This is a genomic window from Ruegeria sp. BHSC276 (genome assembly GCF_059612945.1).
Window position 1 is genome coordinate 288,039 of sequence record NZ_JBXWRP010000004.1, and the last position, 56,081, is coordinate 344,119.

A 56,081-nucleotide genomic window follows, 5' to 3' on the forward strand; every position below is an offset into this window, starting at 1 on the left:
CATCGCCATCACCGGCAACGTGCTGCGCGACTATCTGACCGATCTGTTCCCGATCCTTGAACTGGGCACCTCGGCCAAGATGCTGTCGATCGTCAAGCTGATGAACGGTGGCGGCCTGTTCGAAACCGGTGCAGGTGGCTCGGCGCCCAAGCACGTGCAGCAGCTGGTCGAGGAAAACCACCTGCGTTGGGATTCGATGGGCGAATTCTGCGCACTGGGTGAATCGCTGAATTTCCTGGCCGACAGCCGCGGCAACGCCAAGGCCGCCGTTTTGGGCGCTGCGGCCGAGGCCGCGACGCAAGGTATCTTGGACCATGACCGCTCACCCAGCCGCAAGGTTGGCGAGCCGGACAACCGCGACAGCCACTATTGGTTTGCCCGCTATTGGGCCGAGGCGCTTGCCGCGCAGTCCGACGATGCCGACCTGGCCGCGACGTTTGCACCGATCGCCAAGGAACTGGCCGAGAAAGAGCCGCAGATCCTGGCCGAATTGGCTGCCGTGCAGGGTAAACCGGTGGATCTGGGCGGGTACTATCACCCCGACCGGGCCAAGGTTGCGGCGGTGATGCGCCCCAGCGCCACGCTGAACGCCATCATCGGCTGAGAAACGAACAGGCCCGCGCCATCGCGCGGGCCTGCGACCCTGACGCCTGACCGACGGCGTCGTGGGTAAACGCCATCAATTGCGCAGACAAATGCGTCGGGGCAAACGCGCCAGTTCGGCAGTCTGGCGGAGTATTCCAAATTATTTTGGTTGAATTGACCGAGATTCTACGGGATTCCCCCAATATTCAGCCGCACTGCGCGGGGCTATCCTGAAAACAACCTCGGACAAATACCGGTGAGGCCCGTCGGGGCTGCACCACTCACTCAGAAAACGGCCAGCATTTGGGGTGCTGGCCGTTTTTCTTGTGGATATGGCCTGTGACGGGCGCCGACAAAAAAAGAGGGCCGGTCGCAAGACCGGCCCCAAGATTTTCGCGCAACCGAGGGATCAGTTCGACGCGGCGTTCATCTTTTCGTTGTGCTCACGCAGCGTGTCCGAAACGATGGCGTACCATTCGCCCGACTCGCGCATTTCATTCAGGCCCTTGTTCAGCATCGCGATGTATTGTTTGCCGAACGGGTTGCTGCGATGCGCGATGATGCGCTGGCTGGCAATGGTGTTCACGAAGGGGTTTTCCACGATGTCCTTCGGTGTCAGGCCCATTTCGCTCATGGCATCCGCCGCCAGCTGAACCTCGAAGGATGCAACGTCGGCGGTACCGGTCAGAACGGCGTCCAGGCACTCAGCGGCGCTGATCGGGCGGACCATTGTGATGTTCGGCTCGAAAACGCCCTGTTCTTCGAGGTCGTGGGTGAACCAGGCATCCATCCGGCACAGCCGCGCGCCTTTGAAGTCTTCGAAAGAACGGGCCTCGGCGTATTTGCTGTCGGGCAGGGTGTAGAAACCGATAACCACGTCATACACGCTGACGGTCGAGTCGAACTCATTACAGCGACGGGTTGTCTCCGCCGACCATTCATAGCTGCGGTTCGAGCAGTCCGGGATGTACCAGCCAAGACCTACGTCGAACGCGCCCAGCGGCAGCAGCGTGTCCAGGTGCGAACCCCAATCGTTCACGAAGCTTACCGAATGCTCGCGACTGTTGCCGCCACGGCTGAGCGCGGTCGAGGCCAGACGCACCAGAATGCCACCACCCGACAAGCTCTCGTCAGAGAAGGGTGCATAGTTGCCGCCGGCAAGAATCTTGACGGGGGGTTCATAGACGTTCGACGCCTTGTTGTTCGCGTTGCGGGCTTCCTCGGCGGCGATCAGGTCCTGTGCGCTCAGGCCGTTGGGCAGGCTGCCGTCCTCACAGGGCAGGGCCAGCACGACGCCCGGCTCAAGGTTCGAGGGATTCGAGATGATGTTGCGGTTTGCGTTGAAGATCGGCTGGTAGTTCGACGTGCCGTAGGCCGCGATCGAGATGGTTGCCAGCGTGTCGCCATCCTGAACCGTATAGTTCGAGCAGGCTTCCTGAGCTGCGGCTGCGCTGGCGCTCAGGGCGGTGATTGCAGTGGCCGCAACCACCAGTTTCTTCAGGTTGATTTCAAACATGTCCACTTCCTCCAGACTTTTGTTTTATCAGGCCTTTTCGGGGCCTTATCCGTTTTCCATTTGGTACCGCAGGGCCTCGGACACGATGTCGCGCCATTCGCCCGATTGCTGCATGATCGCCAGACCCTGATTCAGAGTCTCAAGGATCGCTTCCCCATCCGGGTTGTCCTTGTGGGTCATGACATTGAGCGGTTTGATCGCCGCAAGGTTGGGGTTTTCGACAAGTTGATGTTCGTAGCCCAGCCGCTTGATCGCATCGGTGGCCAGGTGCGCCTCGATAGCTACGATATCGGCGCTTCCGTCCATGGCGGCGCGGAAACAGTCATCTGGGTCGACCGGGCGCATCAGGGTGATCGCGGGTTCATACAGGCCCACCGCATCCATGTGGGTCGTTGACCATCCTTCAGGACGGCAGATAGTTGCGCCCGCGAAATCGGCATAGCTGAGCGTGGTCTCGTAGCCCGAGCCATCCTTGGCAAAGAACGTGTCCACCACCTCGTAGAACGGGTTCGAGAAGTTGTAGGTCTCGCACCGGTTCCTGTCGCTTTCCGACAGGGCTTCGGCCTCGTCGCAGTTGGGGCGCGACCAGGGGAAGGTGGCGTCGAAGGCGAGGGTCGGCATCAGCAGGTCGAGATGCGAAGACCAGTCGTTCACGAACTGGATCTTGTAGGCCTGTTCAGGCGCGGCTCGCAGGAAGGCGGTTTCGACCAGATGCGTGTATAGCCCGCGATGGGGCAGGGACTCGTCGGTGAAGGGCGCATAGTTGCCGCCGGTGATCAGCAGCAGCTGACGGTCGCGGATGGCCGGGCGCTCGGCCGTGCCGGCGTCGCGGATCAGCGCGGCAGCCTCGGCGCGGGCGGCTTCAATTTCTTGTTTCGCGGCCGTCTTGGCGGCAATCACCGCCTCTTCGCTGGCCTTTTTGGCTTCGGCCTCAGCGGCGGCGACGCGGGCCTCGGCCTCGGCGATGGCCTTGGCAGCGCGCTCTTCGGCGGCCTTGACCAGTTCGGCGGCCATCTCGGCGGCCATGCGCTCGGCCTCGGTCTCGGGCTGGGGTGCGGCCCGGCCGACATCTTCGAGACAGGGCATCTTGAGAATGTCACCCACGCGGATGATGTTCGGATTCGAGCCGATCACCTCGCGGTTGGCGTCATAGATGATGCGGAAGTCTTCGGTTGCATAGACTTCGATCGCCAGTGCCCGCAGGCTGTCGCCGCGCTGGATCTCGTAGTCCGAGCAGGCCTCTTGCGCCGAGGCTGCTCCTGCGGCTGCCGCAAGGGCCAGGCTGGATATTAGGAATGTCTTTTTCATGGGTCCTGTTGGGTTGCTCTTGTTATTGTCCGGTCGCTTTCACGACGGCGATCGAAATGTTATCCTGGTCGGGATCGGCCTTGGCGATCAGGGCCTGCAGAAGGCTGTCGGCAATGTCCTGGGAAGGCGCGTCGGCGTTGTCCTGCAGAGTCGCGCTGATTTCGTCGTCGGTCAGGTACTGCAGCCCGTCGCTGCCCAGAACCACGATATCCTCGGGGTCCAGTTCCAGCGCCTGTTCGGGGCAGTCCACCTTGGGGATCGCCGCGCCCATGATGACCGAGGTCAGCTGGTTGCGGTCGGGGTGGGCCTGGGCTTCGGCCGGCGACAGATGCCCCTGTGCGACACGGGCGTCGATTTCGGGCGCCATCGAGTGATCTTCGTTGATCTGGGTCAGGGCCCCGTCGCGGAACAGGTAGAGTGGGCTGTCGCCGATCGAGATCCAGAACAGCCGGTTGCGCAGCAGCAGAACGCCCAGAAGGGTCGACCCCATGTTGAAGCCTGCCGGCTGATCTTCGCCGTAGCCCGCCACCGTCGCATTGGCCTGCATGGCGGCCAGGGGCAGGGCGTCTTGCAATTCGCTTTCGGTCGGTTCGCGACTGTCCAGAGCGGCATCCAGAACCGAGCGCCAGGCCTTGATCACGAGGTCCGAGGCGACCTCGCCGGCCGCGTGACCGCCCATGCCGTCGGCCACCACCACGTAGCCGGCATTGGCCGCGTCAAAGACACGTGCCGCGATCGCGTCCTCCTGCGAGTCGCGCCGGCCCTGATCCAGGATCAGCGCAATGTCATATGACGGAGTCGCCAGCATTCGTTATGCGTCCCGCCAGTCGAAGTTTTCGTCGCAGAAGGCGACGAACCGCAGGGACGTTTCGCTGATGCGGATCAGGTCGCCGCTGGCCAGCGGTACGGTACTCAGAACCGGCTTGCCGTTCAGGCGCACCAGGTTGGCCTTGCCTCCATGGCCCAAATAGCATTTCCGGTCTTCCGGATCATAGGCGATGAACGCATGGTTCGAGCGCGAAATGCCGGTGTCGCCGAAATCGAGCTGGATCGCCTGATCGTCGTTGCGGCCGATCTGCATCAGCCCTTCCTTCAGGGTGATGCTGGCGCCACGGCCTGGGCCGCCAGTGACGACCAGCCAGCCAACCGGGAAGGTCTCGGCGGCAGTCTCGGCCTTGCGGATCGGTTCGGCGGTTTCGATCAGATCCTGAACATGGGTGTCCGGCCGCTCGAAGCCCAGGAAGGTGGTCTTGACCCGCGCGCGGCGGTCCTGTTGGGCTACGTCGGGTGCCGCCGTCATAGCTGCGGTTGCGGTGGCCGCGATCGTAGCAGGCTCGGGCGCTGCGACGGGCGGTTCGGGGGACTCTTCCAGCGCCGACGTCTCTGGCTCGGGCGCCTCGGCAACCGCTTCCTCGGCGCTGTCCGCCTCGATCGAAGCTGTCTCGGGTTCAGGCTCGGGCTGAGCCAAACGCAGGGTCACGACCGGCTCGGGTTCGGGCTCGGCCGCTTCGGGCTGCGACGGGGCTTCCTTGGCCGCCTCGGTGACCGGTTCTTCCTCGTCGTCAAACTCGGGCATCTTGTCCTCGGGGAGCAGCTCGTCGCTTTCCTCGAAGCCTTCGGTGTTCAGGCTGCCGCCACCCAGAGCCTGCCGAAGCGCGTTGAAATCCGCGATCGGCTGAGGTTTCTCGTCGGGCGCAGCCTCGGGTTCTGTCTGCGTGGCTTCGGCCGTATCGGTGGCTTCGGCTTCCTTGGTCTTGCCGGCACCTTCGAGAAGCCGGCTGAGGGGGCTTTTGTATTTGAACATGGTGTCGACACCTTTTGACTTCTTGCACGGACTGGATGGGTCCGTGGGGCTGCGAAAAACCTCTGCGCACGGGCAGGGCACTGATGATCGGGGAAACCAGAAAATCTTTACGCTCCGCGACGGGCCGGATCCCGTCAGGGTGGCGCAAAACCGATGCCACCCTCAGCCAAACACGCTGGCGGGTTCGGGACTTGTCGGTCAGGTCATTCCGCCTGCTCCTGTGTCAAGGGCATCAGGGCGGTGGTCTCGGCGCCGTTGCGCGATACCGTCAGCTTTGCCTCGGGCTGGCCATCGGCCACCAGTTCGGAAATCACCCGGTCCAGGCTGTCGGACTCGGTGATCTCGGTGCCGGTGTGGATTTCGCGCAGCAGGATGTCGCCTTCCTGCAAGGATCCAGCCCCTTCGATCGGCGCTTCGCTCACGATGGTCTGCCAACCCGTGTCGCCACCGACACGGGCGGTGAAACCATACCCGTTGATCAACCCGAAGTTGCGGATCGCGGGTAGGGCCAGCAGGCCGTTCTCGGGCCGGGTCTTGCCTGGTGCCCGGTACCGGGCGGCCACGCGGACATAGCCGTCGGGGTCGATCTGAAGGTTGTTCAGCACCTGCGTCGCCAGGGGTGCGTCGTCCTGAATAGGCTCGCCGTTCAGGGTGTAGATGACCGCGCCGCGTGCGACCCAATCGCCAATGACCGACAGGTCCCGGCCCTGTTCAACACCGGTGATCGCGATCGCGCTGCCGGTAGAACCGCGCCGCGTGGCGGTTGAGAACGGGACTTCGACATCCCAATGGGCAAAGCCGAACTGGTTCTGGGCCAGCTTGACCGGTGCGGTCGGGGCAGGGGTCTCGGGCGCCGCAGCCGTGAGTTTTTCGACGACTGGATCTGCCGTTTGGGCTGGCTCGGCCAGGGGCTGCTCGACAGGCTGGTCCTGCGCTTCTGGTGTTGCCGCGGTTTCTTCCGGCCCGCGATTTCCCACACCGTCGGTCGGCGGGGTTTCGAGGGCGGTGTCCGGTTCGGGGTCTGATTCGATGGGTGCGGGTGCTTCCGGCGTGATTTCGGGTGTCGCCGCCGCGACGGTCGTATCCGCCTGAACGGCGGATACGGCACCGTCGGGTGCCGTGCCGTCCTTGTTCATCCAGACATAGCCGCCGCCGGCAGCCAGGGCTGCCAGAACCGCCAGGCCGACGATCAGTTTGCCGCTGCCGCTCGAGCTTTTCTGAACGACGGTGTCGACCGTCGGGGCCGTATCACCCACGGACCCCGAGGCAGCCGCCTCGTCGTTCTTGGTCGGGCCAAGAGCCAGATCGGAATTGCCGGCCAGCAGGGCGGTCACGACCGCTTCGGCATTGTCGGCCTCGGCCTTGATGCGGGCCTTTTCTGCCTCGTCATCTTCGCGGTCCAGCGCGACGATGACCGAGACCGGACGATAATCGAAGTTGTCGAACACGACGCTGGGACCGCGGAACATGCGCAGCCAGTCCAGAGCTGATTGCAGGCGATCGGTGGCGTGAAGCTCCATCGCTTTGTCGATCGCCTCGAGGAACCCTTCGGGATAGCCCTGGAACCGGCCGGTCAGCGGGACATACGGGTCCGGCTGGCCGTTGTTGAAGGCGTTCAGGCGGGTCTGCCCGTCGATGGGCCGTTCGCCGCTGATCGCGTGGTACAGCGTGGCGCCCAGCACATACAGATCGCTGCTAGGTCCCTGTTCCGATCCGCGTACATAGAATTCATGCGGGGAATAGCCGTCCTTGATGACCCGCAGGGTCAGCAGGGCGGCGGACTTGTTGGCGGCCTGTTCCCGCGCGGCCCCGAAATCGATCAGGATCGGTTCGCCATGTTCGTCGATCAGGATGTTGTCGGGCGAGATGTCGCGGTGCAGCATGCCGCTTTGGTGAATGAACGACACCGCAGACAGCATCTTCTCGGTGACCTGCACGATAAAATCTGGGCCGCTCTCGGTCTTGGGGTCTTCGATGTAATCCAGCAGGTCGCAGCCGCGGATCAGGTCCATCGCGATATAGGCGGTGTCGTTGTCCTCGAACACCTGATGAACATCAACGATGTTCGGGTGCACCAGCCGCGCGTGGTTGCGGGCCTCTTGGATGAACAGATCGATGATGGCGCGCAAATCGTCCTTGAAGGCGGGGTCGTTGGGTTCGACCAGATCGCTGTTCCGGCGGCACAGCGCCCCCGGATAGCATTCCTTGATGACCACGTCGCGATCCAGGCTGTCACGGGCCAGGTAGGTAATCCCGAACCCGCCATTGCTGAGAAATTCCAGTATTTCATACTGGCCGCGCAGCAGCTTCGCGCCGGGTTGCAGCCCTTGGATCTGTGGTTCGTCGTGCGAGGCGCCGACCGCGTGGTTGTGATTCATTTTTCCCGCCCATGAGTTCAATTCTTGCGGCCTACAAAAACCGGACAAACTGCCCTTGCACTCACAACCAAAAACAACCGCAGGACACTTGAGAACGGTTAGACGGTTCAAATTTGACTTTATTGGGGCCGCCGCATGGCTTCACTATGGATCGACCCGCAGGGCGATCTGTATCTTGTGTGTTATCTGAGGAAATATGCTATATATTGGAAAATGGTGTAGTCTGACCATTGTCAGTCCGCTGGTCGCGACCGGCATGGTCGACGGATTCGAAACAATGGTTGGCAGAGTCCAGGCGCTCGATTCGCCGCTGAGCGGCGCAATCCGGGCGCGAAGAGTTCAGGTGCCGGTGCGGGGCGCGGCCGTGGCGACCTTGCTGCCGGCCCAGGCCAGATTGTCGCTGAGCTGCGCCAGTATGCTGACCGCATCCTTCAGCCGGGTCTCGCCGGTTTCGAACTGAAGCAGCAGCAACAGGTCCGTGGCCTTCTCGAACTCGGTCGGGATCCAGTCGGCCTCGGGGTCGATCTCGGACCCGGAGTCTAGGCGTTCGGCAAAATCTTCGACGATTTCCCGGCAGCTTTCCAGGAAGGCGCCGGGGTCGATGTCCGAGCTGTCGCGCAGGTCCTCGTAGATGCTGGCGATGGCGGCCAGCCAGTCTTCGAGGATCGGATTGGACAGCGGCGGCAGCGCCGATTCCAGGCTGGGCTGGACGGTGCGCGAGTCGGGGGTTTCTGGTTCGTCTCCCTTGAGGGTCTCCAGAAACGGCAGATAATCCTGTTTCAGGTCGCGGCGTGCGGCCTCCAAGTCGGATTTGCGCCGGTCCGAGGCGATTTCCAGCATCTGTTCAGCCAGTTTCTGGCCGCCGCAGGTCTCCCACAAGGCGAAATCGGGTTCGGGCTCTTGGGCCATGGCGCGCACGGCGACCGGTGTTCCGATCGGGACGATGGCCCGGAACATGCCGGTCTTCTGTTTTTCCAGCCGGGCCAACACGCGGTCCAGGGCGTCGCGCACCGGCGGCAAGTCGGCATGGGTCACGGCCAGCAGGCTGTTCGCCCGCAGGGTTTCCGGCACCTGTGCCCACAGGTGGTGTTCGGTCTCGCGCCAGGCGTTGGTGCCGTTGGTGCACCAGATCGCGCAATCGACGAACTTTAGCAGGTCCAGCGTTTGCTTGTAGCTGTCATCCAGGGAACCCGATCCGGGCAGGTCGAACAACGAGATTTCGCGCAGGGCCGGGGTGTTCAGCCCGACCGATATGAAATCGGGGTTATCGGCTGCCGCCTTTTCAAGGACGATGCCGGAGTAGGTCTTGGGTTCCTTGTCCCACCAGCCGACGGTGGTTTCCGGCGCGTCGGCATAGGCCACGATCACCAGCGGCAGTTTCAGATGCTGCGGGCCGGTGGGCAGAATGTCGGCCCCGGCCAGCATGTTGGCCAAGCTGGATTTGCCGGCGCCGAATTCTCCGGCGAACCCGATCGACACTGCGGTCGACAACCGTTCGGCATGGGCCTGCGCGCGTGCGCGCATATCCTCGAGCCGGTCCGTCGCGGGCAGCGACTCGGTGGCGCTGAGAAAGCGCTCGAGCTGTCGGACCTCGTGTTCGGTAGAGGGAAATTCGATCACTCTGCGGCCTCCGGTTGTCGTTCGTTGCCGTGTTCGATGTCAAAGACCAATTGCAGCTGGTCCGCGATGGCCCGCGCGCGGTCCAGCTCGATCTGGGCCTGACCGCGTTCCGAGTTTTTGCCAGATGCGGCGCGGTTTTCAAGATGACCCGCCAGCAAGGCCAGAAAATGATCTAGTACCGTGTTCAACCGCTCCAGCAGATCGTCGCGGGCGGTGTCGATCAGGTCGTCGCCGATCAGCTGGAATTCCTGCACGATCATGCGCTCGGCCCGGGACACGACCGATTTGCGGGAAATCAGCCGCGACAGCCAGTTCACCCGCAGCTCGACCGTGATCCCGCGGGTCAGGGCCGAGGTGTCGGGTCGGTACCAGCGCACCGCGCTGGTGTTCATGCGGCTGTCGGCCGGCTCCTGCCAGCCGGGCAGGGCGCGCAGCGCGCCATTCGCCTGCATGTCGATCGAATAGAGTTCGCTGAGCATGCGCTGGCGGATCACCTGGGTCGCACCTTGGACCAGCTCGCGCATCCGTTCGCGCAGGGGGACAAAGTTCAATTCGGTCGCGTCGCCCTTGGCCAACAGCGGGGATTGCCCGTTGGGGCCGAATACCACATCGGCGACCGCCTCGGCCACGGTGTCGTCCATCACCCCACGCAGATTGGCCAGTATGTCGTCCATCTCGCGGGTAATTTCGACGATCTGGTCCGCCACGGTTTTGCGCAGATGGGTCAGTGTCTTGTCGTTCTCCGCGGCGCTTTCGGTCTGGCACCGGCCGTCTTCGTCCAGTGCGCGCAAGCGCGCTTTGCCGCGTTCCAGCGCCCCTTCGGCAAAACTGTTGAGATGCTGCCACGCCATGCGCAGCTGTTCCTCGCGCTTGCCTTCGGCCAGCGCGGTGGTGACGTGGCGACGCAGATCCGGCAGGCCCGACGCGATCATCGCGGCATAGCGCAGGACCGCTTCGCGGCTGATCGGGGCGGGGGCCTGCTTCAGCTTCTGAACGCCTTCCAGATACTGCTGCATCTGATCGGGATGGGCGCGCAGCCAGGCCAGAACCTTGTCATGGTTCACCTGGGATTCGTCGCCGGTCAGCGCATAATGCGCCCATTGGGCGCTGCCCATCAGCACGTCGATATTGGTCTTTCCCAACGCCTTTTGCAGGCCGTCCAGCACGTCAGCGCGAACCTTCGCGGCATCTTCGGCACCGCCGTTCAATTCGTCGACGCGGTTGATGAATACCACGATCTGACCCAGTTCCAGCGCCTGCATCAGGCGGAACAGTTTCAGATCGGCACGCGACAGTGCCTGATGCGCCGACAACACCACCACGAAGAAATCGCTTTCCTTGAGATACTGACGCGAGATCTCCTCGCGGATCAGCAGCGGGTCGTTCACCCCAGGCGTGTCGGTCACGGTCAGCGGAAACGGGAAATGGCCCCGTTCGAAATAGACATCGGCCTTGCGGGTGATGTCACTGTACAGACCCCGGTCCGAACCCGGATCATGTTCGGTCGCCTCGGTCGGATCCTCGCCGGCGCAGACATAGCGGGCAAGATCCTCGGAGGTCAGCTCTTCGAGGTCGTGGTGCTGGCCCAGCAACTGCTCGTAGCTGTCGCCCAGCCGCAGCCGGGCGCGGGTTTTCATCGCCTCGACCTGCTCTTCGATCATCTCGCGTTTGTAGCTGTCCTCGTCATCGGGGAACATGTTGCGCAATTCTTCGCCTTCGGCGATCAGGGCGCGCCACTGACGGTCGTCGAAAAAGTGGAACTGCGCCCCTTGGGTTCGCCCCGACGGGTGCCCGAAATGCATGTCGGTAATCACCGTCGTCCAGGGATTGACGTCCGAGGGCAGAAATTCGGCCTGTCCGGTGAATCCGTTGATCAGCCGGGATTTCCCTGCCTTGATCTGCCCGACAAAGGCGATCGAGGGTTTCAGGTTGGTCAGGTCATCAATGATCCGTGAAATGAAATGACGGGTCTCGTCATTGCTCATTTCGTTCAATTCGTTGGCGATCCGGATCAAGTCCCGGCGGTTGGATTCACTCATGACACTAACCTTGAAAACTGGCAAAAACGCGTGACGGTAAGGATTGATATGCAAAAAAGGGCCGGGTCGTCACGGATCCGCCCCCCGAAGCGATTTCCATAGCGCGACAACGGCCCCCAGCTTGCGCGCGTCGTGAATGGCGGCGGCATTGTCCTGACCGTCACGCAACAGGGCCAGCGCGGCCCCCTTGCCGCCCGATGGGCGCATGACGATCAGTTGCGGATGAGGCAGTTGCCCGCTTGCATCAGCATCCCAGCTGGCCAGGTCCTTTGCGAACCGGTCCAGCAAGCCGGCCGACGGGTGCAGGGGCTGGCCATCCGCGCAAAGGCCGTCATGCCGATGCGTGGATGCCGGGCCGCTTAGAAAGCGTCCCATCGCAAACCGCCCGGAACCTTCGAAAAAGGCGGCTGCAAGCCCTTCGCTATTAGGGGCCGGGTATGGGTCGTCCGCGACGGGTTCGGGGGCGGGTGTCTGCAAGACGGTCAGCCTAGGCTCATCTTCCGGCAACTCGATCGCCGCGCAGGCCGTCTTTATCTCGGTGAAAGTGATCCCGACATCGTCGGCCTCGGTCGGGCCGTAGGGTTGAAGGGACACCATCTGAATCGGATCGCCCGCAAGGGCGAGGTCCGACACCAGTCGTGCCAGCTTCCGCACGATGGTTTCACGCGCTTCGGTCGCGAAATCGGGAAGCTCGCCGGTGCTGGTCCGGTAGACATCGGTAATGCGCGAGCTGTTCAGTTCAAGCGCCAGACGCGTTCCGTCAGGGGCGGTGAACTCGGCGCGGCGGGGCAGTACGGTACCCCGGATCGCCTGCAGGATCAGACTGCGCCGCGCGGCCGGTGTTTCCGCCGTCAGGTCGACCGCGGGCGACAGCCGTGGAGTCGCCCTGCGCCCGATGTTTTCGAGCATGTCGATGATCTCTGTCGCCGTCATTGCATCCGTCCTTGATATCCTTGCTAGACCGCCGCCGCCACCGGCCCGAGGCTCAGGTGCGATTTGGTCAGGGCCAGGCCGGTATTGGCGCTGGCGTGACAGATGTAGCAGACCACGTGTTCGGGGTACTCGCGCGTCCGCAGAAAGATGTGCAGCCGATCTTCTGAGAATACGGCGATTTCTCCGAACCCGGGGGTGTCGTTGTCTTGCAGGCCGGCCGATTCGAGCAGGTCCTGGAAGGCCTGTACACCGCGCCCCTGAAACAGGTTGGCAACGGCGATGGCCAGATTGTTCAGAACCTCGGCATCGGCATCATCCGTCGTTGATGCGCCCAGCAACATGCCCGTTTCCATATCGATATATCCGGCTGCGATACAGTCGGGGATAGTCTCCATGGCGCTGGTCAGGGCGGCCTCTATGCTCATCTAACGTCCTGTCAACCTTTCAAAAAACCGATGCGCAACGGGGTCTTCCCGTCGCGCAACCGATAGCATTCATCGTCCGGGCGGGAAACGGCTTTTTCCGATCCGCCCGGTTCGCGGGGTCGCGTCACGAGACCTGCCATTCAGCCCTGTCCTTGGGTTCGCTCATCACCGCTGGTGGGCTCTGCTGGCCACTGTGTTCGCGCGCGATCTGGTCGAATTCCTCCAGAAAAGCCTGAAAGACGGCGCGCAACCCAGCGGGATCCGACGGTAGTTCGGTGCCGTCGGAAATCTCGCGCCACATGGCGGACGCGCTCAGCGGCGTTCCGGCCGGGACGTCCAGCAAATGATCAAACGTTCGGGCCGGCCGCGGGTCGTCCGTGGTTCCGCCATTCGTCAGGGCATTCGATTCGGGCTCGGGCTCGTAACAGTCCGGGTCGGCGGCCTGTTGTTCGGACAGCAGGGCGGTGATCGAGGAAACCGAAACCTCGATATCCGCAGGTGCCGAGTCGGAATCTTCGGTCGGGGCGGCATCGGCCGGTGCGTCTGCGCGTAGCTTTTCCGACAGGGTCGTCACCACTTGGTCGGGGTCCTCTACCGAGTCGTCCTCGTCGGACAAGTCCGACGCTCCGTCGCTCAGATCGAATTCGTCCTCGAGTTCGAACCCCTCAAGGCGGGACGGCTCGAGATGGCGGCCGGTGATGTCCGCACGCGAGTCCTCGGGTTCACGGAACAACGAGCGCAGGTCATCGTCGTCTTCGCCCATGGGGGTCATCTCGGCTCGCATCCGCTCGGCATCCTCGGCGTCGATACGGGCGCGCTCGCCGTCTTCCTTGCGGCGCTCGACCCGGGCGGGCCGGACCGGGAAGGTCGCAATCACGTCGTCCGAGTTGCGAACCGCATCGAATCCGTCCTCGGCCCGCAGCGGGTCGCCCAGTTTCAGCGGAGCCTCGGGGGCGGGCACCTCCGGCACCGCAGTCGCGGCCGTCCGGGGCTCGCTGGCCGGGGCCAGTGTCCTGTCGATCTGGTAGCGGGTCAGCATTTCGGCGCGCTGATCCATGATCTGCTCGGTGATTTCGAGGAAGCTGTCGATCATCTTGCCGCCGCCGCTGCGGGCCCAAAGCTCGGCATCGCCGGTCTTGTCGCGCGCGATGATGGCGTCCTTGGCCGAAAACAGGACGGTGCGATTGAACAGGTGACCGGCTTCGCGGTTGACGCGGCGCAGCACCTTCTGGCGGTCTTTCTGGGTCAGGGCATCAGCGCGCGTGACCAGCAGCAGCGAGTTGTGCTGCAGGCGTTCAGGCAGCGACACCCAGGTGGCCCGTTCGGTTTCACGCCAGGCCTGGGTTGAATGCGTGCACCACAGAACCCCGTTGGCCTGACCCACGGCACGGCGCCAGACATCGGTGTCGATCTTGGGGTCGGAAATGCCGGGCGTGTCGATCAGGTCGACCGCCTCGAGGATGTCGGCCTCGAGAAAGATCCGGATGAACTGCGCGTCATTGACGCCGACATGGTTCAGTTGATCCAGGCCGATTTGCGTCTTGCTGCCGTCGTGGCCGTGCACATAGGCCGGACGGTTGCCCCAGCTGAACCAGACCGGCGGCAGCTGGGTGGCGGTGACCTGCGTGGGCAAGGTTTGCTTGCGCAGAAGAAAGTTCATCAGCGTCGACTTTCCGGCGCTGAATTCTCCCATCAGGGCAAACACCGGTTTGCGGCGGGACCACTGCTCGATGCGTTCCCATGCCTTCGGAGAGACGAAGCGGATCTGTGTATCTTTGGCCATTTTTCTTACGCTGCTTCGTTGCTGAGGTTCTTGAGGATGTCGCCCAGGATTTCATCGCGGGACTTTTTCGGCTCGATTCCGGCCAGCAGGGCGGCGTTGGGATTCTCGCCCTTGGTCGCGGATGGCGAGATGCTCAGCAGGGTTTCCTTCTGCTCGCGCATGAAATCGGTCAGCGTCGCCCGGACGTTTTCCAGAACCGCAGCGATCTGGGTCTCTTCCAGGTCCTTGGTGATCGAGTTCGCCTCGGACGCAATCAGGCGGGTATAATCGGCGGCGTAGGCTTCGAACCCCTTGCGCCGTTGCCACCACCTGCGCCACCAGGTGCTTTGAAGATCCAGCGCGATGGTGCGCCCGATGCCCAATGGGGGCGGCACGCGCGGCACGATCGGGGCCTCGATGTTGAATTCGCCCAAGTGGTTGCCCAGAATCTTGTGGTACAGCGCCTCGACATCTGCGGCAGCGGCGGAATACAGCGCGCCAGCCTCTTTGCGCATCGACCGGGCAAAGCTGAAATAGGCCGCCTTCTGCAGGGTGCGCAGGCCGGCCGGGTCATATTGCCAGGTGCCCTGCTCGCCGTTCTGTTCCAGATGGGCGATCAGCGAGTCGGTGGCGCGTTTGACGAAATTCGCCTCGGCCGAGGCCAGCCGTTCCAGCACCTTGTCGCGCAGTTTCGTGGTCAGCTCGGCGGCCCTCTGTTCGTAGTCCTCGCTCAGCTTGGCGATCGCCTCTTCGGGCGCGACGCCATCCAGGTCGCGCGCCAGCCCGTCACTGTCCGACAGGGATTTGGCCACCGACGTCGCCTGAATCTGGCTGGCGATGTTGCGTGCACGGTGGCGCACCCGGTCAAGCAGGCGGTGGCCCGCGCCTTCGGCGATGCGTTCGTTCATGGCCAGCAGCAGATCGGGCAGTCCCGACAGCGCCCAGATCTTGTCCAGCGAGGCCGCCTGATCGCCAAAGCCTGCGGCCAGATAGAACGTGTTCAGCGCCCGGCGCGAATCCTCGGTCAGAATGTCAGGATTGCCGGTCAGGGCGGCCTCGGCCCACAGGGCGCTGCCGAACACGACGCTGGTATTGGTGTCGACGCCGTTCTGTTTCAGCGTGTCCAGAATCCGGTCGCGGATCTCGGGCACCTGGCTGACCGGGTCGGTCAGTTCGTCGATGCGGTTGACGAACAGGATGATCTGGCGGTTCTCGAACTGGGCGATGATCCGCATCAAGGCCATGTCCATCGTCGTCAGAGCTTGGCTGGCCGCCAGCACGACGACGCAGACCTCGGACCCGCGCAGGCTGCGCAGGGTGACCTGCTCGCGTACCATGAAGGTGTCGTTGACGCCCGGCGTGTCGCACAGTTTCAGCGCGATCGGATATTGCGGAATGTCCATGTACAGTTCCGCCGATTTCGTCACGTCGGCAAAGCGACCAGTCTTGGGATTGATGTCGGGATCATCCTCGTCGCCCAGGCAGACATAGCGCTGGACCAGTTCCTCGTCGAAATAGTCGTACTGGTGGCTCTGGCCCAGGATCAGGTCGAAATGCTTGCCCAGCCGCTCTTCGGACTTGGCCTTCATCTGGGCGATCTGACGGCGGATGTCCTCCATCTCGTCATCGGCGCCGGCGCGGTTGGCCAGTTCGCCCAGACGGCCGCCACCCACCATCAGATTGTCCCATTCTTCCTGCTCGAAGAAGGTGAATTTCGATTTGTAGTCACCCGGCGCGCGGGTGTTGATGTTCAGCGTCGTCACCACCGAGGTCCACGGGTTCACGTCCGACGGCAGCAGGTTCGGGCGACCTGCCAGAATGTTCACGATCGAGGATTTCCCGGCCTTGACCTGACCCACGAAGGTGACGCTGGCGGTGAAGTTCTCGAGCCGGGTCCGAAGCGTGGACAGGCGCGCGGTCGAGCGCGCATCGGCCACCTCTGTCAGCTGGTCGATCTGGGTCGTCAGCGCGGACATGGCCTCGGTCATCGGTGCCAATGCCTCGTTTCCTACGGACAGAAGGTGGTCGTTTCGGGCCATTTTCAGCCTCCCGTTCCTGTTGCGGCGACGTCGGGTTGTGGGCGGGCGGCTACCGAGTCGCCGAAATTGTCGATGCGGGCGATGATTTCCAGCGCATTGCCGAGAATCTCCGCCTCGGTGCTGGGCGAGACTGACTTCAGGCTTTCGGCATCGGCCAGAATCTCGATGGACCTGAAGCGGTTCCCGTTCTCCAACCGCGCGACGCGGCGGCCGCTCGGAAACCCGCGCGCGCCTTCTGTGGGAAGCGGCATGCGGGCGTTGGCCAGCAGGTATTCGTCGCCCGCCTGGGTCTGCAGGGCGATGCCGAATCCGGTGTTCGGAAAGCGCCGGTTCAGAGTTCTGAGTTCGCCGGCAAAATTCTGTCGGGCAAGAAAGACGGTGTCTTCCTCGGTGGCGTATGAGCTCATGTGTTTGGTCACGGCTGAGACCCTTGTTCTGGAGTTGCGAGACACACTGGTAAATTGCCGGGCGGCGAAAAGACTCATTAACTCCTTGCTGAACAGAATTACCTTCAAGGCGGTCTTTGTTGGGCGCGATTGCGTTCTTTTAGCGCCTGAAATGTGGCGCAATTGTGGGTAGCCTCTGGTAAGGTGTTGCAACTTATAGAAGAATTGCGAAATTGGCCGAGACGCCCCGGCACGGCCGAACCGGAAGATCGCCAGACGGTTTGAGCGGGAACGCGCGCAGGGCCCGGCAGGAAGCTAAGGTTCCGAGAAGTCTTCAACTTTTGGATTCACCCGGAAGGCCTTCGTCGCCCCGGCAATGCTCGCCCCGACGTAAACCCAGGCGCGGGCGTTTGTTGGCTGGCGAGAGAGCGCCTGACATGCCTTTGTCTTGCGGCACAACGTATGGAGGTTCTTGCGATACGGTCACGATCCCGCGCACGATGGCCAAAATCAGGCCCTGCCTGACGCGCAGGTTTCCCGGCCGCGGGCCAAGCTCGGCGCGATGCGAAAAATTCCCTCTCGCACTTGCCGGGAAGCTTTGTTATCAGCCCAACAAGCCCGGCACGGCAGGTGCTGGCATGCGGGTGTGGCGAAATTGGTAGACGCACCAGATTTAGGTTCTGGCGCCGCAAGGCGTGGGGGTTCAAGTCCCTCCACCCGCACCATACTATCCCTTTGAAATCAAAGAAAAGCCTTGCAAACAAGGCCGTGTGACCGTTTGAAGGTCACAACTTTGGATACAATGGGTGTTCCGATGGCGGGCAAGATTCGTCAACTGGATGCAGAAGCCGGGAAAATAGGCCGGCGAGGTGCCTCGCCTTCCGTTATTGCGCATCAAGCTGGATCGGTCGGTATCTTGCGCCGCTTTCGGTTGCGTGCCTCAAAGCCGATCACCACGTCCATGAGCTCGGAGGTGATCTCAGCCTGCCGAAGCGTTCGGGTATCCGCCTTCAGCTCTTCGAGCCGATCGCCGATGGATTGTTCGGCCCGGTGCATAGCCGCCAGGCGGGTCGCGTTTTCAGTCACCAAAGCTTCTGCCGAGGCGCGAAATACGCCTGAAAAAATGTGGCTGCGGATCAGGGCGGCAAACAAATCGTCCGGTGGCATGGTGTAGGTCGGCAGGCTGCGGGATTGCCATGGCCGTTTCATCAATTGGTCAATCATCTCGGTGGAAAACGGCATGAAATGCTCGACTATGGGATCTTGCTGCCCATGGTCACTGCGCCGTGTATAGGCCAGTTTCACGGCAAGGCCGTCCGCTTCGCCATGTCGCATGATGTGGTCGAATCGCTCGACGATGGCGCTGGCAAGCCGCCCGATTCCGTCAGTTGAAGCTGGTGTCAGCATGACATCGTCGGCCCGAATGCCCCAGCCATTCAGGGCGTCGTTCATCTGGGCGCCAATGCACAAGATATAAGGTGCGGCTTGAGTATCCCCCCCAAGGGCGAGATGCCTGGCCAGCTCCGCAGCCACCCTTTCGTTGTAGGCACCACACAAACCATGGTCAGATCCGAAAACGACGATGGCCATGTTCTGCTGGGGCGGCGATGTCAGATCCATGCGACCCGTGCGGTGCAACAGGGCAGCGATTCCGTCAAGGACGGTTCGGTGGTAGGCGTCGATGGATTTTGCGGCCTGCTCATAAGGCGCCGAGTTCAAAACCGACAACGTCTTCATGATATGGACGATGCTACGAATGTTGCTCAGCGTTTCGGTCCTATGAAGCAGGGTTTCAAGAGTCTGCGGCATCCGAAGACCCCTTTGATGTACAGGCTTGCCTCGCCAGATTCAGCAACGCGGCTCGGTCGGCCTCGTTCAGCGGTTGGTCGATGGCGATGCGTTTCGACAGATCGTGCGGCGATTGCCGCAGGAACAGCCTCAGCCGGTCCATCGCGGCAAATGCCTCCGGGTCGGTCAGATGATCGTACACGCCCTCCAGTGCCGCCAAAAGAACTGCAACCTGCTCCAACACCGAAACCGGGTCGCGTTCGGGTTGTCTGAGGGCCCTGCGGACAGCCGCGCCTCGGGCCAGCCGGGCGCGCGTGGCGTCGTCAAGCCGCGTTCCGAAACGGACGAAATCTTCGAGCTCTTCGAACTGGGACAGCGTGACCCGCAGATTTCCGGCCACGTCGCGAAAGGCGGCAGACTGTGCCTTGCCGCCAACACGGGACACTGAAATACCCAGATCGACGGCCGGAAACTGATTCTTGCGGACCTGGCGTGGCGACAAGTAAATCTGGCCATCGGTGATCGAAATCAGGTTGGTCGGAATGTAGGCCGACAGGTTTTCGGCCTGCGTTTCAACGACCGGCAGAACCGTGATCGACCCGCCCCCCGCGGTGTCGGCAAAGTTGCCTGCGCGTTCCAGCAGACGGGCATGCAAATAGAAAATGTCGCCGGGAAAGGCTTCGCGGCCTGGCGGCCTGCGCAACAAAAGTGAAAGCTCGCGATAGGCGCGGGCATGATGGGTCAGGTCATCCATCACGATCAGCACATCATGCCCTTGCTCCGAGAAATGTTGCGCCATGGTCATGGCGGTGTACGGGGCCACATAAGCAAGTCCGGGAGGATCTTCGTCTCCGGCGGCAATGATGATCGTGTGCGCCATCGAGCCACCATCTTTCAGCGCACCGATGACCTTGGCCACCGCATCCCCGCGTTGTCCAATCGCGCAGTAGACGCAGAGCACCCCGTGTTGTTTCTGGTTCAGGATCGTGTCGATGGCGATCGAGGTCTTGCCGGTCTGGCGATCCCCGATGATAAGTTGGCGCTGCCCCAGGCCAATCGGGACGGCGGCGTCGATCACCTTGAGGCCCGTTGCCAAAGGCCGCCGGACCGCCTCGCGGTCAAGAATTGACGGAGCATCCGCTTCGACGGGCAATCTGAAATCGGAATCGACCGGCGGGCCATCGTCCAGCGGGGCACCCAACGCATCCACCACCCGACCCAGAAGCGCGGAACCCACTGGAACCGTCAGCACGCTGCGGGTGCGGCGCACGGCCTCACCGACCGAGACCTTGTCCGAACCACCAAACAGAACCACCCCGAGGCGGTCTGTTTCCAGGTCCAGAACAATTCCCGTTGCGCCCGAGGAGAACTGCAAAAGCTCATTGGCCAGCGCGTGGCTCATGCCGCGGACAACGGAAATGCCGTCTCCGACTTCGACGACCTGACCGATCTCGCTAACGACGGGCCGAGGCGATACCGTTTGCAGGGTCGCCACAAGCTGGTCGGCCAGCGAAACGGTCGGCTCGGAAGCCGGGAAAGCCGGGGGCGTCTGGGTCATTGTGCAGCCTTGCCCGCCTGCGTCTGGCGTAGTCCCTCGATCATAATCGTCTCCAGTTCACCTAGATAACTGTCGAGTGTCCATTCGATGCTGGTCGCTCCAACCTTGAGGACCAGCCCGAAGGGCTGGGTGGAGTCGACCTCAAAAATACACTTGGTTTCCGGCGCCAGTTTCTGAAGGTCGTCAGAAACTTTCTGTCTCAAACCTTCGGGCAGCGCTGAATGAGTCGTCACGGTGACCGGCCTGTCGTCTGCGATCGTCTTCCGTATCTCGTCGGCCATGGGCTGCAACTTTTTCACCGCGTGTGCCGCAATTCGTTCTTCTAAAGTCTCGTCTGCAAGATCCGACAGCGCTTTTCGCGTCAGATGAACCAGAACCCGGGCACCGGTTTCGCTGAGTTGACGGAGGAACCTTTGCTTCTCGACCGCCAGATGTTTTTCGAAATCACGCCGCTCTTGATCGATCCGATGGCGGGCCTCGGTAATCATGGCGTCGCGTTCGCGGGCGGCCTCGCGCCGCAGGTCTTCCGCCATTCTGGCCTGGCTGTTTTCCAGTTCAGACAACTTGGCATCATAGGCCGAGATCTCCGCCCGGGCATCCTCCATCAGACGATGGGCTTCCGACATTCGATCCGAGATCTCCTTTTCGCGGGCGTCGATGCCATCAAGGATTGGACGATAGAGAAACCGTTTGAGCAACCACAGCAGAACCAGGAAATTGGCGATCTGCGCCGCAACGGTCAGCCAATCGACAGACATGCTCTATTGACCCGATGTCCGAACCAGTTCCAGAGCGGTGTCCCAGAACGGGTTGGCGAAAATCAGGATCATCGCGACGACGAAACAGTAGATCGCGGTGGATTCGATCATGGCCAGACTGACGAAAAGTGTGCGCGACAGGGTGGGGGCGGCATCGGGCTGCTGGGCGATCGCCGCCAGAGCCTGGGCTGCCGCACGGCCTTCGCCCAATGCTGGACCGATGGCGCCGAATGAAACCGTCAGTCCCGCCGTAAAGATCGAAACCGCGGCGATGATTGCTAGGTCGGTCATGTCTGTTCCTTTTCGTTTTGCGTCTCATCGGAATCCGAAATCGCGGCCGAGATGTAGACGGTGGCCAGAATTGCGAAGATGTAGGCTTGGATCAGCCCGGTCAGCAGGCCCAGCAGATCCATCAATACGGGAAAGAAGAACGGCGCCACGCTCAGTAGGATCACGGCGATCACCGCGCCGCTCATGATGTTGCCATAGAGGCGGATCGCCAATGACACCCCATGCGAGATCTCTCCGATGATGTTGAAGGGCAGCATGATGGGCGATGGCTCGAGATATGTCTTCAGATAGCCACGCAGACCGCGCCTTGAAATGCCGAACATGGGCACGGCGATCAGCACCGACAGCGCCAGCGCCGTGGTCGTGGACAACGAAGCGGTAGGGGCGTCAAAGCCCGGAACGACTTCGAACAGGTTGCACGTGGCAATGAACAGAAACAGGGTGCTGACGAAATAGATCAGGCTGCCGGGCGGGCGCCGGGTGATTTCCTGTATCTGATGCTGAATGCCCTGGATGATCACCTCGAGCGTCGTGCGCCAGCGATTGGGTGGCGTGTCTGGTCGGAGGTTTCGTGTGACCACGACCGACAGGCCCGTCAACAACCCCATGACGATCCACGTGTTGAAGATGGTGGCATTGATCGGGATGCCCCAGACAGTGAAAACAATGATCGAGTCCGGTGTCAGCTCCATCAGGCCGCTCCGTTTGCCGGGCGTGCCAGTGTAATCGCTGTCACTCGTGCAAGCATAAAGGCCAAGGCAAAGCCGGCGAGGGGTGCCGGCCCGGCCTGCGCGGCCAGCCAGCCGAACCCCAGGACCGTCGCGATCCGAAGTGCCGAACCGATCAGCAGCAGGCCGGTGGGTCGCGCCGCACGCAGCGCCAAGCGAACACTCATCGCCAAACCTGCGAAGTACAAGACCCCGACAGCGGCTCCTGATGCGAAGCCAGTCAGAAAACTGAACCAGTTCCAATCGATCATTTCTCACTTCCTTCCTTGTTCACCCAGGCCCATGCGATCATTCCACCTATTGCCACCCCTCCCAGGATCAGCGCCAGGGTCCACGAGAAATCCTGTGGAGCGATCCGATCCAGCCACAACCCCAGCAATGCGCCGCCGACAGTTGGAACCGCGATCGACCAACCGATCATTCCGAAGGTTCCAATCCCGCGCAACGGGCTAGGTCCGGGGTTGTCGCGCGCGGCCTTCATGCGTTCGGCCCGGCGGGAAATCTCTTCGGCGGATCTGTCGGTCTTCTGGGTCATGGCGCGTTCTTTCTGAATTCGGCGAAGCGACGGACCAGATTGGCCTCAAGCCCCGACAATGCCGAGCGCGCGACGCGTTCGTCCTCGTCCATGTGCAGAAACGTTGCCTTGATCGTGGCGCGCAGACTGTCCAGATCGTCCCCTTTCACGCCGCGCCTGATCGCCAGGCTGACATCATGGCCTTTCTTGACCAATACACCCTCGTCGATCCCAAAAAAACACTCAGCGCCTTCAGGGGTTTTCAGGGTCAGAACCGATGGTACCAACGCTGTGACGAAATCGACATGGTTGGGAAGCAGGCCAAAGCTGCCATTGGGCGCGACGGCGGTCAAGGCGGTGGCTTTGCCGTCGAACAGTGTTCGGGTCGGGAGCCTCAGCGTCACATGCATGTCGCGGGCCATCGTCATGCGGCCTGCTCCTTCACTTCGTCCAGCGCACCAATCATGTAGTAGGCGCTTTCCGGCAGATCGAACCGATCCTGGTTCAGGATCGCCTCGCACCCGTCCAGCGTCTGGTCGATCGTCACGCGCCGACCCTGGGTGCCTGTAAATGCATGGGTGGTAAAGAACGGCTGGGTCAGAAACCGCTCCAGTCTGCGGGCGCGGGCGACTGTGGTTCGATCCGCTGCAGACAGTTCCTCAAGTCCCAGCATCGCGATGATGTCGCGCAGTTCCTCGTACTCGGCCAGCGTCCTGCGCACGGCGCGCGCAACATCATAGTGGCGCTGGCCCACGACCGATGCAGACAACATGACCGAGGTTGAGGCCAGCGGATCCACCGCCGGATACAGCCCCTCGCTGGCGCGTTTTCGCGACAGCACGACCGAGGCGGAGAGGTGCGAAAAGATGTGCGCTGCGGCCGGGTCGGTAAAGTCGTCGGCCGGCACATAAACCGCCTGAATCGAGGTGATCGCCCCACGTCTGGTCGAGGCGATACGCTCTTGCAGTGCCGCCAGTTCAGTAGCAAGCGTCGGCTGGTAGCCCACGCTGGACGGCATCCGGCCCAGCATGCCCGAAACCTCTGATCCGGCCTGCACGAAACGAAAGATATTGTCGATCAGCAGCAGAACGTCCCTGTGCGCGTCGTCGCGGAAATACTCGGCCATCGTCAAGGCGGTGTTGCCGACAAGAAACCGCACGCCGGGGGCTTCGTTCATCTGGCCGAACAGCATCACGGTTTTGTCCCGCACGCCGGCAGCGCCCATTTCCCGGTAAAGTTCTTCGGCTTCTCGCGAGCGTTCGCCGATTCCGCAGAACAGGCTGACGCCCTCGTGGCTTTGGACCGTGTTGTTGATCAATTCGGTGATAAGTACCGTTTTTCCGACACCGGCACCGCCGAACAGGCCGGTCTTGCCGCCCCGCTCGATCGGGGACAACAGGTCGATCACCTTGATGCCCGTTTCCAGGACTTCGGCCCGAACGGTGCGATCTGCTAGGGCAGGCGGCGGGCGGTGAACGGGTCGGGTCAAGTCGGTCGCCGGTTCCGGCAACCCGTCCAGCGGTCGGCCGAATACATCCAACATTCTGCCCAGAACCGCATCCCCCACCGGCACTGTAATCGTTGCGCCGGTTGCGCGCACCGGCATACCCAGCCCCAGCCCGTGAACCGGGGCCAAGGCGATTGTCCGCACCACGCCGCCTTCTGCCAGCGACTCCACTTCGAGCGGGATCCTTCCGGCGTAAAGCAATTCCTTGACGCGGGGTATGGGGTCTGGAAATGCCGCCTCGACCACACCGCCGCGGATTGCGACGATTTGGCCGGTGGCACGGTTTTGAAGATCGGCGGATTGGGTCATGGTAGTTCCTTGGAAACGATCCGGGTCCCGGCCCTGCCGGCCAGAAGCGCTAGCGCATCTTCTAGCCGTCCGATCGCGCTGAGATCGCCGGATTGGGCAAAATCCGCCGCCGCTGCCAGCTTGGGCCCCATGGAACCGGCGGGGGCATCCAATGCGCGCGCCTCGTCGGGCGTCAGTCTTGGAACCGGCCTGGCCGCGCCGGTTCTGAAATCATGATAGACCGCGTCGACATCCGTCAGCAACAACAATGCGTCCGCCCGCAATTGACGCGCCAGCAGGGCGCTGGCCGCATCCTTGTCGATCACCGCTTCGATTCCGATCAGGCTGCTGTCATCCTTGCGGATGACGAGTATGCCGCTGCCGCCTGCGCAGATCGTGATCACGCCCTGGTCCAACAACAGGTTCAGAACCCGCAAATCTGGAATCTCGACTGGGCGGGGCGAGGGTACGACGCGCCGCCATTTGTCCCCGTCCTGCGCTATGGTTCAACCAGCTGCGCGGGCGCGCGCCTGGGCTTCGGCGCGGTCATAGACTGGGCCGACGAACTTGGTCGGTTTGCGAAAAGCCGGATCGTTGCGGTCGACCAGAACCTAGGTCAGAAGGTTCGCCACCGGGTGCACATGGGCCAGCGCGTTTTCCAGCTCCTGTTCGATCATGTAGCCGATCATGCCTTCGGTTTCGGCCCCCAAAACGTCCAGAGGGAATGCGCCATCCGGTCCGCTGGCTGCCCCTTGAAGCGCCAGCAACCCAACTTGCGGGCCGTCGCCACGCGTGATCACCAGCCGATGCCCGGCCCCGACGATGTCCGCCAACGCCTTGGCCGCCCGACGCACGTTGGCGCGCTGAACCTCCGCGGTCAGCGGCTGGCCCCTCCGCAACAACGCGTTCCCGCCCAAGGCCGCGGCAACCAGCATCTTTGGCCCCCAGAGTGGCGACCAGAACGGCCTTGATGGAGTGCAGCCGGTTTTCGGCCTGGTCGAAAACGATCGAGGCCGGGCCTTCGAGCACCTCCTCGGTTACTTCCATTGCGTCCAGCCTGAATTTGCTCTGGATTTCTGCACCGACCGAGGATTCGGCATTGTGAAAAGCCGGCAGGCAGTGCACGAAACGCGCTTGCGGATTTCGGGTCTTGGCCATGAGGGCGACGTTCACCTGGTACGGGTGCAGCAGTTTCATACGCTGTGACCAAACCTCATCCGACTCGCCCATGGACACCCATACATCGGTGTAGACGAAATCGACGTCCCGGACGGCCACCGCGTGCTGCTCCGAAAAGCGCGCCGCCGCCGCGCGGGCGGTGGGCGGGGCGTCTGAAACCTTCCGTGCCGATCTGTCCCGCCTCGACGGGGCCGCCGCGCTGGCCGAGGCCGTGCGCGTCCGCCATGACCGGCTGGGTGTGCTGATCAACAATGCTGGTGTCTACAAGACCCCGCAGCCGCTGACGCCCAAGGAGCTGGACGTGCGTTTCGTAGTCAACACGCTGGCGCCCCATCTTCTGACCCGAAGGCTCTTGCCGATCATCCTGGCCGGGGGCCGTGTGGTGAACCTATCATCGGCCGCGCAGGCGCCGGTGGACGTGGGGGCGATGCGCGGCAAGCGGCCGCTTTCGGACATGGAGGCCTATGCACAAAGCAAGCTGGTCTTCACCATCTGGTCGCAGGAGATGGCACGGGCGCATCCGCAGCGGCCGGTTTTCGTTGCGGTCAATCCCGGTTCGCTGCTGGCGTCGAAAATGGTGCGCGAAGGCTTTGGCGTGGTCGGCAACGACCTGGCCATCGGCGCCGACACCCTGCGCCGCGCGGCGCTGTCGGACGAATTCGCCGAGGCTTCGGGGCGTTTTTTCGACAATGACAGCGGCCGTTTTGTCTACCCGCACCCGGCGGCGGCCAACCCCGACCATGCGGCACAGGTCATGAACGCCATCGCGGCGTTGACCAGCGACGGGGCACAGAACGGCAATCCGACCCGCGGCGCACGAAAGCCAGCCCGTGGAAGCCTGCCAGCGCCGGGGCATCGCCCGAAAAGAAGCGGCCAACGCGTCACGATCCCCGGGTCGCGTGCTTTGGCGACCCCTCTTGGCAGTATCCTGCGGGTGCGCCTGCCGGCAATGGAAAGAGCGGATATCACCGCCAAAGCCGCGTCGAGCCCAAGATGCATTGCGTGAAACTGATGGGCCAACGCCTCATGGAAAGGGGCTTCGACGGGCAGGTCGCGGACATCCAGGTCCGCTTCGCCGTGCTCACCGCTACACCGCGCTTGCCACTCCGGTCATACGGGCCATGGTGTAAATCCGTTCGGGGAAAGGGGAAGTCTACCCTTCACCCGGTTTTAGCGACAAAGCGCATACACCTCGGAAAGGCTGCCAAGTTGTCCGAAAAGGTGGGACAACTTCAGTCCAAAGGCCGGTCGTTCACCAACAATCCAATTGGATCATCCCGAGGGGCGGTGTTCAGTGTTGACATTCTTGCGGCTCAAGAAACAATTTGCGCTCGCTAACTGGACGGGCGGGGCCACATCATATGTATCTGGGTCTGGATCTGGGGACATCGGGTCTCAGGGGCATTCTTGTGGACGGGGCCGGGCAGGTTGTTGCGGAAGCCGAGGCCGGGGTTGCCACATCCACCCCGAATCCGGGCTGGTCTGAACAAAACCCGCAGGACTGGATCAAGGCCTGCAGGACCGTCATGGGCCGGCTTCGGGACGCCGGCGGGCGGTCTTGGGACGCCGTACGAGCGATCGGGTTGAGCGGGCACATGCACGGCGCGACGCTGCTGGACCGGGATGGTGCAGTGCTGCGGCCATGCATCCTGTGGAACGACACACGGTCGGCGCAAGAGGCCAAAGCGCTGGACGAAAGCCCTGGGATGCGCCAGACCACGGGCAATATCGTGTTTCCCGGTTTTACAGCGCCCAAACTCGAATGGGTCCGCACCCATGAACCCGACCTGTTTGCCCGTACGGCCATGGTGTTGCTGCCGAAGGATTATCTGCGGTTCTGGTTGACTGGAGATTATGTCAGTGACCTGTCCGACAGCGCGGGAACGTCCTGGCTGAACGTCGGCGCGCGGGACTGGTCGGACTTGGCGCTCGAGCTGGGCCACATGCGGTCCGACCAGATTCCCCGTCTGGTCGAAGGCACCGAACCCGGCGGCGAGCTGCGGCAGGATCTGTGCCGCGAATTCGGGCTGTCTGGCCCGGTCGTCGTCGCCGGAGGTGCAGGCGACAATGCAGCCGCAGCCTGCGGGATCGGCAGCATCGACGAAGGGTCCGGGTTTCTGTCTCTTGGCACTTCGGGTGTGCTTCTGATGGCCCGGAACAGCTATGCACCGGCGCCTGAGACGGCGGTTCATTGTTTTTGCCACGCGGTCCCCCGGCGTTGGATACAGATGGGCGTCATTCTTTCTGCGACCAACAGCTTGAACTGGCTGTCAAGCAATCTGGGTCAACCGGTCGAGGTGCTGGCCGGGGCGCTGGCTGCTGAGCCTTGTGGGCCGTCACCGGTGACTTTTCTGCCCTATCTCTCTGGCGAGCGGACCCCGCACAATGACAGCGCCATCCGCGGGGCTTTTTTGGGCCTCGACATCGCAACCGGGTCGACGGATCTGGTGCAGGCCGTGATGGAGGGGGTCGGTTTTGCGATGCGCGATTGTCTAGAGGCACTGAGGGCCACGGGCACCGAGCCGGCGCAATTGGTTGTCGTGGGTGGTGGGGCGCGATCCCGCTTTTGGCTGCAGACGATCTCAACCTCGTTGAACGTGCCGCTGGCCCTGCCTGAAGGCAGCGCGTTTGGCGCAGCACTGGGTGCGGCGCGGTTGGCCATGTGCGCTGCCGGGGACGCAACACCCGAAACGGTGATGACACCGCCAAAGATCGACGCCGTCATCGAACCACAGAGCGGTTTGACCGAAGCCTATGACAGCGCCTATCGACGATACAGAGCGTATTACAAGGCGCTGGCGCCATTGGCCGGATGATGAACAAAAATCGGAAGGGCTTGGCTGAAATTCCGGTTGTCCACCTGCAGGATGGGAGCATGCGGGTGTCAATGCTGGGCCATGGCGCGATCACGCAGGGGTGGTGGTACAAGGATCAACCGCTGATCCTTGGCTATGACGACCCGTCCCAATATCTGGACGACCCGTTCTATCTGGGTGCGATTGTTGGGCGGGTCGCCAACCGGATTGGCGGGGCAGGCTTCGAGTTGAACGGCACTCGACACGCGCTCAGTGCCAACGAAGGGCGAAACACGCTGCATGGCGGGTCCGACGGGTTGTCGCGACAGTCTTGGCAGGTCGAGCGGCTTTCCCGACGCGAGGCGGTGCTGGTGCATATCTCGCCCGACGGTACCTGTGGGTTTCCGGGGGCCGTTCGGTTCGAGGTGCAGGTCCGGTTGGATTGCCCACGCTTGACGTATTTGATCTCGGCCTGGCCGGACAGGCCGACCCCGATCAGCATCGCGCAGCACAACTACTACACATTGGGGTCCGCCCAAGGCATTTCCGAACACCTCCTGCAACTGGCGTCGCATCGTCACCTGGAGTTGGACGATCAGGGGATTCCAGGCGGCGGGATCGTCGAGTCCGCATCGGTCGGGCTGGATTTCTCGTCGTCCCGGCGGATTGGACAGGCCGCCAAGGATCTTGATCATTTCTTCGTGTTCCGCACCAGCGGCATGCTGGATCAGCCGGTTGCCACGCTTGCGGCTCCGTCGGGTCTGACGATGACGGTTCGGTCCGATCAGCCCGGGGCGCAGGTCTATTCCGCCGCCCATCTGTCCACGCCTTTCGCGCCGTATGCCGGGGTCTGCATTGAGCCTTCGGGCTATCCGAATGCGCCGAATGTCCCGGCATTTCCGGCGATTGTCTGCACGCCTGACCGGCCCTATCGCCAGACGCTGATCCTCGAGATCGCCTAGACCCGGGCGCAGGGCTTGCCGCTACGCACCCGGGCCATGCAGATCTCTGCTGGCCGAAAACGAAGCAGTCGAGACGGGTTGCGTGATCCGATTGACGGGCATGTCCGTATCATTTGGGTGATACAACAGCGGATAAGCAAATGCGGCGCGTCCAGACCAGGTGCGTTGATCCATGCCCCGATCTTGGGCTACGCGGCGCGGTTTGCCGGGCCGCCCAACGCACCGAGACGTCGCCCTGAGGTCCTGGATTATGAGAGCATGGCCAAGCGGAGAAAAACAGTGGTAGACGCCAGCAGACATGGCCCGACGAACGGGAACGATGGTATGGTTTTTGCAAAATTCGACATTGCGGAAGAATCCCTCCACGCGGTCGGTACCCTACCCACAGCATGAGGCCGACGGTGCGGACCGGACGGGGCTCCAGAAGCCCCACCTTGCAGGTCGTATGGTTCAAGCGAGATCTGCGCATACAGGATCACGCTCCCCTTGCTCGGGCGGCGGCCGCGGGGCCGGTTCTTCCTCTGTACATCGTCGATCCGGATCAATGGCGGTCGGCGGACGCGTCAGGGCGGCAGTTTGCCTTCCTTGGCCAATGCCTTGCTGAACTGTTCGCAGACCTCGCATCAAAGGGTCAGCCGCTTGTGATCCGAACCGGCGCCGCAGTCGACGTTCTGGCAGAGCTTCACGCCAGGCAGGGTTTGGCCGCGATCTGGTCACACGAGGAGACGGGCAACCTGTGGAGCTTTGGACGCGACAAGCAAGTTGCCGAGTGGGCCCGATCGCAGGGGATTCAGTGGCACGAACTGCCCCAGGGTGGCGTCGTGCGCAGGCTTGCATCCCGGGATGGCTGGGCCAATCGCTGGGAGGCCGAGATGACGGCGCCGGTGGCCAGCCCGCCGGGTGCGCTGGTACCGCTGTCCGGCGTGGCGGCCGGCGCTCTCCCGACCGAGGCGGAGATTGGGATCGCGGCTGACCATTGTCCGGGCCGCCAGCGCGGGGGCAGGGCTGCTGCCCTGAGCGACCTTTCTGCATTCTTGGACACGCGCGCGGGCGGATACAGGCGTGGGATATCGAGCCCCCGAACCGCACCGTTTACCTGCGCGCGGTTGTCGGCGCATCTGGCTTTTGGCACCCTGTCCCTGCGCGAAGTGGTGCAGGCCACGCGCACAGCCAAGGCGCGCGCGGCGATGCACGGCCGGGCGGGCTGGTCTGCAGGGCTTGCCGCGTTTGAGGAACGGTTGCACTGGCGCAGCCACTTCATGCAAAAGCTTGAGGATGCGCCCGATCTCGAAGAGCGCGCCATGCACCCGGCGCTTGACGACATTCGCCTGCGCTGGCCCGAGGCAGAACTGTTGCAAGCCTGGAAGCAGGGCGAAACCGGGTTTCCCTTTTTTGATGCCTGTATGCGTAGCCTTGCCGCCACAGGCTGGATCAATTTCCGCATGCGCGCGATGCTGATGGCCGTGGCAAGCTATCATCTGTGGTTGGACTGGCGCCCGACAGGGCAACACCTTGCGCGGCTTTTCACGGATTACGAACCGGGAATCCATTGGGCGCAAGTGCAGATGCAGTCGGGGGTTACCGGTATCAATGCGCTGCGTATCTACAACCCCGTCAAACAGGGCCGCGAACACGACCCCGACGGGCGCTTCATCCGCCGCTGGGTTCCTGAGCTTGCTGAGGTGCCCGACGCCTTTTTGCATGAGCCATGGCGTTGGGCCGGGGCGGGGCGCGTTCTGGGGCGGCAATACCCCGAACCGGTGGTCGATCTTGCCACAGCGGCGCGGGCGGCAAAGGCGCGGATGGCCGAAGCCCGGCGCGGTGCCGGGTTTCAAGCGGCGAAGGCGAAGGTCCTCGCGCTGCACGGCAGCAGGCGCGGGGCGCGGCGGCACCGTAAAGCCGGGCGCGGCACGGCCGACGACCGCCAACTCAAACTGGATTTGGGCCTGTGAAGATGCGCCGAAAGGGCGACTTGCCCGCAAAGACCTGCGCGACCTGTGGCAGGCCTTTCGTGTGGCGGCGGAAATGGGCGCGGGTTTGGGATGAGGTACGCCATTGTTCCGATGCGTGCCGTCGTGCACGCAGGAAAAAGGAGAGACAGAAATGAGCACAAGAGCCTGTGTCGCCGGACGTTCGGGCAACTTGTTCGACGTCATCTGCAAGGCTGTTCCATGTTGACACCGCGGCTTGTATTGGTCTTGGGGGATCAGTTGAGCGTGGACGGCGCTGCGCTGCGGTCGGCCGATCGGCGCCGCGATATCGTGGTGATGGCCGAAGTATTGGCCGAAGCCACAAGTGTGCCACACCATCCCAAAAAGATCGCGTTGATCTTCGCCGCGATGCGCAAGTTTGCCGCGCGGCTGGTGGCGGACGGCTGGCGCGTGGCTTACGGCCGGCTGGACGACCCCGAGAATGCCGGCTCGATTACGGGCGAGTTGCTGCGTCGTGCGGATGAGACTGGTGCAATCGAGGTCATTGCCATCCGACCGGGCGACTGGCGGCTTGCAGCCGCGCTGGAAGAGACTCCGCTGGAGATGCTGCTCCTCGAAGATGATCGGTTCATCTGCTCGACCAAGGAGTTCGCCGCTTGGGCCAAGGGCCGCAAGGCGCTCCGCATGGAGTGGTTTTATCGCGAGATGCGCCGCAAGACGGGCCTTTTGATGGAAGGTGAGCAACCCGCCGGGGGGCGCTGGAACTTCGATGCCGAGAACCGAAAACCGCCCAAATCTGGCCTTGCTTTTCCCGATCCGCCCGCATTTGCGCCAGATGCCACCGTGCGCGCGGTGCTCGACCTGGTGGGGGAGCGCTTTTCCGGCCACTTCGGTACGGTCGAACCTTTCTCACTCCCGACCGACGGCGATCAGGCGCAGAAACTGCTCGAGCATTTCCTGCGCCATGCTCTGCCACGTTTTGGCGATTTTCAGGACGCTATGGTCGCTGGGGCACCGATGATGTTCCACTCTCTGCTTTCGCCAGCTCTCAACCTTGGGCTCCTGTCTCCGCTAGAGGTCTGCCGGGCTGCCGAGGCCGAATGGCGGGCGGGCCGGGCACCGATCAATGCGGTCGAGGGCTTTATCCGACAGATCATCGGCTGGAGGGAATTCATCCGTGGAGTCTGGTGGTTGGAAGGGCCGGGATACATTCACAACAACGTGCTGGCCCATAAACGCAGCCTGCCCAAATTCTACTGGGGGGCACCGACGCGCATGCGCTGCATTGCAGAGGTGGTCGGGCAGACCCGCGAATTCGCCTATGCCCATCACATTCAACGGCTGATGGTGACGGGCAACTTTGCGCTTTTGGCCGGGATTGACCCGGCCGAGGTCCATGAATGGTATCTTGCGGTTTATGCGGATGCTTTTGAATGGGTCGAGGCACCGAATACCCTGGGCATGAGCCAATTCGCCGATGGCGGCGTGGTGGCGTCAAAACCATATGTCTCGTCCGGCGCCTATATTGACCGGATGTCGGACTATTGCGTCGGTTGCGCCTATGACGTCAAAGAAAAGACGGGGCCGAATGCGTGTCCTTTCAACCTTCTCTACTGGCACTTTCTAGACCGTCACCGAGAGCGCTTCGCGCAGAACCCGCGCATGGGGCCGATCTATCGCGGCTGGAGCAAACGGGCGCCTGCGACGCGGGCGCAGATCCTTTCCGAGGCTGAAACCTTCCTTGCCCGAATGGAGGCGGGCGACGCGGTCTGAGGCCATGCTCGGGCAAGGGCTGTGTCGTAAATGTTTGGAACGGCCAGCGCCAGCGACCTAACGCGCGCACCTGGCGTTACCAGTCCGTGATCGTGAAACAGCCGGGAAGTTCCAGCTTCCAGTGGTCCAAGGTTGGGGAGCCGTGCACAGGGTCTAAGGTGGATGAGATAGCTCTCAGTATCTCGGTCACACCGATACTAGAATCACGGCGTCGACCTACGCTCGGTTCAGTCCCGAGCATCTGCGGAAGGCTGCCAGAGTTCTGGAGTTCGAATAGCAATGAGGTTCAACGAACCTTGGAGCTCTGTCTTGCCAACAAAAAAGGCGCCACAGGGCGCCTTGAATTATTGGTCGGAGTGAGAGGATTCGAACCTCCGGCCCCTGCCTCCCGAAGACAGTGCTCTACCAGGCTGAGCTACACTCCGACCGTGGCGCGTGATCTATACCCGGCGATTTGAATGTGCAAGAGGGATTCTTGGGGCAATGCGCTCAAAACTCTTCGCCGGACACCGCCGTGGTCAAGGCAAGGGGTCGGTTCGGTACAACCGGATCTTGGTGCCGCCGTGATCGACGACCGGCCCCGGCGCGACCAAGGGCAGGCGCGTCGCTCGCGCCAGCGACTGGTTGCTGGTCACGATCCCGATCCGCCAGCCCGAAAACCGTGCCATTAGCACCTTGCCCAGGCTGCCATAGAGCGACCGAAGGCGTTTTTCGTCGCCGATCCGTGCGCCATAGGGCGGGTTCACGATCACCAGCCCGGCTTGGTCGGCAGGCGGCTTGATGTCGCTGACCGCAGCCTGTTGAAACCGCGTGACCGTATCGACCTCGGCGCGTTGCGCGTTGGCCGTTGCGGTTTCGATCGCGCCCGCATTCCGGTCAGAGCCGTAAAACCGCAGCCCGGTCCCGGCGGCGTCGTGCGGTTGGCGCATCCGGGCCCATTCGGCGGCATCGAACGTCGCAAGATGCTGAAAGGCAAAGTCGCGCGACCGGCCGGGCGGAAGGTCAAGCGCGATTTCGGCCGCCTCGATCACGAAGGTGCCAGACCCGCACATCGGGTCCAGTACCGGCTCGGACCCGTCAAAACCGCATTCGTGCAGGAACATAGCTGCCATCGTCTCGCGCATTGGCGCCTTGGCCACCGCCGCCTTGTGGCCGCGTTTGTGCAGCGGATCGCCCGAGCTGTCGACCGACAGGGTGCAGATGTCCCTCTCGATGCGCACCAGCACCCGCACCGGCGCATCCTTGGCGAGCGGGGCGCCCAGTGTGTCCGAGATCGCGCGTTCGATGCGCTGACGCGCCGCACCGGCGTGGTAGATACGGGATTTGCGGCTGGTGGCCTCGACCCTGACGGGCACGTCCGGGCGCAGCACGTCGCCCCAAGGAAACTTGCGCGCGCGCTTGTCCAACTGGGCCAGATGCACGGCGGGAAAAGACCCCAGCCGGACCAGAACCTTGTTGGCCCCGCGCAGCATCAGGTTGGCCCGCCAGACCTCGGGCCAGCCGCCGCGCAGCAAGACGCCGCCGGGCACTTGCTTCGCACCGGCGAATCCGTTGCGGATGGTCTCGGCCAGCAAGGGCTTTTCCAACCCGGGCGTGGCCACCAGAAAGATTTCAAGCTCGGCTGTGTCCATCCCGGGTGCATACACCAGCGCTTGTGGGCGTGCGACAGGAATTTGCGCGTACCGGGTTTTGGGTATTTCAGCGCTGGATTTCGCAGATTTTTTTGGTTTCGGTGGCAATTTTGGTGGTAACAGGTTTGCGTTTGGACGCAGTGCCGCGTAAAGGGGCCGTAATCGGAAAGACGCCTGCGGAATTCGGCCGGTCTGCGTTGCTTTTGCGACGGCGCGGGCGGAATTCCGCGCTGTTCAGTGCTCGGATCATCGGGCCTGCATGGCGGGCGCAAGAAAAAGGCTTGGAAGAACGTAGCGACATGCAAACTTTCAAACTGAAAAAAGGGCTGGATCTGCCGATTCTGGGCGCGCCCGAGCAAAGCATCCAGCCGGGTCCGAACTATTCAACCGTGGGCGTTCTGGGTGCCGATTACATCGGCCTGAAACCCCGTATGCTGGCGCAGGAAGGGGACCTCGTCCAGCGCGGCACGCCGCTGTTCTGCCACAAGGACGCGCCCGAGGCGATGATGGTTGCGCCGCTGACCGGCAAGGTCGTGGCCATTAACCGCGGCGCGCGGCGCGTGCTGCAGAGCGTCGTCATCGAAGTGTCGGACCCCAACGACCCCGGCATCGATTTCTCGGGCGTGGGCGATGCCGAGACCGCGCAGGGCCTCACCGCCAAGCTGTGCGCCGCCGGCCTGTGGACCGCATTCCGCACGCGGCCCTATTCCAAGATGCCGCAGCCGGGCACTCAGCCCGCCGCGATCTTCGTAACCGCCATGGACAGCGAGCCGCTGGCCGCCGATGCCGCGCTGATCATCAACGACGCGGCTGAGGCCTTTGCCGTCGGCATGGCCGCCGTGACCAAGCTGACCGAGGGCAAGACCTATCTGTGCCAGAAGGATGGCGACACGATCCCAGGCGCCGATCTGCCGGGCGTCGAGGCCTCGGCCTTCAGCGGCCCCCATCCGGCGGGCCTTGCCGGCACGCATATCCATTTCCTCGAACCCGTGACCGCCGAGAAAACCGTCTGGACCATTGGCTATCAGGACGTGATCGCCATCGGGCGGCTGCTGCAATCGGGCCATCTGGACCCGAACGTGGTGGTCGCCTTGACCGGTCCCGGCGCGCGTCAGCCGCGTCTGATCCGCACCGTGATGGGGGCCTCGACCGAGGATCTGACACGCGACGAGATCAATGTAGACGGCGAAGCCCGCGTCATTTCCGGCTCGGTTCTGTCGGGCCGTCACGCCACCGGGCCGTTCGCCTATCTGGGACGCTTTGCGCGTCAGATTTGCATTATCCGCGAGGATCACGACCAGATCCCGATGGGCTGGATCCGTCCGATGCCGTCGAAATACGCGGTGCAGCCGGTTCTGGGCTCGGCCTTTGCCCAAAAGCTGTTCGCCTTCACGTCGAACCTGAACGGCGGTCGCCGCGCCATGGTGCCCATCGGCACCTTCGAAGAACTGATGCCGCAGGATTACCTGCCGACGCAACTGCTGCGGGCGCTGCTGGTGATGGACACCGACACGGCGCAGGCCTTGGGCGCGCTGGAGCTGGACGAAGAGGACATGGGCCTGGTGGGCTTTGCCTGTCCGGCCAAGTACGAATACGGGCTGGCGCTGCGCGACTGCCTGACCAAGATTGAAAAGGAGGGCTGATCCACATGGGTTTGCGCAACTTCTTTGACCGGATCGAGCCGCAATTCACCAAGGGCGGCAAGTACGAGAAGTTCTTCCCCATCTACGAGATGGTGGAAAGCTTCATCTACACTCCGAAAACCGTGACCACCGTGGCGCCGCATGCGCGGTCATACGTGGATATGAAGCGGATCATGACCTATGTCGTGATCGCAACCATCCCCTGCATCCTGTGGGGCATGTACAACACCGGGTTCCAGGCCAACTCGGCCATCGCGACGCTGGGCCCGGAGTCGGCAACCGGTTGGCGCATCGCCATCCTGCAGGCCTTGGGCATTTCGCTGGACCCGTCCAGCATCTTTGCCAACGTGATGCACGGGCTGATGTATTTCCTGCCGATCTATATCGTGACACTGGTCGCCGGCGGCACCTTTGAGGTGATCTTTGCCACCGTGCGTGGGCATGAGGTGAACGAAGGCTTTCTTGTCACCTCGATGCTGTACACGCTGATCATGCCGGCCACCGCGCCGTTGTGGCAGGTGGCGCTGGGGATCATTTTTGGTGTGGTCATTGGTAAGGAAGTGTTTGGTGGAACCGGTAAGAACTTCCTCAACCCTGCGCTGGTGGGGCGGGCCTTCCTGTACTTCGCCTATCCCGCGTCCATGTCGGGCGATGCCGTCTGGACCCCGGTAGATGGCTTCTCTGGCGCGACGGCGCTGGCGGTGTCGGCGGCTGACGGGTATCAGGCGCTGGCCGCTCAGGGCATGACCTGGTGGGATGCTTTCTTTGGCACGATCCAGGGTAGCTTTGGCGAGACCTCGACCCTTGCCGCGATGATCGGCCTGGCCTTCCTGCTGATGACCAAGATCGCCAACTACCGCCTGATCGTGGGCTGTCTGGCAGGGACCATCGGCTTTACCCTGCTGCTGAACCTGATCGGGTCGGACACGAACCCGATGTTCGCGATGCCTTGGTACTGGCACGTCGTGCTGGGCGGTTATGCGTTCGGCCTGGCCTTCATGGTGACCGAGCCGGTCTCGGCCAGCCACACCAACATGGGCCGCTATATCTATGGCGCGCTGATCGGTGTCATGGTCGTGCTGATCCGGGTGGTGAACCCGGCCTTCCCCGAAGGCATGATGCTGGCCATCCTGTTCGGCAACGTCTTTGCGCCGCTGATCGACTATTTCGTCGTGCAGGCAAACATCAAACGGAGGGCGCGTCGCCATGTCTGATACGCAATCCCCTGAACCCAAAGGCGCCATCGCGCGGTTCCTGGCGGCCTCGCCGGATTCGGTGGGCAAGACGATCTTCATCGCCGTCGCTGTGTGCCTCGTGGCCTCGATGATCGTGTCGGCCGCCGCGGTCAGCCTGCGCCCGGTGCAAGAGGCGAACAAGCTGAAGGACAAGCAGATCAACGTTCTGCAGGTCGCGGGTATCTATGAACCCGGCATCGACGTGGCCCAGGCTTTTGCCGCGTTCGAGCCGCACGTGCTGGACTTGGCGTCGGGTGAATTCGTCGACGACCGTTTCGACCCGGCCACGTTCGACGACATTGCCGCCGCCAGCGACCCAGAGCTGAGCGAACCTCTGGAAAACGACCCTGCCGGGATCGGCCGCAAGGCGAAATACCGCGTGATTTACCTGCTGCGCGACGAGAACGGCGCGCTGGATAAGGTGATCCTGCCGGTCCACGGCTACGGGTTGTGGTCCACACTGTATGGTTTCATCGCGCTGGAAGAGAACGGCAACGACATCTTCGGGCTGCAATTCTATCAGCACGGTGAAACGCCGGGTCTGGGCGCCGAGGTGGACAACCCGCGCTGGAAAGCCCTGTGGAACGGCAAGAAGCTGCGCGACGATGCTGGTGATCTGCAGATCACCGTCGCCAAGACCATGCCCGCCGCAGGGCCTGACTTCTACATCGACGCGCTGGCCGGCGCGACCCTGACCACGGTCGGCGTCGACAACCTGGTGAAATTCTGGATGGGGGACGCGGGCTATGCTCCGTTCCTGGCCAAGCTGCAAGCAGGAGAGATCTGATGTCACAGACCAAGAAAGATCTGCTGGTCGACCCGCTTGTCGACAACAACCCGATCACGCTGCAGGTGTTGGGCATCTGCTCGGCGTTGGCGGTAACTTCGTCGCTGCAAGTGGCCTTCGTGATGTCGCTGGCCGTGATGTTCGTGACGGCGTTTTCGTCCTTTTTCATCTCATGCCTGCGCAACCAGATACCCGGCTCGATCCGGATCATCGTGCAGATGGTCATCATCGCGTCGCTGGTGATCTTGGTCGACCAGATCCTCAAGGCCTATGCCTTCGAGATCTCGAAAACGCTGTCGGTCTTCGTGGGCCTGATCATCACCAACTGCATCGTGATGGGCCGGGCCGAGGCCTTTGCCATGAAGAACCCGCCCGTGGCGTCCTTCATCGACGGTCTGGGCAACGGCATGGGCTATGGCCTGATCCTGATGCTGGTGGGTATCATCCGCGAGCTGTTCGGCTCGGGCTCGTTGTTCGGGGTGACCATTCTGGAGACCGTGAACAACGGCGGCTGGTACGTCCCCAACGGGCTGCTGCTGCTGCCGCCGTCGGCCTTCTTCATCATCGGCTTGATCATCTGGGCCTTCCGCACGTGGAAGCCGAACCAGGTCGAAGAACGTGAATACAAGATCCAGCAGGTAGAGGCGCACTGATGGAAGGGCTCATCTCACTGGCCGCAAAGGCCATCTTCGTCGAAAACCTCGCGCTCAGCTTCTTTCTGGGCATGTGCACCTTCATCGCCGTGTCGAAAAAGATCTCGACGGCGCTGGGTCTGGGGATCTCGGTGATGCTGGTGCAGGCGATCACTGTTCCGGCCAACAACCTGCTGCTGAACTATCTGCTGAAACCGGGCGCGTTGGCCTGGGCCGGATTCCCGGACGTGGACCTGACCTTCCTGGGTCTGATTTCCTATATCGGCGTGATCGCGGCGATGGTGCAGATCCTCGAGATGATCCTCGATAAGTATTTCCCGCCGCTCTACAATGCGCTGGGGATCTTCCTGCCGCTGATCACGGTGAACTGCGCCATCCTGGGCGGCTCGCTGTTCATGGTCGAACGCGACTACAACTTTGCCGAAGCCGCGACCTATGGCCTGTCTTCGGGCTTTGGCTGGGCGCTGGCGATCACCGCCATGGCGGGCGTGCGCGAAAAACTGAAATATTCCGACATCCCCGACGGGCTGCAGGGCCTTGGCATCACCTTCATCACCGCAGGTCTGATGGCGATGGCCTTCATGTCCTTCTCGGGCGTCAAACTGTAAAGGGGCAGGGGCATGGAAACTTTCTCGCTCGGCGTTGTCCTTTTCACCCTGATCGTTCTTGCGCTGGTAGCCATCATTATGGTGGCGCGCTCGCGACTGGTCTCGACAGGCAACGTCAACATCACCATCAACGGTGAGAAAACCGTCTCGGTGCCTGCGGGCGGCAAGCTGCTGCAGACCTTGGCGGCTCAGAAACTCTTCGTTCCGTCGGCCTGCGGTGGCGGCGGCACCTGTGCACAATGTCGGGTGCGGGTCCTGGAAGGCGGCGGGTCGATCCTGCCGACCGAGGAAAGCCACATCACCAAGCGCGAGGCCGCCTGCGGCGACCGTCTGTCGTGCCAGGTGGCCGTCAAGCAGGACATGAAGATCGAGGTTCCCGAAGAGGTCTTCGGCGTCAAGAAATGGGAATGCACCGTCCGATCTAACGACAACGTGGCGACCTTCATCAAGGAGCTGGTGCTGGAGCTGCCCGAAGGCGAGGATGTGAATTTCCGCGCCGGTGGCTACATCCAGATTGCCGCCCCGCCGCACGATGTTGACTACAAGGATTTCGACGTCGCCGAGGAGTACCGCGAGGATTGGGACAAGTTCAATCTGTGGCAGTACAAGTCCACGGTGAGCGAACCGATCGAGCGCGCCTATTCGATGGCGAACTACCCCGAGGAAAAGGGCATCATTATGCTCAACGTGCGGATCGCCTCGCCCCCGCCGGGCTCCGAGGGCATCCCGCCGGGCCAGATGTCGTCCTATATCTTCAACCTGAAACCGGGTGACAAGGTCACGATCTCGGGACCGTTCGGCGAGTTCTTCGCGCGTGACACCGACAAGGAGATGGTGTTCATCGGCGGCGGCGCGGGCATGGCCCCGATGCGCAGCCACATCTTCGACCAGCTCAAGCGGCTGAAGACCAAGCGCAAGATCACCTTCTGGTACGGCGCCCGGTCGCGGCGCGAGATGTTCTATGTCGAGGATTTCGACCAGCTGGCCGCCGAGAACGAGAATTTCGAATGGCACGTCGCCCTGTCGGACCCGCAGCCGGGCGACAACTGGGAGGGCTTCACCGGGTTCATCCACAACGTGCTGTACGAGCAGTACCTTAAGGATCACCCGGCACCCGAGGACTGCGAATTCTACATGTGTGGTCCGCCGATCATGAACCAGTCGGTCATCAACATGCTGCTGGAACTGGGCGTGGACCGCGAAGACATCATGCTGGACGATTTCGGCGGATGACCAACCTTGAAACCGGCGCCCAGAGCGCCGGTTTTTTCATGCGCCGATGCCGTAATAGTCGCGGTACCACGCCACGAAGGATTTCATTCCGTCCCGAATGTCGGTCTGCGGCTTGAACCCGGTCAGGCGCTGCAGAAGCGAGGTGTCGGCCCAGGTCGCGGGCACGTCGCCCATCTGCATCGGCATGTAGTTGCGAATGGCCTTCTTGCCGACCGCTTCCTCGATCGCCTCGATGAAATCCATCAGCCGGACCTTGTCGGAATTGCCGATATTGACCACCCGGAAGGGCGCGACGGGCGACAGGCTGTCGCCCTGGGCGATATCCGCCTTTGACGCAGGCCGTTCGGGCACCGCATCGATCAGCAGGCGGATGCCGCGCACAAGGTCATCGACATGGGTAAAGTCGCGGTACATCTCGCCGTTGTTGTAGATGTCGATGGGCCGGTCATGCAGGATGGCATCGGTGAACTTGAAATAGGCCAGGTCGGGCCGCCCCCAGTTGCCGTAGACGGTAAAGAAGCGGAACATCGTGGTCGGCAGGTCCCAAAGATGGGCATAAGAATGGCCCATCGCCTCGTTCGCCTTCTTGGTGGCGGCATAGATGGTCAGCTGGTGGTCGGCCTTGTCCAGCTCGGAAAACGGCATGTCCTCGTTCGCGCCATAGACCGAGGAGGTGGAGGCCATCAGCAGGTGCTCGACCTTGTGCGTGCGCGCCACTTCCATCACGTTGAACGTGCCCACCACGTTGGAGTCCACGTAGCTGCGCGGATGTTCCAGGCTGTAGCGCACGCCCGCCTGCGCGGCGAGGTGAACGATGATCTCGGGTCGGAATTCCTCGGCGACCTGCATCAGGCGGTCATGGTTTTCCAGCAGGTCCTCGGTTGCGGAAAAGCCAGGCGTCTGCAGCAGCATCTGATGCCGGCGTTGCTTGAGCGTGACGTCGTAGTAGTCGGTCATCCCGTCATAGCCATGCACCCGGAACCCTTCGGACAACAGCAGTCGTGCCAGGTGAAACCCGATGAACCCCGCCGTTCCCGTCACCAATACCCGTTTCATTCAAGCTCCGTCCGCAAACCCCGTGGTCCAACCATCAGGGACCCTTTCGAACGGCCGAGGTCAAGGAGATTTTCGGGTTCGTCCGGGCCGTTGAGCATTGCCGGGCGCGGGTCTTCGGGATAGTCACTGCGGGTGATGATTTTTTCCTGGCTCAAGTCGCTTGTTTCGCGCCCCGGCGGGACGAACCCGTCCGACGCACTGGCCACGCTGGCGCCCGGGCAACGGTTCTACGCCGTGGGTGACATCCATGGGCGGCTGGATCTGCTGCAGCAGATCCTGGGTCAGCTGCAGCAAGACCTGCCAATCGTGTTCGTCGGCGACTATGTCGACCGCGGCGACCACAGCGCCCAGGTCCTGCGCCACCTGCAGCACCTGAGCCAAGCCCGTGACCGGCAGGTGATCTGCTTGCTGGGCAACCACGAAGACCTGCTGCTGCGGTTCCTTCAACGGCCCAGGCGAACCTGTCGATTGTGGATGCACAATGGCGGGCGGCAGACGCTGGCCTCGTTCGGGCTGACGGATCTTGCATTGGACTTGACGCCCGACGACGCGGTGCGCGCCGCCCGACGGCTGGAACAGAAAATGGGGGCGCCGCTGCTTAATTGGATGCACGCCCGGCCGCTGTGCTGGACGACGGGAAACGTGACCGTCGTGCACGCAGCGTTGAACCCCGGTTCGGACCCCGCCGACCAGGCCCGTGGAACCTGCCTGTGGGGGCATGGAGATTTTCCGGGCAAGCCGCGTTCGGACGGTCAGTGGGTCGTCCACGGCCATACGATCGTGCCGGAACCATGCGTGCGCAACCGGGTGATCTCGATCGACACGGGCGCATTTGCCACGGGTCGGCTGACGGCGGCCGAGATCGGGCCCGGCACGGTCCGGTTCCTGTGCACCGATCCGGTGCAGACCTGACTGCCGGTCAGCCGACGATCATCTGTTTCATGCGCAGGGCTTCGTATTCCAGTTCCTTCAAGCGGAATTGCACCACGTCGCCGATTGTGATGACACCGCACAGATGCCCGTCGCGCAAAACCGGCATGTGGCGGAATCGGCCTTCGGTCATGGTTTTCACCACCTCGATCAGCAGGTCGTCCGGTGTGCAGGTCCGCACCTCGCGCGTCATCAGGTCCTGAACCGACTGAGGCAGGGTCTGGCCCGGCGTATCGGCCATACGGCGCACGATGTCGCGCTCGGACAGGATCCCCTGCAGCGCGCCGTTCTGATCGGTGACCACGACCGCGCCGATGCGCTTGTCCTTCAGGATCTGCACGACCGTATGGATCGTGTCATTGGGTCGAACCGCAATCACGTCTTCGCCCTTGCCTTCCAGCAGCTTCGCCACGGTCGATTGGGTCTGCGACAGATTCGACTCGACCGACTGGCTGTAGGTTGCGCTCTCGGGCTTGTCGCCGCGCGTCGGGGGCTGGTAAGAGCTTGGGGCCATGGGCGGTCTCCTCCTTCACTGGTGCTGTCCTTTCACCTTACCCCAGGATGCGCACCTGTATAGGGTGCAATTTCGCGAAACCCGCGCAACCGCGCCAGACCAAAAAGGAAACCCGGGCCGCGTGTCGAACCTGCATCTGACCCCTGCCATTGCCGCGCTGATTTTTTTCGGGGTGGTGGTCTGTGGCCACAACTTCCGCAAACTGTGGAAAGAGCAGCCCCCGGGCTGGCAGAAGCGCGCTTGGCTGTTCGGTCTGCCGGCGGCGATCGGGCTGCTGGCGCTTGGCTTTCTGCCACTGAAGGTCTGAGGTCGGTTTGACTCTGACTGGGGGCGCTGGCATACGCGCCACGAAACATTACCCGGAGATCACGCGATGCGCCGACTGCTTGCCCTGGCCCTGACCCTGTTCGTCGCTGGCTGCCTGTTCGACAAGGAACCCGAGGTTGTTCGCCTGTCGGGTGAAACCATGGGAACCACCTATCACGTCACCGCAATCGGCGAGGATTTGGACGCGGATGCCCTGTCCGCCGCCGTGGAGGAAACGCTGGCGCAGGTGAACGCGAAGATGTCCAACTGGGACCCGAATTCCGAGGTCTCGGTCTTTTCCGCCTCGGCCAGCACCGACCCGATGCCGGTGTCGAAAGAATTCGCCTATGTGATCGCGGGTGCCAACCAGGTGCACGAACAAAGCGGCGGCGTGTTCGACGTGACGCTTGGCCCGTTGATCGAGCTGTGGGGGTTCGGTCCGCGCAAGCCCGAGGACCCGGTGCCATCGGATGCCGAGATCGCGGCGGCGCTCGAGCAGGTGGGGCAGGCGCGCCTGCTGACGCTGGATGCGCAGGCCGGGACGCTGGCCAAGACACAGCCGGGCGTGAGGATCAACCTGTCGGCCATCGCCAAGGGATACGGGATCGACGCCGTGGCTGAGACGCTGCGCGCGGCGGAGGTCGAGAACTATATGGTCGAGATCGGCGGTGATCTGGTGGCCCGCGGTCAGAACGACAAGGGCGAGGCCTGGCGCATCGGCATCGAAAAGCCCGAAACCGGGTCGCAAACCATCCAGTTCATCGTGCCGCTGGACAACCGCGGCATGGCGACCTCGGGCGATTACAAGAATTTTTTCGAACAGGACGGGGTGCGCTATTCGCATATCATCGACCCGACCACTGGACGCCCGATCACCCATCGGACGACCTCGGTCACGGTTCTGGCCGAAAACGCGATGATGGCCGATGCCTGGGCCACTGCGATGCTGGCGCTGGGGCAGGAGCGGGGGCTGAAACTGGCCGATCAGCTGGGTTTGGCGGTGTTTTTCATCTCGCGGGATGTGACAGGCGGCAAAGATGCCTATATCACGGTACAAAGCAGCGCATTCAAGGATGCGCTGGGATCGAACTGAAGGGCGGGCCGGCCGATGAGCACCTTTATCCTCGCGTTTGTTCTGCTGCTGATCATCATGGTCGGCATGTCGCTGGGCGTGATGCTGATGGGCAAGACTATCAAAGGCAGTTGCGGCGGGCTGAACGCGATCTCGGGCGCCGACAAATGCGTGGTGTGCCAAAAGGACGTGGACCCCAACAGCCCCCTGCGTGACAAGCTGCAATGCAAGCGCGCCCGCCGGATGGTGGAACAGATGGAAAGCCAGGGCGAACGGACCTGAATGGCCAAGGCCCGCAACATCCTGTTCATCATGTTCGACCAGCTGCGCTGGGACTACCTGAGCTGTTACGGCCATCCACATCTGCACACGCCCAATATCGACCGTCTGGCCGCGCGCGGCGTGCGGTTCACGTGGGCCTATATCCAGTCGCCGATCTGCGGCAGCTCGCGCATGTCCACCTATACCGGGCGATACGTGCAGTCGCACGGCGCCTCGTGGAACGGCATTCCGCTGAAGGTTGGCGAGCTGACCATGGGCGACCATCTGCGCAAGGCGGGGATGGACTGCTGGCTGGTCGGTAAGACCCATATGCGCGCCGACGCCGAAGGCATGGCCCGGCTGGGCCTGGAGCCCGACAGCCTGATCGGCGCCCGCGTGGCCGAATGCGGCTTTGACGTGTTCGAGCGCGATGACGGGATGCGCCCCGAAGGCCCCGACGGGTTCTATGACCCTGATGGCGCCCGAGCTTATAACGCTTGGCTGGCCGACAAGGGTTACGACAGCGACAACCCCTGGCACGACTTTGCTAATTCCGGTCTGGATGCCGATGGAAACGTGTTGTCGGGCTGGTTTCTGAAAAACGCGCCGCAGGCCGCAAACATCGCCGAGGAGGATAGCGAGACCCCCTATCTCACCACGCGCGGCATTGAGTTCATGGAAACCCATGACGGCCCATGGTGCTGCCACCTGAGCTACATCAAGCCGCACTGGCCCTATATCGTCCCCGAGCCCTATGCCTCGATGTACGGGCCCGAGCATGTTCTGCCGCCCAACCGGTCCGAGACCGAGCGGGCCGAGGCGCATCCCGTGCTGAGCGCCTTCATGCACACCAAGATCGGCCAGACCTTCTGGCGGCAGGATGTGCGCGCGGCGGTGATCCCCGCCTACATGGGCCTGATCAAGCAGGCCGACGACCAGATCGGGCGGTTGCTGGACTGGATGGAGCAGACCGGCCGCATGGACGACACGATGATCGTGCTGACCTCGGACCATGGCGATTTTCTGGGCGATCACTGGATGGGCGAAAAGACGTTCTTCCACGACGCTTCGACCAGGGTGCCGCTGATCATTTACGACCCATCCGAACAGGCCGATGCCACGCGCGGCACCACCTGCGACGCGCTGGTCGAGTCGATCGACCTGGCCCCCACTTTCGTCGAGGTCGCGGGCGTTGCGGTGCCCGACCATATTCTGGAAGGTCATTCCCTTTTGCCCATCCTTCACGGGCAGGCGGCCGAGACCCCGCGCCAATTCGTGATCTGCGAATACGACTATTCGGCCTCGCCCATCGCGGAAACGCTGGGCGTGTCGGTGCGCGACGCGGCGATGTTCATGGTGGCCACGAAAAAGTGGAAGCTGATCCATTGCGAAGGCGGGTTCCGCCCGATCCTGTTCGATCTGGAAAACGACCCCGCCGAGTTGACCGATCTGGGCGACAGCCAGGCCCATGCGGGTGTGATCGCGCAGATGTACGACCACCTGTTCGCCTGGGCACGTCGCCCGTCGCAACGCACCACCCGCTCAGAAGCCGAGCTGGTCGGGATGCGCACCAAAAGTCGCGGCAAGGGCGTGATCCTGGGCGCCTATGACGAAAGCGACGCTCCGCCCGAGCTAACGGTCAAGTATCGCGGCCGCAAGGCGCGGCCCTGGCAGCAGATCAGGAAATAACCCCGCGCGGCGCGGATCGCCGCAAAAGGCGGTTCACGATGCGGCGGGCAGGGGATAGAAGAACGGACAAGAGCAGTTACCGGAGACCCGACATGAGCGCACCCAAACCCGTCGTCCTGTGCATCCTCGATGGCTGGGGCCTGTCCGACGACACACTGGCCAATGCGCCGTATCTGGCCAACACGCCCACATTCGACGCGATCATGTCCAAGGGTCCGCACGCGCGGCTGATCACCCACGGTCCGGATGTGGGCCTGCCCAGCGGGCAGATGGGAAATTCCGAGGTCGGCCACACCAATATCGGGGCCGGGCGGGTCGTGGCTATGGATCTGGGCCAGATCGATCTAGCGATCGAGGACGGCTCGTTCTTCGAAAATGCCGCGCTGCAGGACTTTGTCGCCAAGGTGAACGCGGCGGGCGGAACCGCGCATCTGATGGGGCTGGTCTCGGATGGCGGGGTGCATGGGCACCTAAACCATATCGTCGCCGCCGCAAAAGCGATCACCGATGCAGGCGTGCCGGTGGCACTGCACGCCATCACCGACGGGCGCGACGTGGCCCCGAAATCGGCGCTGGACTTCCTGGCCGAGCTGGAGCGTCGCCTGCCCGCGAACGCGCGCGTCGTCACCGTTTCGGGGCGGTACTATGCCATGGACCGCGACAACCGGTGGGAACGGGTCGGCCGTGCCTATGACGCGATCATCAAAGCGCAGGGCGGGCAGGCTGATACCGCAAGCGCCGCGATTCAGGCCGCCTACGACCGGGGCGAGACCGATGAGTTTATCGCCCCCACGGTTTTGCCCGGCTACGACGGCATCCGCGACGGTGACGGGTTCTTCTGCCTCAATTTCCGCGCCGACCGCGCACGTGAGATCCTGCGCGCCATCGGCGAACCCGGATTTGCCGAATTCGACACCGGTCCGCGCCCGTACCTGTCGGCGCTGATGGGCATGGTGGAATATTCCGACGGCCACAACGACTACATGACGACCGTATTCCCCAAGCGCGAGATCGTGAACACGTTGGGCGAATGGGTCGCCAAGCAGGGCCTGCGCCAGTTCCGTCTGGCCGAAACCGAGAAATACCCCCATGTCACGTTCTTCCTGAACGGCGGCAAAGAGACACCCGAGCCCGGCGAGGACCGCTATATGGCCCCGTCGCCCAAGGTGGCGACCTATGACCTGCAGCCCGAGATGTCGGCCGCCGAGGTGACGGACAAATTCGTCGAGGCGATCGAGGACGGATATGACCTGATCGTCGCCAATTACGCCAACCCCGACATGGTGGGCCATACCGGTGACCTGCAGGCCGCGATCAAGGCCTGCGAGGCCGTGGATCAAGGCCTGGCCCGTGTGGTCGCCGCGCTTGAAAAGGCGGGCGGGGCCATGATCGTGACCGCCGATCATGGCAACTGCGAAACCATGATCGACCCCGAAACCGGCGGCCCGCATACCGCCCATACCCTGAACCCGGTACCTGTGGCACTGGTTGGCGGACCCGAGGGCGCAACCCTGCGCGAAGGTCGCCTGTCCGATCTCGCCCCCACGGTGCTGGACCTGATGGGCCTACCCAACCCGCTGGAAATGACGGGTGAGAGCCTGCTGTCATGAGGCTGCGCGCGCTTCTTCTGGCGGCTCTGATGGCGGGGCAAGCGGCCCGGGCCGCGCCGGACCCCGCGCAGGCGGCGCTGGATGCGGCGCAGATGCTGGAACAGGCCTCGATCGCGCTGACCGAGGCCGAAACCGCCCGCGACCGTGTGCGCGCCCTGACCGAGACGATCCAAGCCTACGAAGCCGGGCTGGCCGCCATGCGCGACGGGCTGCGCCGGGCGGCTTTGCGCGAAAGCCAGCTGACCGCCGAGCTGAACGCGCGCGAACGCGAAATCCGCCAGTTGCTGGGCGTGCTGCAAACCATCGAAACCACGGCGCCTCCGGTTCTGATGCTGCACCCGGCCGGGCCGCTAGGGGCGGCGCGCACCGGGATGATGCTGTCCGAGGTCACCCCCGGCCTGAATGCCAAGGCCCGGGCGCTGGCCCGCGATCTGGACGAGGTTCAGACCCTGCGCCGACTGCAGCAAAGCGCGGCGCAAACTTTGACCGAAGGGTTGGAGCAGGTGCAGGATGCCCGCACGCGGCTGAGCGAAGCCATCGCCGACCGTACCAACCTGCCGCGCCGTTTTGTCGAAGATCCGGTGCGCACCGCGATTCTGATCTCGTCCACCGAAACATTGGACGGGTTCGCCAGCGGTCTGGCCGAGATCTCGGCCGGTGAAATTGCCGAAACCGATGCTGATATTTCGGATCGCAAGGGCCGGATCCCGCTGCCGACGCAGGGCGTTCTGGTGCACCGGTCGGGGGAAACCGATGCGGCCGGCGTCACCCGGCCCGGCCTTGTTCTGGCCACCCGGCCGCGTGCCTTGGTAGTGTCGCCCACGGCCGCCACGATTCGCTATCGCGGGCCGCTGCTGGACCTCGGCAACCTGATCATCCTGGAACCGCAGCCGGGGCTTCTTTTCGTGTTCTCGGGCCTTCAGGAGGTTTATGGCGAACCCGGGCAGGTGATCCCCGAGGGCTCTCCGGTGGGGTTGATGCCAGGGAATCTGCCGGAAATCGGCGCGATTTTGTCAACAAGCGGTGATGGCACTGGAACTGATCGGTCAGAAACGCTCTATATAGAGGTCAGAGAGAACAACAGGCCCGTTGATCCGGAAACATGGTTCCGGACGCACAAGGATGGATAGACGCGCATGAAACGATTCGTGATGGCCGGTCTGGCCGGAACCCTGGCAGGGATCATCGCCACAACCCAGATCGCCGGGCCGCTGCTGGCGCAGGAGGCCGCAAACAAGGCCAGCGTGTACGAGCAGCTGGACCTGTTCGGTGACATTTTCGAGCGCATCCGTGCCCAGTATGTCGAAGAGGTCGCGCCCGAAGACCTGATCGAGGCGGCGATCGACGGGATGCTGACCTCGCTTGATCCGCATTCCAGCTATCTGTCGCCCGACGACGCCGAACAGATGCGCGTGCAAACCCGCGGCGAGTTCGGCGGGCTGGGCATCGAGGTCACGCAGGAGGACGGGTTCGTCAAGGTTGTCTCGCCCATCGACGGCACCCCGGCGGATGAGGCGGGCATCGAGGCCGGCGATTTCATCACCCATGTCGATGGCGAAAGCATCCTGGGCCTGACGCTGGACAAGGCGGTCGATCTGATGCGCGGCCCGGTGGGGTCGGAGATCGTGATCACCGTGGTGCGCGAAGGCGAGCCCGATCCGTTCGACGTGACCATCATCCGCGACACGATCAAGCTGACCGCCGTCCGCGCGCGCACCGAAGGTCAAAGCGTGGTCCTGCGCGTGACCACCTTCAACGACCAGACCTATCCGAACCTGAAGGAGGGTCTGGAGAAACAGATCGCCGAGGCCGGCGGCATCGACAAGATCAACGGCGTCGTGCTGGACCTGCGCAACAACCCGGGCGGCCTGCTGACCCAGGCGATCAAGGTCTCGGACGCGTTCCTGAACGAAGGTGAGATAGTCTCGACGCGTGGCCGCAACCCCGAGGATGGGGAACGGTTCAACGCCACGCCCGGTGACCTGGCCGAGGGCAAGCCGATCGTCGTGCTGATCAATGGCGGTTCGGCCTCGGCGTCGGAAATCGTCGCGGGCGCCCTGCAGGATCATCGCCGGGCCATCGTCGTCGGCACCAAGAGCTTCGGCAAGGGGTCTGTCCAGACGGTGATGCCGCTGCGGGGGGATGGCGCGATGCGCCTGACCACGTCGCGGTACTACACGCCGTCGGGCCGCTCGATCCAGGCGCTGGGTGTCAGCCCGGACATCATCGTGGAACAGCCGCGCAACCGACCCGAAGAGGACGAGGACGAAGAGGCGGCCGCCCGCACCCGGTCCGAGGCCGATCTGCGCGGAAGCCTGAATAATGACAGCCTGACCGAGGACGAGAACCGCCAGATCGAAGAAGACCGCGCCAAGGCCGAGGCGACCGCGGAACTGCGCAAGCAGGATTATCAACTGGCCTATGCCATCGACATCCTGAAGGGTTTGTCCGCGTTCAACCCGACCGCCCGCGCCTCGCAGTAACGACCGGGCATCGAACAGCACGGGTCGCGCCGGGCGCGGCCCGTTTTCGTGTCGTCAGCTTTCAACCTTGTGCAGTTTCTTTTCGTCCAGCAACAGGGCAAGGATGATGCCCATCGAAACCGATAGGGTGGCAAACACGAAAGCCATGTTCATTCCCGTATCGAATGCCGTGGCAATGGCGGATTTGACCGTCTCGGCCTGGTCTGCATCCAGCTTGCCCATGATGGCCTGTGCCGTCCGGGTCGTCAGGGTGCCGCCATTGATCGCCTTCTGATCGGCGGCCGGCATGTCGATGCCCGCCTTGGCGAGCTGACTGCCGAGGCTGGACAGGCTGGTCGTGTACATGATCGCGGTGGCAACCGCGACCGAGACCGCGCCATAGACCAGATGTGCCATGAAGCTCAGGCCCCCGACCATCCCGGCGCGCTCGGGCCGGACAGCACACACGGCGGCCGTACCAGAAGGCCCGACCGTCAGCGTGGCCCCCAACCCGATCAGGGCCATGCCCGGCAGGATCTGCAGGTATCCCAGGCTCATCGGCAGGATGACGATGCTGGCGGCGCCGGTCGTGGCCGACAGGTAGCCCCAGAACATGAGCCGCTTGGGGCCAAAGTCGTTGTACAGCGTGCCCGACACGATCGAACCGACGGCCAGCAGGACCGTCAGAGGCGCCAGGCCCAAGGCGGATTCGAAAGTCGACCAGCCTAGGACTTTTTGCATGTATTGCGGGAAATACAGCAGCCCCACAAAGGCGGCCGAGACATTGAACATGTTCAGCCCCAGCGTGATCCGGAATTGCGGGTTGTGCATCATCTGCGGCAGCAGCAGCGGTTGGCGCACACGATTTTCGACCCTCGAAAACAGCCCCAACAGCACCGCGCTGACGAAAAACACCGCCAGCAACGGAACCGAGAGCCACCCCCAGTCGGCCCCGACATCCAACCCGTACAGCAACAGCAGAACCGCCATCGACAAAATGCCCATTCCGGCAAAGTCGATGTGTTCGCCGTTCTTGTGATCGGTCTCGCGCGGGATCAGCGTCAGCGTGGTGCCCATCGAGACGGTCGAAAACACCACATTGGCGAGGAAGAACAGGCGCCAGTCCCCCAGATTGACGACGAACCCGCTGATCATCGGGCCAAAGACATTGCCGCTGGTGACGCCGGCCAGGATCAGGCCCATCACCAGCGCGCGGTGTTCGTCTCGCGAGACCTTGGTGGCGCCTAGGGCCAGGGTGCATGGCCAGACGCACCCGGCACCCACCCCCTGCAACGCCCGGGCACCGATCAGAAAATCCAGGTTCGGTGCGACGAGGCACAGAATCGACGAAAACAGAAACACCGACAGACCTATCAGCATGACCTTGCGGTGGCCGTACAGGTCTCCCAGCCGCCCGCCCGCGACCATGGTCATGGCAAAGAACAGGGCATAGATGTTCAGAACCCATTGGGTGCTGGTGATGTCGGCGTCGAAGGAATTCTCGATCGCGGGCACCAGCATCAGAGCACCGGTGAAGTCGATCCCGATGCCGAAGGCGGTCACCATCAACGCGATGACCTTGATGATGCTGTCGCGTTCCATGACGCATCCCGGCCGTTTCGAATGCCCCATCAAGCCACAGATCCCGTCAAATTGACAGGTCGCAGTTGGAGTCGGCCCGTGCGGCCCGGCGGATCGGGGTGGCGCTAACCCTGGTTCATTCTGCGCACGACGCGTTTCAGCATGTCCAACTCGGCCCGCAGCAGTTCAAGCTCGGTCCGGATGTCGCCCGAGGCCGGCGCCCCGGATATCACCGAAAAGTCGCCCAGTTTCGACTGGCGCTCGCAATCCCAGATGGTGACGCAATGCACCCCGTCCGACAGCAGGGCCGGCGGTACGGGAACCCTTAGCATCCAGCCCGCGTCGTTCGGAGTGACCTCGACGCCCGGCAGCACCTCGCCCAGATACCGGGCCTCGACCCGGGGTTCCGATGCGGCGGTCAGTTGCCCCTCCCAGAGGGCGTTTTCGAACCGGATCGGTACAAGCTTTGCATGGGTCATGTCGGTGTCCTTCACAGATCTGCGCGATGATAGCGGCACAGGGTCAGGTCGCGAATGACCACCTGGTTCATGGCCGGCCCGTCAAGGATCAGATCCAACCAGATTTTCTGGACCCGACGTTCGTTCAGTTCCAGGTGGGCCAGATCGAAATCCACCGTCGAAACCTCGGACCCGGGCGGCAGTTCCCGAAGGACCTGTTCGGTGTTTGGGCCGTGCTGGATATTCAGACGCGCGAACATCCGCGCCTGCCGCTCCTGTTCCGACTGGACGCTGGCGCGGAACATGTGCTGGCGGCTGAGGGCAGTCCGGGCCTCGGACGGCAATTCGACGGACACTGACAGGAACGAACCGCGGAAATCGAACACATCCAGAGCCAGACCGAACGGGGCCAGATCGCGATCGTCGCTGTTGCGCACCTGCCGCATGCCGATCTCGGCCTGCGGGCAATCGTGGAAGATGGTCGTCTGTTCATCCAGCCGCTCCTGCCGCGCGACCGGACAGACGCCCCGTCCGGGCATCGGCCCGCGCCACAAGTCGGGTCGCCACGACCAGTCTGTGCCCAGCGGTTTGGGGAATTGTCGTGAACCGATCCGGGGCCGCATCAGGCGGCTGTCAGCCTCATGAATCAGGCGATTGAGCTCGAACCGCAGCAGGCGCGCCTGATCGCGCTGCTGGCGCAGTTGCGGCAGGCTGGCCGTGCCGGCGGTCGCGGCCGCCCGGCGCCATCGGTCCAGCACCTTTCGGTTGAAATAGCGTGTCAGAAGCTTGCGCATGAGCCCTTGCATCGAGAAACGCCACCTCTTTAGTCGATTTGCCGGGGCAGGATAAACCCGCCTTCGTGCGGGGTGCGGCAAAATTCGCGGTGACGCGGGGTGGGCGGAACAATTTTTCGGGTGTTCTTGAAATGGCTCCGGCCAAAGCTTACCGTCAGGCACCCGGCCGCAGTGGAACCTTTGCAACGGGCCGCAGTCCAAAACTTCAAGACAAGGCCGGGCATGGAACCCACCCTCTTTGCATTTATTTGGAAGCATTCGAAGAAACAGCAGTTCATCCTTCTGTTTCTGACCGTGATTTCCTTCCCATTCCTTTACGCCTCACTCGAGCTGCCCAAGCGGATCATCAACGACGCAATTGGTGCCACGGGCAACACGGTGACGTTTTTCGGCGTGACGGTGACGCAAGTTCAGTACCTTATGATCCTGTGCCTTGCGTTTCTGGGAACGGTGATCGCCGGCGGCATCATGAAGATGCGGATCAACACGATGAAGGGCATCGTGGCCGAACGCATGTTGCGCCGCCTAAGGTTCACCCTGATCCGGCGGATGCTGAAGTTTCCGAAACCCTATTTCTCTTCGACCAGCCAGGGCGAGCTGGTGTCGATGATCACCGCCGAGGCCGAGCCGCTGGGCGGGCTGATGGGCGATGCCATCGCCCAGCCGGTCTTCCAGTTCGGCCAGATGATGACCATCGTGACCTTCCTGTTCATGCAGAGCGTGTGGTTCGGGCTGGCCGCGATTGCGCTCATTCCGTTGCAGGCCTGGCTGATCCCGCGCCTGCAGCGCCAGATCAACTTGTTGAACAAGGAGCGCATCCAGGAAATCCGGCACCTGAGCACCGAGATCGGCGAGACCGCAGCCGGTATCAGCGATCTGCGGGTGAATGGCGGCTGGCGGTATCGGCTGGCCCAGTTCAGCCATCGGCTGGGAACCCTGTTCGAGATTCGCGTGAAGATCTACAACAAGAAGTTCTTCATGAAATTCCTCAACAACTTGATCACCCAGATCACACCCTTCCTGTTCTATTCGATCGGCGGGTATCTGGCGATCACCGGCAAGGTCACGGTGGGGGCGCTGGTTGCGGCACTGGGCGCCTACAAGGACCTCAGCGGCCCCTGGCGCGATCTTCTGACCTATTACAACCAGGTTCAGGACATGTCGCTGCGCTGGCAGGTCGTGACCGAACGCTTCAACCCCGACAACATGATCCCCGAGGAGCTGTTCGAAGGTGAACCCGACGCCATCCCGCATCTGCATGGCGACATCGAACTGAAGAACGTCACCGTGCGGGACGAGGACGGAAAGATCGTTCTGGAAGATATCGACCTGACCATTCCCAGCAAGGCGCGTGTGGCGATCAAGGCCTCGCACGAATCTGAGCGGCGCGCCCTGGCCGAGCTGCTCACGCGTGAGGTCTTGCCCGCCCAGGGCGAGGTCACCCTGTCGGGACACAAGCTGGACGAGCTGCACCAGGCCGTGATCGCCGCCCGGATCGGATACGCGCATTCGCGGCCCTACCTGTTCAGCGGGACCTTGGGCGACAACCTGCTGATGCCCCTGCGCACGCATCCCCAGTACGAAACCGAGGATGGCAAAGTGCCATCGCGCTTCGCGATCGAAGCGGCCCGGTCGGGCAATCTGCCCGATTCACTGTCCGATGACTGGGTTGATCCCAACCTGGCGGGTCTGGACAGCGTTGAAGACATCCGGGATTGGTGGTTCCAATTGGTCGAGGCGATGGGGATCGACGAATTCATGCTGCGCCGCACGCTGCGGTCGCAGTTCGACCCCCGGCAGCATCCGGCCCTAGCCGACGAAATTGTCCGGCTGCGGCCCAAGGTCGCCGAACGGCTTAGGGAAAAGGGGCTGGACAAATATATCTTTCGGTTCGACCCAGACCAGTTCAACCCGGCGGTTCCGCTGGGGGGAAACCTGTTGTTTGCGTCGCCTCTGAATGACATTTCCGCAGACCTACTGGCCGGGGATGCCCGGTTTCTGGAAATGCTTCGGGCGCATGAGCTGGATCGCGATGCGCTGAGCATCGCCAGCGCCGTTCTGGACACGCTGAACCAGACCTTCGGCCGCGAAGGCGCCGATCATCCTCTGTTCCTGCGCCTGGGGCTGTCCAAGGACCTGTATCACCGGCTGCTCGACATCGAGGAGCGCCGCCGCAGCCAGGGCGAAGACAGCCTGTCGGAGGGCGAGAAGGCCTTGCTGTTGACGGTGCCGTTCATGTTGACGGCCGAACAGATCGGGCCGAGCTTTCCCGAGGAATACAAGGACAAGATCCTGAAGATCCGCAAGACCCACGCCGACAGCCTGCACCAGTCGTTCGACGGGCTGTTCGTCAAGGTCGGGCCGGATGTCTACGTCCCGCGCCTGACGGTGATGGAAAATGCCATCTACGGCCGCGTGTCGCTGACCGCGGGTAGTCACGACCGGGACATCGAGGACGTGGTCGCCGAGGTGTTGAACGAGGCCGGGCTACGACGGCGGCTGGCGGCCATCATCTATGATCTGTCCACCGGTCTGGGCGGGGCCAACTTGCCGACGGTGTTCCAGGAAAGGGCGGCCTTTTCCCGCGCCGCGATCAAGCGGCCGGATATTCTGATCCTGGATAAGGTGCTGGCCAGTCACGATTCCGAAAGCCGGCATCAGACCCGTATGAAACTGCGGCAGCTGTTGCCC

Annotated in this window: 50 protein-coding genes, 2 tRNA genes and 3 pseudogenes (2 of these 55 cut by a window edge); 24 read left to right on the forward strand and 31 right to left on the reverse strand. The window is 62.8% G+C overall.

Features of this window, described 5'->3' with window-relative positions; genetic code table 11:
• Nucleotides 1-604, forward strand: the end of a protein-coding gene (locus AC2FMD_RS08475) for an NADP-dependent isocitrate dehydrogenase (protein ID WP_496794919.1). It extends 1,610 nt beyond the left edge of the window; only the last 604 of its 2,214 coding nucleotides appear in the window; the start codon falls outside the window, past its left edge; its stop codon occupies nucleotides 602-604.
• 390 nt (nucleotides 605-994) lie between these two features.
• Here AC2FMD_RS08475 and AC2FMD_RS08480 read toward each other — a convergent pair whose 3' ends face one another.
• The 12 genes from AC2FMD_RS08480 to AC2FMD_RS08535 all read right to left on the reverse strand — a co-directional run bounded on the left by AC2FMD_RS08480 (nucleotide 995) and on the right by AC2FMD_RS08535 (nucleotide 16,924).
• Entirely contained in the window at nucleotides 995-2,101 is a 1,107-nt protein-coding gene (locus AC2FMD_RS08480; protein WP_496713007.1) for a peptidoglycan-binding protein LysM, read from the reverse strand.
• 45 nt (nucleotides 2,102-2,146) lie between these two features.
• Nucleotides 2,147-3,409, reverse strand: coding sequence for a substrate-binding periplasmic protein (locus AC2FMD_RS08485; RefSeq protein ID WP_496794920.1), 1,263 nt, complete (start codon nucleotides 3,407-3,409; stop codon nucleotides 2,147-2,149).
• A 22-nt stretch (nucleotides 3,410-3,431) separates the two neighbouring features.
• On the reverse strand, nucleotides 3,432-4,217 hold the full coding sequence (locus tag AC2FMD_RS08490) for a PP2C family protein-serine/threonine phosphatase (RefSeq protein WP_496713008.1): 786 nt from the start codon (nucleotides 4,215-4,217) through the stop codon (nucleotides 3,432-3,434).
• Between the two features lie 3 nt (nucleotides 4,218-4,220).
• Nucleotides 4,221-5,213 carry an FHA domain-containing protein gene (locus AC2FMD_RS08495; RefSeq protein WP_496742651.1) on the reverse strand — a complete coding sequence of 331 codons (993 nt, stop codon included), beginning with the start codon at nucleotides 5,211-5,213 and terminating at the stop codon, nucleotides 4,221-4,223.
• A 203-nt stretch (nucleotides 5,214-5,416) separates the two neighbouring features.
• On the reverse strand, nucleotides 5,417-7,591 hold the full coding sequence (locus tag AC2FMD_RS08500) for a serine/threonine protein kinase (protein WP_496742650.1): 2,175 nt from the start codon (nucleotides 7,589-7,591) through the stop codon (nucleotides 5,417-5,419).
• Nucleotides 7,592-7,930: 339 nt separating this feature from the next.
• Nucleotides 7,931-9,211, reverse strand: a complete 1,281-nt coding sequence (locus AC2FMD_RS08505; protein WP_496794921.1) for a dynamin family protein — start codon at nucleotides 9,209-9,211, stop codon at nucleotides 7,931-7,933.
• A complete protein-coding gene (locus tag AC2FMD_RS08510; protein ID WP_496742648.1) occupies nucleotides 9,208-11,250 on the reverse strand; it encodes a dynamin family protein in 2,043 nt (680 codons plus the stop codon). Before AC2FMD_RS08510 ends, AC2FMD_RS08505 begins: the two co-directional genes overlap by 4 nt.
• A 69-nt stretch (nucleotides 11,251-11,319) precedes the next feature.
• Nucleotides 11,320-12,183, reverse strand: a complete 864-nt coding sequence (locus tag AC2FMD_RS08515; protein ID WP_496742647.1) for a hypothetical protein — start codon at nucleotides 12,181-12,183, stop codon at nucleotides 11,320-11,322.
• Between the two features lie 23 nt (nucleotides 12,184-12,206).
• Nucleotides 12,207-12,608 carry a hypothetical protein gene (locus tag AC2FMD_RS08520; RefSeq protein WP_496684595.1) on the reverse strand — a complete coding sequence of 134 codons (402 nt, stop codon included), beginning with the start codon at nucleotides 12,606-12,608 and terminating at the stop codon, nucleotides 12,207-12,209.
• A 124-nt stretch (nucleotides 12,609-12,732) separates the two neighbouring features.
• Complete coding sequence (locus AC2FMD_RS08525) at nucleotides 12,733-14,391, reverse strand: dynamin family protein (protein ID WP_496794922.1); 1,659 nt, start codon at nucleotides 14,389-14,391, stop codon at nucleotides 12,733-12,735.
• 5 nt (nucleotides 14,392-14,396) lie between these two features.
• Nucleotides 14,397-16,409, reverse strand: coding sequence for a dynamin family protein (locus tag AC2FMD_RS08530; protein WP_496742645.1), 2,013 nt, complete (start codon nucleotides 16,407-16,409; stop codon nucleotides 14,397-14,399).
• Between the two features lie 2 nt (nucleotides 16,410-16,411).
• Nucleotides 16,412-16,924 (reverse strand): hypothetical protein, encoded by a 513-nt coding sequence (locus AC2FMD_RS08535; protein ID WP_496713022.1) that lies wholly within the window; start codon nucleotides 16,922-16,924, stop codon nucleotides 16,412-16,414.
• 511 nt (nucleotides 16,925-17,435) lie between these two features.
• On the opposite strand from AC2FMD_RS08535, the gene AC2FMD_RS08540 reads away from it, so the two are divergent.
• A tRNA-Leu gene (locus AC2FMD_RS08540) sits at nucleotides 17,436-17,520 on the forward strand.
• A gap of 169 nt (nucleotides 17,521-17,689) precedes the next feature.
• Here AC2FMD_RS08540 and AC2FMD_RS08545 read toward each other — a convergent pair.
• The 12 genes and pseudogenes from AC2FMD_RS08545 to AC2FMD_RS08600 form a co-directional block, all read right to left on the reverse strand.
• A complete protein-coding gene (locus AC2FMD_RS08545; RefSeq protein ID WP_496682715.1) occupies nucleotides 17,690-18,604 on the reverse strand; it encodes a F0F1 ATP synthase subunit gamma in 915 nt (304 codons plus the stop codon).
• A complete protein-coding gene (locus AC2FMD_RS08550) occupies nucleotides 18,588-20,141 on the reverse strand; it encodes a F0F1 ATP synthase subunit alpha (protein ID WP_496794923.1) in 1,554 nt (517 codons plus the stop codon). Before AC2FMD_RS08550 ends, AC2FMD_RS08545 begins: the two co-directional genes overlap by 17 nt.
• Nucleotides 20,138-20,899 carry a F0F1 ATP synthase subunit B family protein gene (locus AC2FMD_RS08555; protein WP_496794924.1) on the reverse strand — a complete coding sequence of 254 codons (762 nt, stop codon included), beginning with the start codon at nucleotides 20,897-20,899 and terminating at the stop codon, nucleotides 20,138-20,140. Before AC2FMD_RS08555 ends, AC2FMD_RS08550 begins: the two co-directional genes overlap by 4 nt.
• A 3-nt stretch (nucleotides 20,900-20,902) precedes the next feature.
• Entirely contained in the window at nucleotides 20,903-21,190 is a 288-nt protein-coding gene (locus AC2FMD_RS08560; RefSeq protein WP_490362510.1) for a F0F1 ATP synthase subunit C, read from the reverse strand.
• Nucleotides 21,187-21,882, reverse strand: coding sequence for a F0F1 ATP synthase subunit A (locus AC2FMD_RS08565; RefSeq protein WP_496682703.1), 696 nt, complete (start codon nucleotides 21,880-21,882; stop codon nucleotides 21,187-21,189). The genes AC2FMD_RS08560 and AC2FMD_RS08565 overlap by 4 nt, the downstream gene beginning before the upstream one ends.
• A complete protein-coding gene (locus tag AC2FMD_RS08570) occupies nucleotides 21,882-22,169 on the reverse strand; it encodes an N-ATPase subunit AtpR (RefSeq protein ID WP_496794925.1) in 288 nt (95 codons plus the stop codon). The genes AC2FMD_RS08565 and AC2FMD_RS08570 overlap by 1 nt, the downstream gene beginning before the upstream one ends.
• Nucleotides 22,166-22,453 carry an AtpZ/AtpI family protein gene (locus tag AC2FMD_RS08575; protein WP_496682697.1) on the reverse strand — a complete coding sequence of 96 codons (288 nt, stop codon included), beginning with the start codon at nucleotides 22,451-22,453 and terminating at the stop codon, nucleotides 22,166-22,168. The genes AC2FMD_RS08570 and AC2FMD_RS08575 overlap by 4 nt, the downstream gene beginning before the upstream one ends.
• Entirely contained in the window at nucleotides 22,450-22,860 is a 411-nt protein-coding gene (locus AC2FMD_RS08580) for an ATPase (protein WP_496685439.1), read from the reverse strand. Before AC2FMD_RS08580 ends, AC2FMD_RS08575 begins: the two co-directional genes overlap by 4 nt.
• Nucleotides 22,857-24,248, reverse strand: coding sequence for a F0F1 ATP synthase subunit beta (gene atpD / locus AC2FMD_RS08585; RefSeq protein ID WP_496794926.1), 1,392 nt, complete (start codon nucleotides 24,246-24,248; stop codon nucleotides 22,857-22,859). Before atpD ends, AC2FMD_RS08580 begins: the two co-directional genes overlap by 4 nt.
• On the reverse strand, nucleotides 24,245-24,730 hold the full coding sequence (locus AC2FMD_RS08590; protein WP_496794948.1) for an amino acid kinase family protein: 486 nt from the start codon (nucleotides 24,728-24,730) through the stop codon (nucleotides 24,245-24,247). Before AC2FMD_RS08590 ends, atpD begins: the two co-directional genes overlap by 4 nt.
• 108 nt (nucleotides 24,731-24,838) lie before the next feature.
• On the reverse strand, nucleotides 24,839-25,162 hold the full coding sequence (locus tag AC2FMD_RS08595) for a hypothetical protein (RefSeq protein ID WP_496742570.1): 324 nt from the start codon (nucleotides 25,160-25,162) through the stop codon (nucleotides 24,839-24,841).
• 76 nt (nucleotides 25,163-25,238) lie between these two features.
• Nucleotides 25,239-25,505: pseudogene (locus tag AC2FMD_RS08600) on the reverse strand (ornithine carbamoyltransferase); the annotation flags it as partial.
• Between the two features lie 40 nt (nucleotides 25,506-25,545).
• Between AC2FMD_RS08600 and AC2FMD_RS08605 the strand changes: the two are divergent.
• The 7 genes and pseudogenes from AC2FMD_RS08605 to AC2FMD_RS08635 form a co-directional block, all read left to right on the forward strand.
• Nucleotides 25,546-25,926: pseudogene (locus tag AC2FMD_RS08605) on the forward strand (SDR family NAD(P)-dependent oxidoreductase); the annotation flags it as partial.
• Between the two features lie 287 nt (nucleotides 25,927-26,213).
• Nucleotides 26,214-26,536, forward strand: a pseudogene (locus AC2FMD_RS08610) (hypothetical protein); the annotation flags it as partial.
• Between the two features lie 231 nt (nucleotides 26,537-26,767).
• On the forward strand, nucleotides 26,768-28,222 hold the full coding sequence (xylB, locus tag AC2FMD_RS08615; RefSeq protein WP_496742567.1) for a xylulokinase: 1,455 nt from the start codon (nucleotides 26,768-26,770) through the stop codon (nucleotides 28,220-28,222).
• On the forward strand, nucleotides 28,222-29,163 hold the full coding sequence (locus AC2FMD_RS08620) for an aldose epimerase family protein (RefSeq protein ID WP_496794927.1): 942 nt from the start codon (nucleotides 28,222-28,224) through the stop codon (nucleotides 29,161-29,163). Before xylB ends, AC2FMD_RS08620 begins: the two co-directional genes overlap by 1 nt.
• 389 nt (nucleotides 29,164-29,552) lie before the next feature.
• Nucleotides 29,553-31,115, forward strand: coding sequence for an FAD-binding domain-containing protein (locus AC2FMD_RS08625; protein WP_496794928.1), 1,563 nt, complete (start codon nucleotides 29,553-29,555; stop codon nucleotides 31,113-31,115).
• Nucleotides 31,116-31,117: 2 nt separating this feature from the next.
• A complete protein-coding gene (locus tag AC2FMD_RS08630; RefSeq protein WP_496682710.1) occupies nucleotides 31,118-31,270 on the forward strand; it encodes a DUF2256 domain-containing protein in 153 nt (50 codons plus the stop codon).
• A 64-nt stretch (nucleotides 31,271-31,334) separates the two neighbouring features.
• A complete protein-coding gene (locus AC2FMD_RS08635) occupies nucleotides 31,335-32,867 on the forward strand; it encodes a cryptochrome/photolyase family protein (protein WP_496742564.1) in 1,533 nt (510 codons plus the stop codon).
• 348 nt (nucleotides 32,868-33,215) lie between these two features.
• On the opposite strand, the gene AC2FMD_RS08640 is transcribed toward AC2FMD_RS08635, so the two are convergent.
• Both AC2FMD_RS08640 and AC2FMD_RS08645 read right to left on the reverse strand, forming a co-directional pair.
• Nucleotides 33,216-33,292 (reverse strand) — tRNA-Pro (locus AC2FMD_RS08640).
• A gap of 93 nt (nucleotides 33,293-33,385) precedes the next feature.
• Nucleotides 33,386-34,498, reverse strand: a complete 1,113-nt coding sequence (locus AC2FMD_RS08645) for a THUMP domain-containing class I SAM-dependent RNA methyltransferase (RefSeq protein ID WP_496742563.1) — start codon at nucleotides 34,496-34,498, stop codon at nucleotides 33,386-33,388.
• 299 nt (nucleotides 34,499-34,797) lie between these two features.
• On the opposite strand from AC2FMD_RS08645, the gene AC2FMD_RS08650 reads away from it, so the two are divergent.
• From AC2FMD_RS08650 to nqrF, 6 genes are read left to right on the forward strand one after another with little or no spacing between them, the layout of a single operon-like run.
• Complete coding sequence (locus AC2FMD_RS08650; RefSeq protein WP_496742561.1) at nucleotides 34,798-36,141, forward strand: Na(+)-translocating NADH-quinone reductase subunit A; 1,344 nt, start codon at nucleotides 34,798-34,800, stop codon at nucleotides 36,139-36,141.
• Between the two features lie 5 nt (nucleotides 36,142-36,146).
• Entirely contained in the window at nucleotides 36,147-37,355 is a 1,209-nt protein-coding gene (locus tag AC2FMD_RS08655; RefSeq protein ID WP_496727680.1) for an NADH:ubiquinone reductase (Na(+)-transporting) subunit B, read from the forward strand.
• Nucleotides 37,348-38,163 (forward strand): Na(+)-translocating NADH-quinone reductase subunit C, encoded by an 816-nt coding sequence (locus AC2FMD_RS08660; RefSeq protein WP_496685460.1) that lies wholly within the window; start codon nucleotides 37,348-37,350, stop codon nucleotides 38,161-38,163. Before AC2FMD_RS08655 ends, AC2FMD_RS08660 begins: the two co-directional genes overlap by 8 nt.
• Nucleotides 38,163-38,816, forward strand: a complete 654-nt coding sequence (locus AC2FMD_RS08665; protein WP_093963366.1) for an NADH:ubiquinone reductase (Na(+)-transporting) subunit D — start codon at nucleotides 38,163-38,165, stop codon at nucleotides 38,814-38,816. The genes AC2FMD_RS08660 and AC2FMD_RS08665 overlap by 1 nt, the downstream gene beginning before the upstream one ends.
• Nucleotides 38,816-39,424: an NADH:ubiquinone reductase (Na(+)-transporting) subunit E gene (gene nqrE, locus AC2FMD_RS08670; RefSeq protein ID WP_496794929.1), complete on the forward strand. Its 609-nt coding sequence runs from the start codon at nucleotides 38,816-38,818 to the stop codon at nucleotides 39,422-39,424. The genes AC2FMD_RS08665 and nqrE overlap by 1 nt, the downstream gene beginning before the upstream one ends.
• 12 nt (nucleotides 39,425-39,436) lie before the next feature.
• A complete protein-coding gene (gene nqrF / locus AC2FMD_RS08675) occupies nucleotides 39,437-40,657 on the forward strand; it encodes an NADH:ubiquinone reductase (Na(+)-transporting) subunit F (protein WP_496685462.1) in 1,221 nt (406 codons plus the stop codon).
• A 36-nt stretch (nucleotides 40,658-40,693) separates the two neighbouring features.
• Here the strand turns inward: nqrF and AC2FMD_RS08680 are convergent, their stop codons facing one another.
• Nucleotides 40,694-41,713: an NAD-dependent epimerase/dehydratase family protein gene (locus tag AC2FMD_RS08680; protein ID WP_496713438.1), complete on the reverse strand. Its 1,020-nt coding sequence runs from the start codon at nucleotides 41,711-41,713 to the stop codon at nucleotides 40,694-40,696.
• 135 nt (nucleotides 41,714-41,848) lie between these two features.
• Between AC2FMD_RS08680 and AC2FMD_RS08685 the strand changes: the two genes are divergently transcribed.
• Entirely contained in the window at nucleotides 41,849-42,625 is a 777-nt protein-coding gene (locus AC2FMD_RS08685) for a metallophosphoesterase (RefSeq protein ID WP_496742568.1), read from the forward strand.
• Nucleotides 42,626-42,632: 7 nt separating this feature from the next.
• Here the strand turns inward: AC2FMD_RS08685 and AC2FMD_RS08690 are convergent, their stop codons facing one another.
• Nucleotides 42,633-43,157 carry a CBS domain-containing protein gene (locus tag AC2FMD_RS08690; RefSeq protein WP_490362249.1) on the reverse strand — a complete coding sequence of 175 codons (525 nt, stop codon included), beginning with the start codon at nucleotides 43,155-43,157 and terminating at the stop codon, nucleotides 42,633-42,635.
• A gap of 121 nt (nucleotides 43,158-43,278) precedes the next feature.
• Between AC2FMD_RS08690 and AC2FMD_RS08695 the strand changes: the two genes are divergently transcribed.
• The 7 genes from AC2FMD_RS08695 to AC2FMD_RS08725 all read left to right on the forward strand — a co-directional run bounded on the left by AC2FMD_RS08695 (nucleotide 43,279) and on the right by AC2FMD_RS08725 (nucleotide 50,578).
• Nucleotides 43,279-43,464, forward strand: coding sequence for a hypothetical protein (locus tag AC2FMD_RS08695; protein WP_496682667.1), 186 nt, complete (start codon nucleotides 43,279-43,281; stop codon nucleotides 43,462-43,464).
• A gap of 66 nt (nucleotides 43,465-43,530) precedes the next feature.
• Entirely contained in the window at nucleotides 43,531-44,556 is a 1,026-nt protein-coding gene (locus AC2FMD_RS08700; RefSeq protein ID WP_496742559.1) for an FAD:protein FMN transferase, read from the forward strand.
• 15 nt (nucleotides 44,557-44,571) lie between these two features.
• Nucleotides 44,572-44,817, forward strand: a complete 246-nt coding sequence (gene nqrM / locus AC2FMD_RS08705) for a (Na+)-NQR maturation NqrM (RefSeq protein ID WP_170599965.1) — start codon at nucleotides 44,572-44,574, stop codon at nucleotides 44,815-44,817.
• Complete coding sequence (locus tag AC2FMD_RS08710; protein ID WP_496794930.1) at nucleotides 44,818-46,485, forward strand: sulfatase-like hydrolase/transferase; 1,668 nt, start codon at nucleotides 44,818-44,820, stop codon at nucleotides 46,483-46,485.
• 92 nt (nucleotides 46,486-46,577) lie between these two features.
• The gene (gene gpmI, locus AC2FMD_RS08715) at nucleotides 46,578-48,095 is read left to right on the forward strand and encodes a 2,3-bisphosphoglycerate-independent phosphoglycerate mutase (protein WP_496742557.1); all 1,518 of its coding nucleotides are present in this window, start codon (nucleotides 46,578-46,580) and stop codon (nucleotides 48,093-48,095) included.
• Nucleotides 48,092-49,225 carry a murein hydrolase activator EnvC family protein gene (locus AC2FMD_RS08720; RefSeq protein WP_496742556.1) on the forward strand — a complete coding sequence of 378 codons (1,134 nt, stop codon included), beginning with the start codon at nucleotides 48,092-48,094 and terminating at the stop codon, nucleotides 49,223-49,225. The genes gpmI and AC2FMD_RS08720 overlap by 4 nt, the downstream gene beginning before the upstream one ends.
• A 6-nt stretch (nucleotides 49,226-49,231) precedes the next feature.
• Nucleotides 49,232-50,578 (forward strand): S41 family peptidase, encoded by a 1,347-nt coding sequence (locus AC2FMD_RS08725; protein WP_496685472.1) that lies wholly within the window; start codon nucleotides 49,232-49,234, stop codon nucleotides 50,576-50,578.
• A 54-nt stretch (nucleotides 50,579-50,632) separates the two neighbouring features.
• On the opposite strand, the gene AC2FMD_RS08730 is transcribed toward AC2FMD_RS08725, so the two are convergent.
• From AC2FMD_RS08730 to AC2FMD_RS08740, 3 genes are all read right to left on the reverse strand, one after another.
• Nucleotides 50,633-52,159: an MFS transporter gene (locus AC2FMD_RS08730; RefSeq protein ID WP_496742554.1), complete on the reverse strand. Its 1,527-nt coding sequence runs from the start codon at nucleotides 52,157-52,159 to the stop codon at nucleotides 50,633-50,635.
• A gap of 104 nt (nucleotides 52,160-52,263) precedes the next feature.
• Nucleotides 52,264-52,617 carry a hypothetical protein gene (locus tag AC2FMD_RS08735; RefSeq protein ID WP_496682653.1) on the reverse strand — a complete coding sequence of 118 codons (354 nt, stop codon included), beginning with the start codon at nucleotides 52,615-52,617 and terminating at the stop codon, nucleotides 52,264-52,266.
• Between the two features lie 11 nt (nucleotides 52,618-52,628).
• The gene (locus AC2FMD_RS08740) at nucleotides 52,629-53,390 is read right to left on the reverse strand and encodes a DUF6478 family protein (protein ID WP_496742553.1); all 762 of its coding nucleotides are present in this window, start codon (nucleotides 53,388-53,390) and stop codon (nucleotides 52,629-52,631) included.
• Between the two features lie 222 nt (nucleotides 53,391-53,612).
• Between AC2FMD_RS08740 and AC2FMD_RS08745 the strand changes: the two genes are divergently transcribed.
• On the forward strand, nucleotides 53,613-56,081 hold the 5' portion of the coding sequence (locus AC2FMD_RS08745; protein WP_496794931.1) for a cyclic nucleotide-binding domain-containing protein. It continues 612 nt past the right edge of the window; 2,469 of the gene's 3,081 nt are visible here — the first part of the coding sequence; the start codon lies at nucleotides 53,613-53,615; the stop codon falls past the right edge of the window.

Excerpts from the sequence above, each read along its gene's own strand:
- AC2FMD_RS08480 (WP_496713007.1), bottom strand. The coding sequence starts at position 2,101 with ATGTTTGAAATCAACCTGAAGAAACTGGTGGTTGCGGCCACTGCAATC.
- AC2FMD_RS08485 (WP_496794920.1), bottom strand. The coding sequence starts at position 3,409 with ATGAAAAAGACATTCCTAATATCCAGCCTGGCCCTTGCGGCAGCCGCA.
- AC2FMD_RS08490 (WP_496713008.1), bottom strand. The coding sequence starts at position 4,217 with ATGCTGGCGACTCCGTCATATGACATTGCGCTGATCCTGGATCAGGGC.
- AC2FMD_RS08495 (WP_496742651.1), bottom strand. The coding sequence starts at position 5,213 with ATGTTCAAATACAAAAGCCCCCTCAGCCGGCTTCTCGAAGGTGCCGGC.
- AC2FMD_RS08500 (WP_496742650.1), bottom strand. The coding sequence starts at position 7,591 with ATGAATCACAACCACGCGGTCGGCGCCTCGCACGACGAACCACAGATC.
- AC2FMD_RS08510 (WP_496742648.1), bottom strand. The coding sequence starts at position 11,250 with ATGAGTGAATCCAACCGCCGGGACTTGATCCGGATCGCCAACGAATTG.
- AC2FMD_RS08515 (WP_496742647.1), bottom strand. The coding sequence starts at position 12,183 with ATGACGGCGACAGAGATCATCGACATGCTCGAAAACATCGGGCGCAGG.
- AC2FMD_RS08520 (WP_496684595.1), bottom strand. The coding sequence starts at position 12,608 with ATGAGCATAGAGGCCGCCCTGACCAGCGCCATGGAGACTATCCCCGAC.
- AC2FMD_RS08525 (WP_496794922.1), bottom strand. The coding sequence starts at position 14,391 with ATGGCCAAAGATACACAGATCCGCTTCGTCTCTCCGAAGGCATGGGAA.
- AC2FMD_RS08530 (WP_496742645.1), bottom strand. The coding sequence starts at position 16,409 with ATGGCCCGAAACGACCACCTTCTGTCCGTAGGAAACGAGGCATTGGCA.
- AC2FMD_RS08545 (WP_496682715.1), bottom strand. The coding sequence starts at position 18,604 with ATGCCGCAGACTCTTGAAACCCTGCTTCATAGGACCGAAACGCTGAGC.
- AC2FMD_RS08550 (WP_496794923.1), bottom strand. The coding sequence starts at position 20,141 with ATGACCCAGACGCCCCCGGCTTTCCCGGCTTCCGAGCCGACCGTTTCG.
- AC2FMD_RS08555 (WP_496794924.1), bottom strand. The coding sequence starts at position 20,899 with ATGTCTGTCGATTGGCTGACCGTTGCGGCGCAGATCGCCAATTTCCTG.
- AC2FMD_RS08560 (WP_490362510.1), bottom strand. The coding sequence starts at position 21,190 with ATGACCGACCTAGCAATCATCGCCGCGGTTTCGATCTTTACGGCGGGA.
- AC2FMD_RS08565 (WP_496682703.1), bottom strand. The coding sequence starts at position 21,882 with ATGGAGCTGACACCGGACTCGATCATTGTTTTCACTGTCTGGGGCATC.
- AC2FMD_RS08570 (WP_496794925.1), bottom strand. The coding sequence starts at position 22,169 with ATGATCGATTGGAACTGGTTCAGTTTTCTGACTGGCTTCGCATCAGGA.
- AC2FMD_RS08575 (WP_496682697.1), bottom strand. The coding sequence starts at position 22,453 with ATGACCCAGAAGACCGACAGATCCGCCGAAGAGATTTCCCGCCGGGCC.
- AC2FMD_RS08580 (WP_496685439.1), bottom strand. The coding sequence starts at position 22,860 with ATGACGATGGCCCGCGACATGCATGTGACGCTGAGGCTCCCGACCCGA.
- atpD (WP_496794926.1), bottom strand. The coding sequence starts at position 24,248 with ATGACCCAATCCGCCGATCTTCAAAACCGTGCCACCGGCCAAATCGTC.
- AC2FMD_RS08595 (WP_496742570.1), bottom strand. The coding sequence starts at position 25,162 with ATGCTGGTTGCCGCGGCCTTGGGCGGGAACGCGTTGTTGCGGAGGGGC.
- xylB (WP_496742567.1), top strand. The coding sequence starts at position 26,768 with ATGTATCTGGGTCTGGATCTGGGGACATCGGGTCTCAGGGGCATTCTT.
- AC2FMD_RS08620 (WP_496794927.1), top strand. The coding sequence starts at position 28,222 with ATGAACAAAAATCGGAAGGGCTTGGCTGAAATTCCGGTTGTCCACCTG.
- AC2FMD_RS08625 (WP_496794928.1), top strand. The coding sequence starts at position 29,553 with ATGAGGCCGACGGTGCGGACCGGACGGGGCTCCAGAAGCCCCACCTTG.
- AC2FMD_RS08630 (WP_496682710.1), top strand. The coding sequence starts at position 31,118 with ATGCGCCGAAAGGGCGACTTGCCCGCAAAGACCTGCGCGACCTGTGGC.
- AC2FMD_RS08635 (WP_496742564.1), top strand. The coding sequence starts at position 31,335 with ATGTTGACACCGCGGCTTGTATTGGTCTTGGGGGATCAGTTGAGCGTG.
- AC2FMD_RS08645 (WP_496742563.1), bottom strand. The coding sequence starts at position 34,498 with ATGGACACAGCCGAGCTTGAAATCTTTCTGGTGGCCACGCCCGGGTTG.
- AC2FMD_RS08650 (WP_496742561.1), top strand. The coding sequence starts at position 34,798 with ATGCAAACTTTCAAACTGAAAAAAGGGCTGGATCTGCCGATTCTGGGC.
- AC2FMD_RS08655 (WP_496727680.1), top strand. The coding sequence starts at position 36,147 with ATGGGTTTGCGCAACTTCTTTGACCGGATCGAGCCGCAATTCACCAAG.
- AC2FMD_RS08660 (WP_496685460.1), top strand. The coding sequence starts at position 37,348 with ATGTCTGATACGCAATCCCCTGAACCCAAAGGCGCCATCGCGCGGTTC.
- AC2FMD_RS08665 (WP_093963366.1), top strand. The coding sequence starts at position 38,163 with ATGTCACAGACCAAGAAAGATCTGCTGGTCGACCCGCTTGTCGACAAC.
- nqrE (WP_496794929.1), top strand. The coding sequence starts at position 38,816 with ATGGAAGGGCTCATCTCACTGGCCGCAAAGGCCATCTTCGTCGAAAAC.
- nqrF (WP_496685462.1), top strand. The coding sequence starts at position 39,437 with ATGGAAACTTTCTCGCTCGGCGTTGTCCTTTTCACCCTGATCGTTCTT.
- AC2FMD_RS08680 (WP_496713438.1), bottom strand. The coding sequence starts at position 41,713 with ATGAAACGGGTATTGGTGACGGGAACGGCGGGGTTCATCGGGTTTCAC.
- AC2FMD_RS08685 (WP_496742568.1), top strand. The coding sequence starts at position 41,849 with ATGATTTTTTCCTGGCTCAAGTCGCTTGTTTCGCGCCCCGGCGGGACG.
- AC2FMD_RS08690 (WP_490362249.1), bottom strand. The coding sequence starts at position 43,157 with ATGGCCCCAAGCTCTTACCAGCCCCCGACGCGCGGCGACAAGCCCGAG.
- AC2FMD_RS08700 (WP_496742559.1), top strand. The coding sequence starts at position 43,531 with ATGCGCCGACTGCTTGCCCTGGCCCTGACCCTGTTCGTCGCTGGCTGC.
- nqrM (WP_170599965.1), top strand. The coding sequence starts at position 44,572 with ATGAGCACCTTTATCCTCGCGTTTGTTCTGCTGCTGATCATCATGGTC.
- AC2FMD_RS08710 (WP_496794930.1), top strand. The coding sequence starts at position 44,818 with ATGGCCAAGGCCCGCAACATCCTGTTCATCATGTTCGACCAGCTGCGC.
- gpmI (WP_496742557.1), top strand. The coding sequence starts at position 46,578 with ATGAGCGCACCCAAACCCGTCGTCCTGTGCATCCTCGATGGCTGGGGC.
- AC2FMD_RS08720 (WP_496742556.1), top strand. The coding sequence starts at position 48,092 with ATGAGGCTGCGCGCGCTTCTTCTGGCGGCTCTGATGGCGGGGCAAGCG.
- AC2FMD_RS08725 (WP_496685472.1), top strand. The coding sequence starts at position 49,232 with ATGAAACGATTCGTGATGGCCGGTCTGGCCGGAACCCTGGCAGGGATC.
- AC2FMD_RS08730 (WP_496742554.1), bottom strand. The coding sequence starts at position 52,159 with ATGGAACGCGACAGCATCATCAAGGTCATCGCGTTGATGGTGACCGCC.
- AC2FMD_RS08735 (WP_496682653.1), bottom strand. The coding sequence starts at position 52,617 with ATGACCCATGCAAAGCTTGTACCGATCCGGTTCGAAAACGCCCTCTGG.
- AC2FMD_RS08740 (WP_496742553.1), bottom strand. The coding sequence starts at position 53,390 with ATGCGCAAGCTTCTGACACGCTATTTCAACCGAAAGGTGCTGGACCGA.